We start from the raw sequence: 56,310 nt of genomic DNA on the forward strand, positions 1-56,310 counted from the left end.
AAGATAGTGACATTTTGTGTAATTTAATAATAGACTTTATGTAATACCCGTCAAATGTAATCGAAACAAACGTAATAAACGAAATATAAGTTAATTTTTCAGTTCATTTTAAGGAGGCCAAATACGGCTTCCAACTTTAAAAGCTTGTCTATTGATTTCTTCCAATGACCTAAATAAGCTGATTCGGTTGTAACTATCGTTGATGGAGGAGCAAAAAAAAGCGGTCAATTGGCCGCTTTCCTTGTTTCATTACTTCTCTATTTACGATTTTTTAGAAAGCTGATTTGATGCGTAACCGCTGATTACAAAATCCGCCAAAAAGAAAAACCAAGAGGGCTTACCTCCTGGCTTTCCTTAGCGCAATCCTTCCAAAATAGGGGCGAAGGTTCAATCAGACACACTCCCACTGCAAATCCCCAATGTAACGATAGGCCACCTTGCCCTGTTCGTCCATTGCAAAGAGGTATATCCATCCATTATCGCAGAGGTTTCGTACGGCAGGATGTTTGGCGAGTATGTCATTCATGGCATCCAGCGGTGCTTCGATCACCACACTCAGCCGGGCAGGTTCGTGTTGATACTTTTCTCCATCATGTACCGATTGAAAGGGAAGGCCCACACGCAGATCTCCGGAATGCCCTTCCAGGACGCCCAATCCGGCAGTCACATTATGGAGCGTCTTGTTTCCCGATCCAAAATGCTTGTTGTCTACGGTTGATCCATAATATTGCAGATTGATCCAGCTCGTCACCACCATGGGGGCAGTCATGATCAACTCGAGAATAGAGAACCCACGGTCTTTTTTCCAGTCGTAGGAGTGTAGGAAAGACTTACCACCAAGATCCAGGCCTTTTGTCCGCTCACGAGGCGCCACCACAAAGGCTGTACAACCGGCCAGCCCCCACTCGGGACGAATCTGAGACCAGTCTTTGCTTCGGGCGATCACTGCCTTATCCTGATTGGTGTCGATGGCCATACGAAGTGCCCGCTCAGCCCTAGCTGCCTTACCAGCCTTTGCCAGAGACACCTTCACCTCTTCCAAAGCGGCCATTTTGTCGGACGGAACCTCCCATTCATTGTAGATCGTCACTTCGTCCGTGGTCGTATCATGAAGGCAGGCCAAAAAGATGGTGTCCTCAGGTATTGCGATCGATTCCTTTGTCAGTCCCTCGCGTACAGACCGATCATTCAGTACCGCTGCGGCCACCTTCGCGTTCGCCTCACCGGTATGGCCTCCGCAAGCCCCGCAGTCCAATCCGGTAGCATGGGGGTTGTTGACCGTAGTGCTGCCATGCCCGACAACTAGCACAAACCGGGCAAAGTTCTCTGTAAGCGACATGGCTTTCAGCGCGTTCTTCGCAAGTTGGATTCGGGTTTGTACCGGAATGCCCACCACTAGATCTCCATGGCTACGCTCCTCCAGGCATACCCCTTTTTGCTGAGATCCAAGGCCCTTCAGCCCTGCCTGGTCTGGATGGGGCACCGGACGAGTGATACCAAAGGAATCGGTGAACAGCTTGGGAAGAAAAGAGATTCCCAAGGGACTCACGAAACTAAAGCAGGTAACCGCGCCGGACTTAAACGATCTCCAAACCTGGCTGACCTGATGGTGGAGGATTCGCTTTTTGTAAGCAGCCTCGTGGGAGGCCTTATCGGTAGTAACTTCAAGCACGGTAGGACCGGTGGGGATGAGAACCGGACACTGGGCCTCCCCTTCGCCGCGCGCGAGTGGCACAAACTGAATAGGGAAGGCAAAGAATCCGGCAAATCCCATGGTTTCTATCCGTTGGTCGGCTTGTTCCAAGTTGCGACGGAATACCTCCGAACGCACATCTATACAGAAAATCGCCTGCGCCAACGTCGGCTGGGAAGGCTTGGAGGGCATGGATTCGGTTCCTTGGAACTTTTCAAAAAGCTCCCGTTGGATCGACAATTCAAATGCATCCTGCAGCAGCACGGATTGGGAAAGCTCTCGGGCCACTTCGGTGTCTTCTGTAAATTCGGATAGGTTTTTCTTGGCCGACATCCAGCTAAGATTTAGCTCCCGAACCGGGAGCGAACGGAGTAAGCAGGCCTCCCAGCAAAGGAGTACCGTAAGGAACTCGACCATATACCCGCCTTTTTTCCCATACAATTCACTATCCCAATCCAAGCGGGCAGCATGGGCTGCCCATCCTCCCACACGCAGCAACAAGCGGTGCAGATAAAAAGGCAATCCTTCATCAGGCACCCCGAGCAAATCAAGTGCAGCCTGCGCAGCGTGCAACGGATGATCGGGCAGCGATCGAACCATTTTTCGAAATCCTTTCAAACCGCTGATCTCAGGAGTCAAATCAATCTGCGCCTCCCGCTTCCAAGACTCGAAAGCTCCCAGCTGGGAATCAGCAGCCTGCCATAAAGCTTGCCCATTGTCAAAATAGGAGGCAGCCCAAGCGGAGATTCGGGCAACTGAAAATCGGACCCAATCCTGTGAAGATACTTGGGATGCTACATCTGCCAGTGTAAAAACCCTAGGGCTCGGCAGAGGGAAATCAGGTGTGGCTTCCAATTGCCGAATAAAAGCCTCCAAATCTACCTCGTGAAGGGATTTATGCTGAAAAGCAGCGAGCAAATCTGCCTTCTTGATCTTTCCCTCACGGATCTTGTTTCTGTAAAATGACAGTGGCAGCGTTATTCGGATACCGGCCGTATCGGATAATTGCTGGGCTGCTCTTTCAAAGGTCTGCCCGGTAAAACCCAGGAAGGGGTTCACCGCTACGAAATTTTCCAACGGCCACAGGGGAGCAATTTTTTTACAGGCTTCCTGTAGACTTTCTGTCAATGACGCCTGCTTGGTTTCTTTTGCAGTCGCTAGCACGTGTTGTTCCATTTGTTTTATAAAGGCTGAAAGGTTTTCGATTCATATTCAGGGTAGGGTGATAAAACTACCGGAGGGTATCCATGCGCCCAGACCTATGGGAAGACGCCCCGGGCAATGGTGCGGGCTGTACCCTGCCCAAATCGGTGGACGGAATCCGAAATGCCTGAATGATGCGATCAAACCAGGCATTGGCATAAAAACCATTCCTGAAATGTACGGCCATGGACTGGTAGGCAGGATTATGGATTAAAAAGGGAGAAAAAAGCTGCAAAAACACTGCGGTGGCAAAACCTCCCAATGCAATTGCCATTCCGGTTGTTTTGCCCGTGCCCGGTACGGAAAGCCCGGGTAGCTGGGATCCAATAAGGTACTGCATGGTGGATTCCAGTACGAAAAAGGATATCGTAACCGTAACTGCGAGCACCACGGCGCGAGCAAGCAGTCCTGTATGCAGCTGTTGAGCCAAAGCTGAAGAAAAGATACGGGCCAGACCGAGCACAATGACGGCTCCAACAAATACCAACGAGCGCTCCTGAACCGGATCAATGCCCCATAGCATGGCAAAACCAGCATAAAGGAGTAAGGCCAGAAGAATTCCCGCAACAATCTGCATGGCGGTCACCGTTCTTGTGACAGCCACCACCCGTGAAGCGCGGAGCACGTCGATTACGCTACCGGAAGACAAAAACGCGTGGGCTTTGTAAAAAGAATGGGCAACCAAGTGAAGCATCGCTGCCGGATACACCCCCAAGCCACAAACCATCAGGCTAAATCCCATATGACCGACGCTGGAATATACCAAAGCCGTCTTGATGGAGGTTTGCGTCATGTAGGCCACCGAGGCAAATACCGCAGTGAACGCCCCCAAAACCAATAACAGAATCGGCGCAAACGTACTGGCATCCATCACAAAGGCCATGCGGATAATCAGAAAAGGACCGGCATTCAATAAACCGGCATGAAGTAAGGCCGAAACCGGGGTCGGTGTTTCCATCACTTCAATCAACCAGCCGTGAGTTGGAAACTGTGCTGATTTGAACACGGCTGCCAAAGCAAGGAACAAGGCGGCAAACTCTATGGAAAGTGAACCGCCGTCGGTGATTATCCGATTTTTTAGGCCCTCAAAAATGAGCTCCAAGTTGCCGGATCCAAACTCGCCATACAGCAGGGCAAGTGCAATCAATAAGCAACCATCTCCCAATCTCGCAAGTATAAACTTCTTTTTGGCAGCAACTTGCGCTCCAGGTCGCTCAGGGTAAAAGAGCAGCAAACGGTGTAGGCATACGCTGGTTAGCACCCAAGAGATAAAGAGCAAGCCAATATTACCGGAAATCACAAGCAACTGAACCGTGGCCACGGTAGCCGCCATCTTTCCAATAAAGGCTCCATGCCGTTGATCCCCGTCGAGGTAATTCCGACTAAACCTGATCACGATGTACCCTAGCAGGGATATCATGCCCAACATGAGCGTGCTAAGGGAATCTAGGCGAATGCTTAGTCCCACCTCTTTGATTCCCAACAAGCCGGATGCAACCATCCCGTCCCTGACAACAAAAAAAGCACAAAAGGCAATTATCAAGATACTGGTAAGGGAAGCCGCTCTGCTGGCGAAAAGAACATTTTTGGGCGATGGGCCGGGCTGAAACCATGAGGTAACAGCCACGGCCACATAAACCGCCGGAGAGAGTAATGCAATAAGCGTAAGGACGTTTTCTGTCATGGAAAGGTTTTTTTACGGCACAAAGTTTTGAAAAATAATCCATAAGTTTTCATTTTGATTTAGTATGGAAACCATAAAGGATTTTTATGATTCGAAATCAATAAAAGGTGTTCTACTCTCCATGAATAGTCAAGACAGGCCTTCGGGTAAACGTTACCTGAGAAACTACCCATAGCGACTTCTCATAGCAAAGGATTGAAAACGCATGGAAAATTCAAGCCGGCCGGCGGCGGTCAGGCATGATGGCTGCTACACATTTTATGAGGTTTATAGAACATGCGAGATTCCACTGACTCTGGGGGAGGCTGTCCTTGCCTTGGGCACTGGAAAAGTTGTGAGCGCCATCAATCATAGGCAGGTAAAAAAAATGCCTGTTTCCGGCTATCGAAACCGGAAACAGGCAGTGGCGTTGCTTCTCCAAATGACGACGGGCAGTCTTAGCTAGTAAAAAAGATTAAAGGCCCTTCCGGGGCTTTCTACTCGGAAATAGTCGATGTTGCCGCTGTCCTGAAGGGTTACGAAGGCAGTCTTACCATCGGGTCCGCCAAAAGCGATGTTCGAAGGCTTGCTGCCTGACATGGTGATCTCTTCCAATACCGCTCCGGCCGGGGAAAGCTTGACCACCGTGCCTTTACCGTGGCGGGTAATGTAGAGGTTGCCATCCACATCACAGCGCATGCCATCCATGCCGAAGTCTTCAAACTGAATCAGTAATCGTTTGTTGCTGATCTCTCCGCTGGGAGAAAGGTCATAGGCCCAAACGTTTCGCTGCACCGACTCATTGACATACAAAGTTTTATTGTCGGGGCTGACTTCTATACCATTGGTAGTTCCCATTTCGGCTTCCAAGAGTTCGAATCTACCCTCCTTACCAACCCTCCATATCTGTCCGTTGCTGTTCTTCCAGCTAGGGTCACTGGCGAATACGATATCATTGTCCATGATAGCGATGTCGTTTGGCTGGTTCAAAGTGGGTTCGTGTGCGTACACACTTATTTCCTTCGTCTGCATGTCCACCTGTAGTACGTTGTGGCCGGTATAATCGGCGATCAGCATCTTTCCGTTACTGTGAAAACGGATCCCATTTCCGGTGCTACCCTCTGGAAGTTCAATGAAGATGGACACCTCTCCGTCAGGAGTTACTTTACCGATGGTGCCTTCCCGGTACACATTAACCACGTAAAGATTGCCGTCTCTATCTACAGCGGGCCCTTCAATACCTCCTGTAAATTCTCCCCCACTTGTAAAGGGCTTGGCTACGTAATATTCTTCGGCTGATGGGTTTTCCATGGTTTGGGACTGGTTTTTGTTGGAATTGGAAGTGCAGGCAGCCAGCATGGCCACTCCCGCAAGGAGCAAATTTCTCTTCATGTGCGTAATTGGATTCTATCCGTGGGTTGAATGATCAAAGATAAGGCGATCGCTTCCTAAAGATAGAAAGTTTGTCCCGCATATTTCACGATTCCATTCATTTTTCCACTGGCGGAACTACCAGCTCTGCTGCCTTTCCAGCCAGGCTGCCGCTGCCTCGAGACGTGCCACAGAGGAACCACTGACCGCCAGCAAAGGTAGGCCCCGATCTTCCAACAACTGCTGGTACACCCCGTAGAAGTACGCGCGCATAGATGGATCCGGGTGTTCGCGCAGTGGATCCGCCTCCCAAGGCATATCTACGCCGGTAAGGATATAGGCATCATAGTGCCTACTTTTGAGCTGCTGGGTAATCCACGGATCCACCTTACCGTATTTGTGTTCACTCCACACCTTTATCACGTGTAGATCCGTATCGCAAAACAAGAAATTCCTCGCCGAGGCAGCCAACGTATCTTCGCTGATTACCTGGCCCTCCGCAATCTTCAATAGGTCATCGTAATCATACGAGCCGTTGCGCTGGTTTAGGTATTCCCGGGCGTACTCGGGTACCCAGGGTTCGCCGAAGTAAGCGGCGAGATCGGCACTGAGGGTACTCTTTCCCGTGGACTCGGGGCCTATGATGACTACGCGCTTAAGCATGGGCAGAAACCTGTTTTGCAGATTTTATCCAGGCCATTAGTCCCATTACCGCCAAGACCGTGAACACCAAAAACTGAAAAGAGGTAAGCACCAACCCCTTGTACAAATAAAGAGGTACCGACACCAAATCCGTGATAATCCAGGCTATCCAATTCTCCACCTTTTTCTTGGCCATCAGCCACATGCCCACAAAGGCCGTAGCAGTGGTAAAGGAGTCCCACTGGGGTACATCGCTATCGGTAAAAGTGACCAGCACAACATATAATACCACATACGAACCTACCAGTAACAGCAAGGAATTCAAAATTCCCTTCCGGCTCAACCAGGTAACGGGTAGCCGGTAACTGCCCGGCTTAGGCCTGGACCAAACATACCAACCATAAATAGACATGCTGAAATAATAGGCATTGATCCCCATGTCTGCATACAACTTCACTTGGAGGCATATCCACACATAAATCAACGTGCTGACGATCCCCGTCGGAAACACCAGTATATTCTCCTTCATCGAGTAAAACACCGATGCCAATCCAAAAAAAACAGCCACGGCCTCCAACCAGGACATTTCCGCAATACCGGCCTGAAGCCCTTCCATGAACCAATCCATGGGCCGAAAATCGAACAAAAAAGACGGAATCGGAAATTTCCCCCGCAGTTAGCCCTAGATTAATTATTTACTAAATTATTAGTAAATTCGCAAACCTTATGAGTTGCTACCCGTAAGTTAGGTGTCTGGGAATAAAACTTTTTACCTCCCTAAAATTCAGTTTATGAAACAATTTATCGGATACCTTTTTCTGTCCTTCCTTTTTTTGGCTCCACTATCCGCCTCCTATGCCCAGTTTGCCAAAGGGGAGGCATTTATCGGAGGCGGGATAAACCTAGATGTGTACACTGCGACCAATTCCCAAACCCGCACTTTATTCGGACTGCAACCTTCGATCGGAATTTTTACGTCGTCACAAGACGCCGTGGGTATTTCTCCGGTTCTCAGCATCAACAGTGGTCTATCCAGTACCTATGCCAGGCATTCCGGTGGGGTCTCCCTTTTTTACAGAAGGTATGTGACCATTACCGAAAAGCTTTTTTTTCAGTTCGGCCCCTCGATGGTTTACCTCACCAACCTGAGCGATGAATACAAATTCAACGATCTATCCCTACGCTTTTCACCTGGAATGACCTACCGTCCCACAACACGGTGGATGTTTGATCTTTCCTTGGGCTCCTTGAATTACCGATTGGTAAATAGGGCCATCAGCACGACGAGTAAAAATACATCCCGGCAGTTTACAGCCAACGTGTCCAATTCAGGGTTTGTCACCGTTGCCTATATCTTTACCCGCAAAAACCAATGAACTGGCTCACTAAAACAACCCTTTTCATTGCCATCCTGATGGTCTACTCGCAGGCTGCATTCTCTCAGCTGGAGAATAGAACCCACTCCCTGGGGCTTGAATTCTCAGGTGGCATCTTCAAAGATTCTTGGGAAGTCGCCGGTGCAAATTTCGGTTCATTGCGAATCACTCCATCCTATGCATACTTTTTCCGAGATGGCCTCGCCGTGGTAACGGGGGCTACTGCAAACAGACGGACGCAAGAATGGTCGTTTATTGACGGCAATCCAAACGAGCGATTTATTAGAGACTTTCGGGTGTTTTCGGGAATCCGGAAACACGTGCAGGTCGCGGAAAAATTTTAGCTTCTAGGCACCTTGGGTGCTTTTTATCAGCATGAAAACGAAGAATTGTACTTACTCATGGGCTCGCCGCTACAGGAAGAGTCCGTGGACCGAAAGCGTGAGTTTGGGGTCTTTGCCGAAGGCGGCATCATCTACTTCCCAAATCCCCGATGGAGCTTAGAGCTGATTTTTCTACAAGGAGACCTCGCGAGGATGAAAAATTCAAGCAGATCTTCACAAGGTGAAGGAGAAATTACCGGCTATCGTTTCGGAATTAAAGGCATGATGGACCAGCCGACATTGGGCATACGGTACTATTTTTTACGGAAGCCATAGCTCGTTCGGGATGTTTTTATTGGGCAAAGGAATGACCGGGTGACAGGCTAGCTTGTGCTTTTTTGAAGGGACTTCACGCCGTTTATCACTTGTAGAGGAGAAAACAAACCACCCACATCCTTTTTTGCCTGAAAATGCTTAAATAGTAGTGTGAATCATAAATCACGGGCAAACAATCACCAAGACCTGCCGTTCCGCTTACCAAAACATCGCTTTAACGAAATACCCCCAAACTCTATGGAATCACTCAATCGACGGAAATTCATTCAGCATACCGGACTACTGGCAGCGGGGAGCCTTTTGTCTCCCTTGGCAGGATACGGCTATCGACGGGAAAAACAACGGCTCGCCATGGTAGGTACCGGCGGCAGAGGGATAGGTATGTGGGGTACCTCTGTGGTAGAAGCCTACAGTGATATCGTCGAATTCGTCGGGCTCTGTGATATCAATCCGGGCAGGGTGGCCTACGCCAAAAATCAGATGAAAGTGGCCTGCCCCGTATACACAGACTTCGATAAAATGCTAAGAGAGGCCAAACCGGACACCCTAATCGTTACCACTACAGATTCTACCCACCATGAATTTATCATCAAAGGCCTGGAGGCTGGCCTGCGGGTGATCTCCGAAAAGCCGATGACCACCGATGCGGAGAAATGCGAGGCCATCTTTGAAGCTGAAAAGCGAACCGGCAACAAAGTAATCGTCACCTTCAACATGCGCTACACACCCTATGTGGAGGAAATCTGGGAGCTCCTTCGTAACGGTGAAATAGGGGACATCAAATCCGTGGATCTAAACTGGTACCTGGATACCAGCCATGGCGCCAGCTATTTCAGACGATGGCACGGGGAGCGGCAGTTTGGCGGCACCCTCTTGGTGCATAAAGCCACGCACCACTTTGATACGCTGAATTACTGGATGGATTCGGAACCTGAAGAGGTCTTTGCCTACGGATCGCTGGATTTTTATGGGCAAAAAAACAGCCCTATCCACCACACCCATTGCCGCACTTGCCCGCATAAATCCTCCTGCAATTTCTATTGGGACATTACCAAAGACCGGGGAGCGATGAACCTCTATGTGGATCATGAAAAGCACGATGGATACCTGCGGGACGGATGTGTCTTTCGGAAGGAAATAGATATCTACGACACCATGGCCGTGCAGTACAGGTATGCCAATGGAGTACCCGTAAACTATTCCCTCACGGCCTTCTCCCCCTACGAAGGCTTCCGCGTGGCAATCAATGGCACCAAAGGAAGACTGGATGCATGGATCAAGTCCTCCATGCCGACGGGCGTGCCTCCCTACCAGGAAATCGTGATTACCAACCTTTTTGGCCACGTCAAGACCATACAGGTAATCCCCCAATCTGGTGGTCATGGGGGTTCAGACCCCCGCCTAAAAGATAAAATCTTCCGGTTCCCGGATAGCCCGGATCGGTTTAAGCAGTCTGCGGGTTCCAGGGACGGGGCCATGTCGGCATTGATCGGAATAGCGGCACGACAAAGCATCGAAACCGGAAAAATCGTGAAGATCGCCGACCTGACATCCCTGAAACCACTGGCCAAGAAGGCGTAGAGACACGGGCGAGGTGCTTGAATTTCAGGATACGGATAGCAAGAACACCGTGGGAATTTTGTGCAGGGAAGGCAAACCTTTGCTTTTCCAGGCACTCACCGGCAGGGTGCGGATTTCTTCATCCTCGGCAGTAAGGTTCTTGCCAATGCATAGCAGGGTAGTGGGCAACAGGTGCCGAAGCAGATCCTCCGCAAGCTGCTGATTACGAAAAGGGGTCTCCATAAAAATCTGTGTGCTTTGATCCTTGCGGGCGGTGGCTTCCAAGTTGCGGATGGCTGCCGCCCGCTCCTTTTTATCTATCGGCAGGTATCCGTGAAAGGCAAATGCCTGTCCGCTAAAACCAGAACCCATCAATGCCAGAAAAATGGAAGAAGGTCCCGGAAGGGGCACTACTTGAATTCCCTTTCGGTGCGCATAGGCCACCGCCAACGCGCCGGGGTCGGCTATGCCCGGGCAGCCCGCCTCCGAAATCACGCCCATGTCATGGCCCTTAAAGAGAGGATACATCAGTTCTGCCAATTGGGATTCGGAGGAATTTTTATCCAATAGGGACATCTGTAGTGTACCAATATCCACCCCAAGCTGAAGGCTACTGATGTAGCGCCTTACGGTACGGAAATTCTCCACCAAATAATAGGTAGTATGGGCTATCACCTCCTTCACCTGAGGCGTTATCACCTTGGACGCCGTACCCTCGGCCAGTACATTGGGGATTAGATAGAGTTTTCCGTAGGAATGCATTATTTTTGGGTATGGAACATGGAACCGGACATGTGGCAAAGATACTGATATTTGCCGGACTGCTTTTGGCCGCAGCGGGGTTTCTGCTCTGGCTGCTTCCCAAGTGGGGAGGGTTCAAGTCACTGCCCGGGGATATCGTGATCAAAAGGGAAAACTTCACGTTCTATTTTCCGCTGGGCACCTCCATACTGGTCAGCGTGCTGTTAACCCTGCTGCTGTACCTTTGGAGGAAGGTTAGCGGATAAATCACGAAATACCCAAGCAGACAGGCCAAACCTTACAATTAGGCAACACAAGTTTATACCTATCGCTTATATGGCAAATAAACTAATACCGACGATTCTTGGTCGATAGCTCCTCCATCGGGAACGATGGTTGGTGAGACTTTAGACTGCATGCCACTCATCTCCCAAGTTGTCATTGCCATCATAAACCAGGTTCCCTTTTCATTGCTTCCCAAAAAACGTACATTTTTTGGTAGAGAGAAACCCCCCAATACTAATTGGCTATAGCGAGTAGCTGTTTTTCCGTCTAGGTCAACCAAGAGGTGATAAGGCTTGGATTGATAGCTAAGCGAGAAAAGTACTTCATTATTGCTACACCTAATACCTGATTGCAGTGTCCTATATCCCTCAAATCCATTGACGTATTTTAGTTGTTCGAGCGGATGTAGATCCCTGATGTGTGCCGCGTTCAAAAAATGTCCGTTAAAGTCGATCTGGAAGGCCGTAGACTTCGTTGCGTGGATGCAGGAAATCGAATCCGATGAAGGATGATATTGAAGCAGTGATTTTGAAGTGAGTGGAACCAACATGTCACCGGAAATAGGCGGTAGCCAGCGTTCTTCCTGTTCAAAAGTGTAAACCTCTATTAATTTTCCATCATGAGTTACCTTGGAAAACTTGGCTGGGTTGGATGGATCGTACCAAGCACGATAAAAAAACAACCCCTCGTCATTTATGAGCAAACTGCCCGCCGATAGTTCGACCGGAATTCGTCTCCGGAATCCAAGATCCATTCCGTAAACATCCAGCTGCTGTCTGTTATTAATCCATAGGTAAATTTCTTCATTATAGACCTGAGCTGCGGTAATCTCTGTATAGTCTTCCGGCCCTTCCCCATAAAAAGACCGATTCACTACCCTCGCTCCGTCGAGAGAAACTACGGAAACATCCACACGATCGTATTGATCAACCAGGACTACGTTTTCCTCCGTGAAAAATACCGCATGGCGGCTACGTACTTCAGCATCACCAGTTAACACATACGCACTTGGATGGTAGAAATAGTCCTCAAGGGAAAGTGGCATGGGGCTTTCCCTTAAAGTAATTAATTTCCCTGAATCTTCGATTGGGCTGCCACAGGATAAAATAGCAGCCAATACTATTGGAAAATAACGGACACCATTTAGTACCATAGAAAAAGATTTTATCTAAAATTACCTAAAAAATTAGATAAAACCAATCATTTAGGTTAGCCTATCTTAAAAACGCTTTCAGCGTCTCTACCACCGCCTCGGGCTGCTCGGCATGCAGCCAATGGCCGGCCTTTTTGATATAGATCAGGTGGTGTCCGGGAAAAAACCGCTCCATGTCCTCCCGGTCTTTTTCCTGTATATACTTGGAGTTTTCCCCGCCCATAAATAGGGTAGGTCCTTCAAAGCGTCCCTTTCCCGGCAGGGCCTCGCCCACATTTTCTATTTTTTCGGTGATCACGGGTAGGTTGATCTTCCAGGCAAATTTGCCATCCACCCGGGTAAGGCTTTTCAGCAAAAACTGCCGTATGCCCAGCTCCGGGATGTACTTGGCCAGTTGATCGTCTGCTTCCTTCCGGGAGCTTATCTTATCGAAATTTAGGCTATTGAGTCCTTCCAAAATGGTTTGATGATGCACCGGGTAATACCGAGGAGCAATATCTGCCACTACAAGCTTGTCGACCCGCTCTGGATATTTCAGCGCAAAGTTCATCGCCGTCTTGCCCCCCATGGAATGCCCCATTAGGCACACGGTATCCAGGCTCTCTGCATCCAGCAGTTCCTTCAGATCATCCGCCATTGCGGCATAATTCCACTCGTCTGAATGCGGTGAGTCGCCGTGATTACGCTGATCTACGAGGTACAGGGTATAGTGTTGGGATAGGTCTTTGGCAATGCCCATCCAGTTGTCAGCCGACCCAAACAGCCCGTGCAAAATTACCAGAGGTTTGCCCTCACCTGCTTTTCGAAAATTCAATTGCATACTATCTCTTTTTTTTGCATTTTCTATCAAAAATCTGCTAAGCCTAAAGCTCTAGCTGCCTGCGGTACATCTGAATGGTGTTTTCCAAGCCGTAGTACAGGGCATCACAGATCAACGCATGGCCGATGGATACCTCGTCTAGCCAGGGGATTTGCTGTTTGAGAAAGGCAAGGTTGTGCAGGTCCAAGTCATGGCCGGCGTTCAAACCCAGGCCCAGTTCGCGTGCCAACTTGGCCACCTCCACGTAGGGGCGCACTGCGGCATCCCTGTCTTGGTGGTAGTGGCTGGCGTAGGGTTCCGTGTAGAGTTCCACCCGGTCGGTACCGGTATTTTTGGCAGGCTCGAAATAGCGGGACTCCGGGTTGATAAAAATCGACGTGCGAACCCCGTATTCATGCAGTTCGGCAATGATATCTTTGAGCAAAGCTTGGTGGGCAATGGTATCCCAGCCGGTATTGGAGGTAATCGCCTCGGGTGGATCGGGCACCAAGGTAGCCTGCGCGGGTTTCGTGAGGCGTACCAATTCCATGTAACGTTTGTCCGGGTACCCCTCGATGTTGAATTCGGTGGTAACCACCTGATGCAGTGCAAGCACATCATCATAGCGGATATGCCGTTCGTCCGGACGGGGATGAACCGTTATTCCCTGTGCGCCAAAACGCTCTGCATCCAAGGCCACTTTCACCACGTCCGGATTGTTGGCTCCCCGGGCATTTCGAATGGTGGCGATCTTGTTAATATTTACACTTAATTTCGTCATATATCTAATTAAAGCCTAATTTTGTGTGTAGGCTGCCTCAAAGATAAACCACAACGTCCGAAATTTCGTTTTCGTGGCTTGTAAATCCTGGCTGCCATCAACATTTATCCCAATTTTGACCCATACGTGTTTATCCAACCAAAACGACACTGACCATGAGCTTAAAACTGAAGATCGAGGATGAAATCAAGAAAGCCATGCTGGCAAAGGAAAAGGACAGGCTTCGCGCCCTTCGGGCCATAAAGTCGTTGATCTTACTCGACGAGACCAAATCAGGTGGCGAGAAAGGGCTTTCAGAGGAGGACGAGCTAAAACTTCTCACAAAAGCTGCCAAACAGCGAAAGGATTCGGCTGACATCTTCCAGCAGCAAAACCGCAAGGACCTAGCAGACCTAGAGCTAAGCGAACTGGCGGTAATCAACGAGTTCCTTCCCCGTCAGCTCAGTAGCGAGGAATTGAATGCGGAGCTCCGAGCCATCATCGCCGAAGTGGGTGCCGAGGGCCCAAAAGATATGGGCAAAGTAATGGGTGCTGCCACAAAAAAACTGGCGGGAAAGGCCGACGGCAAAGATATCTCTGCTAAAGTAAAAGAACTTCTGACCCCCCAATGAGGTGGCTACGATTGATGTTATCCTGTTGGGGATGCTGGGCATAGGGGCGTATAGTGGGTACAAAAAGGGGCTTTTCATTGGCATTTTGACCATTATTGCCTTCTTTTTTGGCTTGATCGTCGCTTTTCGTTTTATGCATTGGGGAGCCGCGCTCCTCTCGGAACACGTGGAAAGCCTAACCTTTATGCTCCCATTTATTTCCTTCCTGCTTATTTTCTTCGTGGTCACAGCACTTATCCGCCTATTGGCCTACGTAGTAAAACAGGGCCTAAACCTAACGATTTTGGGAACCTTTGACAGCTTTGCAGGACTGGTCTTGGGTGTTTTGAAATGGGCCATGATGATCAGTCTTTTGCTTTGGGTTGCCAACGCATTTGACTTCAAAGCACCCGATTCCTTTCGGGAAGGGGCGGTAATTTATCCCATGATCACCCCGATAGCCCCCACGGTAGTGGACATGCTAGACCGCTACACTCCCATCATTGAGACAACAATGGCCGCGGTTCAAGAATTGGTAAACTCCGGAGCCGGTGATCCTACTAATTGACAATTTTGATTCATTTTCCTACCTGTTGGCTGATTATTTTCTCCGCACAGGCGTAGCGCTTTGTATCCGAAGAAATGACGTAGACGTAGAATCTTTAAAGCAACAGAAATTCGCAGCCCTCGTCATCTCTCCGGGACCCGAATCACCCCGGAAAGCAGGCAACCTGATGGATATCCTCGCCTATTACTACGACAAACTGCCCGTATTGGGCGTTTGCCTGGGGCATCAGGCCATAGGACAACTATTCGGGGCTGAGTTGGTGCGCAGTGAAAGGCCCATGCACGGCAAAGTGAGCACAATCCGGCGGGTGAACCCACATCCTGTATTTGATTCCCTGCCCGACCGCTTTTCGGTCACCCGATACCATTCACTGGAACTGAAAAACCTCCCGGATACACTGCGGGTTCTTTATGAAACCGACAAAAAGGAAATAATGGCTATCGGACACCGCAGCCTTCCCCTAGTGGGCATCCAATTTCACCCCGAGGCCTACCTTTCCGAATATGGAGAGGAAATTATTCGGTCATGGATACGGTTCCACAATCTGGACACCTAGGCCGTTTCCATGGAAAACCAGCGCAAAAATGCAGTTTTTGGTTGGGATTTTTTGCATAATGAACATTCAGCGGGTTCGTCACGTTTTATTTTTAGTTTCAAATTAATATCTTTAGCACACCATGCAGGCATACGAATTTATAAATAACCTCATCCCCCCCCTGAAGCTAACAGACCGGGTCGGAAAGGCGTTGGCCTGGATGGAGGAAATCCGTACCGACGTATTGCCTGTAGTGCATGAAGGGCATTTTATGGGCTTGGTCACTGATGAAATGATCTATGAAATCAATGACCCGGATCTCACAATCCAGGATATTGACCTAATTTCAAAAGGTGGTTTTGTACAGATGGACCGGCATATATACGAGGTGTTGCGCGTATCATCGGAGCATCATTCGAATATGGTGGCGGTCTTGGACAAAGAGCAGATATACCAAGGGGTGGTCACCGTAGAGGATGCCATCACGGCTTTTACCGATTCCATTTCTATCCAATCGCAGGGCGGGGTGTTGATTTTGTCGATGTTTATGACAGACTACAGCCTTTACGACATCGCCCGAATCGTAGAGTCCGAAAATGCCAAAATATTGAGCAGCTTCATTTCCAGCGACCCCTTGGACGATAGCAAAATCAAAGTGACGCTCAAACTGGACCAGACAGAGCTACGCCATATAAAGGCTACGATGGAACGGTTTGGCTACAAGGTAATAGACCACTACCAAGAAGAAATAGGGCTGAGTTCCGAACAGGATCGGCTGGGAAACCTGCTACGCTTTTTAGATATCTGACCACCGGATGAAAGCGACGATCCACGGAATTAACTTTGAGCCCGAATTCAAGCCTTACATCCAAAAACTCATCCAACTACTAACAGCGGAAGGTTTTCTGGTTTATGTGACTTCGACATTTTTCCGCAGCCTGCAAAAACTCGGCATACCATACGACTCCCTCTTGCTCATCTCCGATAAATCCCAGCTCACCGAGATGGATTTTGTCATTTCTGTGGGAGGTGATGGCACGTTGCTGGATGCGGTGTGCTTGGTAGGCCCCCACGAAACCCCAATCATGGGAATCAATACCGGTAGGCTTGGTTTTCTGGCTACCATCGCTAAGGACGACATCGCACAAGCCGTGCAGACGCTGGTATCAAAGACCTATGACCTGGAGGAAAGAAGCTTGGTACATCTCGACTCGGACACGGAGCTTTTTGACGGGCTAAACTTCGGGCTGAACGAATTCACCATCCACAAACGGGATACCTCCTCCATGATCACAGTACACACATACATTGATGGAGCTTATCTCAACAGCTATTGGGCCGATGGCCTGATAATTTCCACCCCTACCGGCTCCACAGGCTATTCGTTGAGCTGCGGTGGTCCGCTGATTTCCCCCTCTGCGAAAAACTTCGTGATCACGCCGGTAAGCCCGCACAACCTGAATGTGCGGCCCATGGTCGTGTCGGACGATACCGAAATATCGTTTAAGATCGAGGGCAGAAGTGAAAAATTTCTGGTATCTTTAGATTCAAGGTCTACACCAATAGACGCTTCCGTGGCGTTGAAAATCAAAAAGGAAAAGTTTGTCGCCAAATTGGTCAAATGCCACACCCATAGTTTCTACGATACCCTTCGTCAAAAGCTCAGTTGGGGCTTTGATATGAGAAATTAGTTTTAACAAAAATTAACCCAGCAAATATCCAAGCAGGTTTTTTATTCGTTGGGTAGTTTATAAATTGCAAAGACTTGAATAGAAAAGCGTTCCACGTTGCGTTACAAATTGTTGTATTGGGTTGGATGGTGGCCTTGAGCCCACTTCAGTCAAATGCACAGCAACATGAGATTGGATTTGGAATCGGAACCGCCACCTATAGCGGTGACATCATCCGTCGCATTGATCCAACTCAGCTGGGTATTCAAGGTACGTTGTTTGGCAGACGAAATTTTGACAATGCTTGGAGCTTGCGGGCTGGCGTGCACATCGCCCGGCTTAATGGCGCGGACAGTATACGGCCGTTAGATCCCATGGCTTTGGCGAGAAATGCTCATTTTCGAGGCACTTTGGTGGAGGTGTCCGCGGTGATGGAATTCCACTTTCTCGATTACATGGCCCACAACTCCGTTACCCCGTTTTCCCCCTATGGCTTCTTAGGATTAGGTTACAGTGTTTTTAGCGGAAATGGGCAATCCCATCAGGAAGACCTCGCTGCCGGAAATTACAATACAAGCTCTCCGGTGATTCCCTTTGGTATCGGCCTCAAATACAAGCTAAAGGATCGTTTGATCCTAGGTTTGGAAGCGGGGGTTCGTGCTTCCTTTACCGACAACATAGACCGGATTGCAAACGAGGAGCGATATACCCCGCGTTTCCAAGAGGGTCCGCCTCCCACAGACCGGGTGGTGAACCCTTATGCGCTGAATTTTGGCAATCCCAACGACCGAGACTGGTATTATTTTCTGGGTGTTTCCCTCAGTTATTCGTTCCACCAGGTTAAATGCTTTAACTAGCTTTAACGATTTATAATTGGTCTAGGGGTCGAATATTTAAAAAAGAAATGTCATTTTTGTACCTTCAAAAACAGAAGTTTTGGAGAGGCACATCGCATGAAGGAACAAATCGACAGCAATAATATCCCCAAACACATTGCGGTAATAATGGACGGTAACGGCCGTTGGGCCCAGAAAAAGGGAGCTATGCGGATCTTCGGACACCGCAATGCCATCGCTGCCGTCCGGGATCTTATCGAAGGGACTGCCGAACTTGGAGTGGAATACGTGTCTCTCTATGCCTTCTCGACGGAAAACTGGTCCCGACCGGAGGAGGAAATCAACGCATTAATGGAGTTGCTGGTAGAGGCGATAGTCGATGAGGTGCCTACCATGATGAAAAACAACATCCGGCTGGTTACAGTCGGAGACCTTAGCACCCTCCCCGAAAAATGCCAATCCCACCTCAGTTGGGGAAAGGAAGAAACCAAAAACAATACCGGACTTACCGTAGTACTGGCCATCAGTTACAGCGGTCGCTGGGAAATAGTCACAGCGGTAAAAGATATTGTCAAAAAAGTAATCGCTGGTGATATTAAACCTGAAGAAATAGATCAGGGCGTTATTGCAGACCATTTGAATACCGCAGGAATTCCCGATCCAGAACTATTGATACGAACAAGTGGAGAACAGCGAATCAGTAATTTCATGCTCTGGCAACTGGCCTATGCCGAACTGTATTTTACAGAGGTACTTTGGCCGGATTTCAGGAAACATGACCTCCACGAAGCCATACTGGCCTATCAGCAGCGCGAACGGCGCTTCGGTTTGACAGGGGCTCAGATAAAATCGCAAAGTTGATGAAAAAATTACCATTAATCGTCTGTTTATTGCTGCTGACCGTAGGCATGGCAGAGGCCCAGATTCGGTTGGGCCAAAGTAGGTTCGCCACCCAACGGCCCACCAATATCCTGGACTTAGACTACTCAAAGCCAAAAAAATTCCGGATAGCTGAAATACAGGCGGTGGGGTTAAGTACGCTGGACGAGACGGCCATCATCTCTTTGGCGGGTCTGCGGGTAGACGACGAAATCAGTGTGCCGGGGGATGCGATCTCCAGCGCACTAAAGAAACTTTGGGCGCAAGGAATCATCGGCGACGTAAAAATTCTGGTAACCAAAATTGAAGGGGATGATATCTATCTTCTCCTGGAACTAACCGAGAGGCCTCGCTTTAGCCGTGTGGAGTTCACCGGAATCAACAAAACCCAAGAGGGGGAACTCAAGGACAAGGTTTCCATCAGGGGTCGCGTAGTGCGTGATGACGTGCTCAACAATTCGCAACGGAAAATCAAAGCCTACTTTGTGGACAAGGGCTACCTCAACACCGAGGTGAAGGTCGTCCAAGAAAGGGATACCACTTTGCCTAACAGCGTAAAACTACGCTTCAATGTAGACAAGGGCACCAAGGTACGGATCAACGAAATAAAAATTGCAGGAAACGATAACATTCCCGCAAACAAAATCAAAAAGAAACTAAAGGGAACAAAAGAGCATCCTCGGTTTTACATCTTCAAAGATCTGGTATCTAGGATCACAAACACTACACCGCGGACGGCGGGGGAAGCCATCTCCTACCGAAATCCCGTGACCGAAGAGCAGATCAAGGAATATATCAACAAAAACTTCAAGCTTAACTTTTTCAACGGCTCCAAATTTGTTCGCAGCGACTACAGAGAAGATAAAGAAAAGGTCATTGCCTTTTACAATAGCCGGGGTTATCGGGACGCAGTGATTACCCGTGACTCGGTGTATAATTACGATGCAAATCGAATCAATTTGGATATTGACATAGAAGAAGGAAGGCAATACTACTATAGGAACCTCACCTTTTCAGGTAACTATATCTACGATAGCGATCAGCTGCAGGCCAAGTTGGGCATCTTTAAGGGTGATATCTATAACAAAGAAAAACTGGACAAACGCCTAAACTACGATCCTCAGCGAGGAGACGACGTCAGCTCCCTGTACCAAGACGACGGCTACCTCTTCTTTACCATTGATCCGGTAGAGGTCAATATTGCCGGGGATTCCATCGATATAGAACTACGGATTTTTGAAGGGCCGCAGGTAACGGTAAACTCGGTTTCCATTGAAGGTAACGAGCGTACCAGTGACCACGTGGTGATGCGAGAGATTCGTATCCTACCCGGTCAGAAGTTTAACCGAAGCATGCTGGTAAGAACCATCCGTGAACTTTCACAGATTGGCTACTTTAACCCGGAAAACATAGAGCCAGACATGCGTCCGAATTTTGAAGACGCTACGGTAGACATCGTGTTCAAACTCGAAGAACGGCCGAACGATCAGATAGAATTGTCTGGCGGTTGGGGAGGACTATTCCGATTCGTAGGTACTGTGGGGTTGACTTTCAATAACTTCTCGATCAAAAATATCCGCGACTTCTCAAAATGGAGGCCATTGCCGGTGGGGGATGGTCAGAAAGTTGCACTACGGGTACAGGCCAATGGTCGGAGCTTTCAGAACTACAGCATATCCTTCACGGAGCCTTGGTTTGGCGGCAAGAAGCCTAACGCACTAAGTGTAGGGTTCAATCACTCGGTACAGCGACAGATCGACATGTGGAACCGGCAGAATTTCGGTGCGGACATGGGATCCTTTAAAATAACCGGGGTAAACGTCGGACTTGCCAAGCGGGTTACCTGGCCGGATGATTATTTCCAAGTGAGTAACTCACTTCAGTTTCAGGTATACGATTTCGACCGCTATGGGAATTTCTTCGGATTGACCTACAACACGGGGACGGCACGTAGCATTGCCTTGAATACCACCATAGCCCGAAACAACATTGACAACCCGATTTACCCGCGATTCGGTTCAAATATTATTCTGAGCAGTACCCTGACCCCTCCCTACACCTCCATGAACAGGAGTATTAATCGGGAGTCGCCGGATGAAGTGAAGTACCAGTGGCTGGAATATCACAAGTGGATGTTTGACGCATCGCTTTACACCCCACTTTTTGGTTCGAATAAGCTGGTCTTCAGTGCACGTACCCACTTGGGATTCGTTGGCTCCTATGGCAACCGGATTGGGATCATACCTTTGGAGCGGTTCGTACTCGGCGGAGATGGTATGAATATGATGAACTTCGCGCTCGGTCAGGAAATCATCGGTCTTAGGGGATACGAAAACCAGTCGATCACTCCCGGTCGAGATTTTAGGGGACAACCTGGCGCTCCTGTTCCCTATGGTGGGGTTGTTTACAACAAGCATGTGATGGAAGTCCGCTTCTTGGTATCCCCAAACCCCTCAGCAACGATATTCCTCTTGGGTTTTGCCGAAGCGGGAAACAACTGGGGTAACTACGCTGAGTACAACCCATACGATCTGAAGAAATCTGCCGGTTTTGGCGCGCGGATCTTCATGCCTGCGTTTGGTCTCCTCGGAATAGACTGGGGTTATGGCTTTGACGAAGTGCCGTCCATTGCCAACCCGAACCCAGGTCGAAGTGGTGGCATGTTCCACTTCACAATCGGACAACAGTTCAGATAATTATGGAAAAGTGGCTGAAATTACTACTTTTGCTGTCTCTGTTGCCGTTAGCCAGTATGGGACAGAAATTTGGCTATGTTGATACCGAATATATTCTCAACAAACACCCGGATTATAAAAAAGTGCAGCAGGAGGTAGAGGCCTTAGGATCGGAATGGAAAAAAGAGGCACAAAAATTGGACAATGAAATAAAAGAACTCTATAACGCACTGAAGGCGGAAGAAGTACTGCTAACGGAAGAGATGTATGAGGAGCGGATCGCAGTGATCAGAGAAAAGGAAAGGGAGGCTGTTGCGTTTAAAAACCGCGTTTTTGGCGTAAACGGGCAGTTTTTCCAGAAGCAGTCGGAGCTTATGCAGCCCCTGCAATCGAAGATCTACGATGCAATTGACCGGGTCTCAAAGCGCAATGCACTGGCCATTTTGTTTGACAAAGCGTCAGGCCCAAGCGCGATCATATATACCGACCCAAGGCACGATTATTCCGATTTTGTGTTGGAAGAGTTGGGTTTAGATGAAAACAATTAACATTTAAGAAAAATTAACACTATGAAAGCAAGAATCATCCTATCGGCAATTGCAGTGCTTTGCTTGGGATTTGTAGCCTCTGCCCAAGAGGTAAAGATTGGTTATACCAACGTTGAGTACATTATGAGCCTAATGCCTGAGATGGAGCAGATAGATGCGGATATCACCGATTACGGTTCACAATTGGATCAGCAGATTCAGACCAAAACACGGGATTTCCAACAACAAGTGCAATCCTATCAGCAATCTATGAACTCAATGACTGACCAGGCCAGGGGAGAAAAAGAGCAGCAACTGACTAAAATGCAGCAGGACATTCAGAAATTTCAGCAAGACGTCCAGGCCTCTTATCAGCGCAAGCTCCAGGAGCTCCTGGAACCTGTACAGACGAAGGTCTACAACGCCATCAATGCAGTAGCGGCTGAAAACAACTATACGCATATCTTGGCTGACTCTGCTGGGCAGGCTCCCATCCTTCTGTACACAAAAGACGATGATCCGTTCACAGATCTGGTTTTGGCCAAGTTAGGTGTAACTCCTCCGGCTGGAAACTGATCTTATCATTAAAATTTATAAGCCCAATTCTGTCTCGGATTGGGCTTTTTTTATACTTTTATATCGGCCAGACGCACTATTGACCTCAATCTTTGTTTACCCTATGAATTTTTCAACCCTTACCTGGATAGTATTCGCAGGAATACAAAGTGTTACATCGTTCTCAATCCAACCGGAGGGCATCTATGATCTGGAAGCTACGGAAGTAATAGTGAACACCACCGAAACCGGGGAGCGCTACTTCGCCTATGTGATTACCAATGTGGGATCCGAACCGGCACCGGCGGGCAGCTATGAGGTATTTCTAAGCGTAAATGGTAAGGTAATAAGCCTTGACACCAAAACCTCGGCATTGGATCCTGGAAAGTCGATACTCTACACGTCCGAAACAAAGTTTAGCCCCGACCGGAAAAAAAAGAAACTGAAGTATAAACTGACCATTCACACCAAAGATGGAAACAAGTCAAACAATCAGCACAAGGGGGTGGTGGAATGGGAATAGGTTAGGCGGACTCTACCGGCAGATATACCTTGAAGGTGGTGCCGAATCCCACTTCACTGCTTACCTCGATGTGGCCGCCCATCGTTTCGATTTGGTTTTTGGCTATAAACAAACCGACGCCTCGGGAATCTTGGTGTCGATGAAAGGTCTTATACAGGCCAAACAATACCTTCCCGTGTTTTTCCAGGTCTATTCCCATCCCATTGTCCTCAAAGGACATTATCACTTGACCCCCGTCCTCCGTCGCGTCAATACGAAGGTAACTATCCCTGTCTGTCGCTTTGTATTTAATGGCATTGGTAATAAAGTTCAATGTGATGCTCTCCATATAGGCCGGAATAGCACGGATTTTAAGCCTCTCCGGAACAAGATTTTCAACCCGGATATTCTCCTTCCTAATCATTGCGCTGAGGCTTTCGACGTTTCGTTGGATCAAAGGTCGGATAGCTAGGTTTACCCTGGCTTCGTTGTCTAGGTTCACTTTTATAACCTCCGTTAGATCCTGAATGGTCTGTCGTAGATTATTGGCCCCCAGCTCAATCATGCTGACTACTTCGTTTTCGAAGTAATCGGGATTGGCGGTTTTTAACAGGTCTACAAGTCCCGAAATGCCGCCACTATGGGAACGGAGGTTGTGCGATACGATAAATGCAAAATTCCGAAGACGGTCATTTTGTTGCTTCGTCAGTTCGTGCAACTCACTTACCTTTCGTTCTGCTTCCTTCAGACGACTAATATCCACCGCTATCCCCAAAAAACCAGTCGTATAGCCACCCTGCCTAATGGCGGTGACCGATAAAAGAACAGGAAAGGGCGTGCCATCTGCACGGAGGTAGTTCCATTCCCGGGTATAGGCCATTCCTTTACGGGCTCTGTAAACCAATACGTCAAATCCAGAAACAATCTCGCCGAATTCCTCCTGTATCTTCGCTGCTTCACTAAAAATATCTTCTTCCAAGTGTATCAGACTCGGAGTATTTTTTCCAATCATTTCTTGGCCCGAGTAACCTAGCATTTCCTCTGCACCAGTGTTGAAATGGGTGATGACTCCGTCCAGATCCGTGGCAATAATGCTAACCTGCGTGCCTGCATCGAGTACCGCCCTAAGGTTAGCCAGCGCAACGCTGAGTTGGGACTCGGTTTCCTTTTTACTGGATATGTCCTCGGTAAACGACCAGATAAGCTTGCGTCTCTTTAGGTCTTTGATAACCACTCCCTGCAAACGAACCGGATACCTGGATCCATCCTTCCGGATGTGTTCTTTTTCGTACGGACCGTAGTATCCCCTTAGCTTCATGTCCTGTACAGCCTGCTGCTCCAGTTGTTCATAGGCAACGGGCGTGATTTCCGCATTGGTAAGACGTAAAAATTCTTCCTTGGTGTATCCGGTTGGCTCCAATAGCTTTCGGTTTACATCCACAAATTCGCCCGTATAATAGTCGACAAGGGAAATACCTATCGGCGACAATTCGTACAGCGCGTGGAGAATATTCTGCTGGTATCTGGCCTCTTCTTCTCTTTCCTTTCTATCGCTAATATCCTGCAGGGTGCCGTACATTTTCAGCGCACGACCGTCCTCCGACCATTCGATTACCTTACCCCTTACATTTACCCAAATAAAGTGGCCAGACTTCTGCCTGGCAGGAACCTCTAACTGAAAATAAGCTCTCTCCTTTTTGAAACAGCTGATCAGCAAAGCTTTCACCCTTTTTTTGTGCACTCTATCGGTAAAATCTTCCCAGTCCCTCACCGAAAAGGAATCCAGCTCCCGAGGCTCATAACCTAGCAGGTATGCATATTGATCGTTAACTACGATACTACCCGAAGAGACATCCCATTCAAATGTGCCCGCCAAGGTACTTTCTATCAAGGCACGATACCGGTTTCTGGTAGCTACGATCTCCTGTATTGGCCGACCTTCGGGTATGATATAAATCACGTTACCAAATTCATCCCTGACCGGCTTAAGGCTAAAAAGGATGGTCACGGGTGTCTCATTCCTCGTCCAAACAGAAACCTCGTAGGTAACCTCCTCCCCTTTGCATGCCCGTTTGAAGTTATGCTTCAGCTCCTCTCGCGCGGCCACGGAAATCTGCCACCAGTAACAGTCCCAAAAAAACTTACCAACCACATCCTCCCTACGAATGCCAGCTTCGCGGAGAGCCGTTTCGTTTGCTTCCAACAAGACCCCCTCAAGGTTCAAGAAACCTATAAAGGATAGGCTGGAATCAAATATGCCCTTAAACTTCCATTCCTGCCTTTTAATATCTGTGATATCCTGAAACGCCCCCAGTAATGTTCCATTGATACGCTTACCCGTAGCCCTCACCCACTTCTCCCTCCCGGTAGCCGTAATCAATCTACAAGATACGTCAAATGGACGTTGGTGTTCGATACAGGACATAACCGCCTCCCGAATGGTTTCCCTGTCCTCGGGATGGTAAAAGTCCACTCCGTTGGATTGATTATGGTCGAATCCCACCGGGACTTCATGGATCGCATATACCTCCTCTGTCCATATGGTCTTACCGGTAGCAATATCCAATTCCCATACGCCCAACTTATTGATCCGCTGCCCTTCTTGATATACCTTGAGCGTATTGACAAGTCTTTTTTCATTCGACTCCAACTCACCCACTCGCTTATCCAATCTCAAAAATTCCAAAACTGGTCCACCCAATGAATTCAAAGACTGCAACTGATACGCTGTCAGTGTTTTTGGGAAATTGTCAAGCACACAAATAAAGCACCTCGCCTCTTCCATGTCATTCGAAAAAACACATGACGCAAAAAAACGGAGGCCTAAAGGTGGTTCAATCTGCGGATTTCTGTGGAAGCTCAGATCTTCCTTCAAATCGGTAACTACCATAGTGCTGCCCTCTGCCGCATCAAACACGCTAATCGAAAAATTTACATACCCAGCCAAGTCACTTCCCTCCGCCCCGTGGCTTGACAATAGCGAAACCCCCCCATCAGAAGTGGAAAATAAAAAGGCTAGTGGGGCTTCACAAATTTGTGCTGCCAGTCTACAAAAAAAATCCAGTGGACTGCGGGTATCCGCCTTCCACATTAACTTCCTCCGCTCAAATCTCCTTTCATACCCTGAATTGGGTAATTCATTTACATCATTCATCTAAAAAAAACAAAATGCAATACCCAGTACGGTGATAAATTGGCAATACCCTTTTAAATATAACATGAAGTTTAAAAAAAATACACACAATTCCTACCATTTATCATCACTTTATTCCGTCAAAACAAAAAACCAAACGATAAACCTACAAGATAAGAGCTAACGGTAAAACTCCTGATTTTCTTTTGTGACGATATCTATTGGCATGTAGTACACAGGATCAACAGGCAGCTTCAGGCTTACGTGATGGTAGAGATTCATGATTCCCTTATATCCTTGCTCCTCTGGCTTATGGCAAATCAAAAAATCAATCACGCCAGACCGAAGAAATTCCTGGTTTTGAAGCACGAAGTCATATCCTACCAGATGAATTCCTGATTTTCCCAATCCCTCCAAACACTGGGCAACAAGGAAAACCCTTGAGTTGGTTACAAAGATTGCCTCCACGTCCGGATGCTGAAGCAACGCCCGCTTCAAAGAAATGGCGACAGACTCTTCATCCGTTCGGTCGATAACTAGCCGCAATATATCACTGGGAAGGGATTGGCCTTCAAAATAAGCCCTAAACCCTTTTTCAATTTGTGCATAGCCATACGTATCCGGCTGCTTGCTTATGTGGACCAGCAGGAGCTTACGGGCACTGCCCAAGCGGAAATCGCAAAGACGTGCACCCAAAAATCCACTTTGAAATAAAGGGGGGCCTATGTAGGAAAGGCTGGGCTGGTTTTCCATGTTGCTATCAATAAAGACAAAAGGTATCTCTTTGCCCTTGCAATAGCTGAGAAAAGACTCCGCCTCATCCAAAAAAGCCGGAGCCAATAGTACGCCGTCGTATGCCTTAAGTTTAACGGCAGCCACTGCCCCCACGAAACTGGCCTTGCTCTGAAGATCAAACTGAAAGATGTCGACCGTCACGCCATAGGCCCTGATCTCCTCCTGCGCACGTTCTATCCCTTTCAGGGGAGCCTCCCAAAAATCCGTACGCTCGCTCCGCTTGGGGATCAAAACGGCAATATGGAACACCTTTCCGGATGCCAGCCTACTGGCTAGGATATTTGGACGATAATCGAGCTCCTTGATAATAGCCTCAATCTTCTTCTTCGTTTTTGGCGACACGCCACTTCGATTATGCAAGACCCGATCCACTGTAGCGATGGACACGTTGGCAAGACGGGCAATTTCCTTTACCCCTGACAAACTTCCGTTGTTCTTCATACGATAACTTTACCGGTAACTCTGAATCAAAGAAACCTGGGATGAAACAGATCTACTCAGTTGGCATAACATTGATGTGATTAAAACCCCAATATACGCAATATTTCCAAAGGAAAACCACAAGAAACTGCATTTACAGTTACCCCAGATAGACCTATCACGAAAGAAAAATGGTGTTGAAATTGGTGATTGCCAATAGAAGCAACACCAAAATCCCTAAAATGCCACCTACCTGAGCACCACGGCTATTTGCCAGAACACCCATCAGTTTCTTATCGTTGGCAAGAATGAACATGCCAATACCAATAAATGGAACCACAAATACTGTAACCCCCTGTGCAAACACGATCAGTTCCAAGGGCAACCTGCCAAACACCAGGGCAATGGCGGCTCCCAAAACGATGACCAGGCTGATCAGCAGTTTGACCGGTTTACTGTTTAAATCCCGCCCAAGTCCCAATGCATCCGCAAAGAGCGTTCCCCCGATGGTGGCATTTCCTAGTAACGAGGAAAAAGAAGCACCAAACAGCCCCAACATAAATACATGCGTTGCCAAATTTCCGTACAAAGGTTCCAAGGCCTTTCCCATGTCGGATGCAGAATTGACCTGAATGCCCTGAGGGTAAAGAATCGTGGCCGCACTGATCAAAATCATCCCAGAAATCAAGCCCAAAACCAAAATCCCGGTAAAAGCCTCCCGTCTTGCCTGGCTGGAAGACGAAACATCCCATCCTCGTTCCTGAACCAAATAAGACTGGTAAAAAGCCCCTCCGATTGAAAAACTGGAGGCTACCAATGCGACAACCAACAAGAGAGCCCCGGAAGGAATTGAGGGTTTTAATGCCCCCAAAACTTCCAGTAAATTAGGTTTGGCGATAAGTACCGTAAAAAAAAATGAAAGCAACATAATACCTACCATGATCACCATGATTTTCTCCAACACTTTATAAAAGGAGCGCGAAAAAAGCAACGAAATGGCTGCGGTGGATATAAAGAGAATCCAGGGAACGGTAGATGTGCCAAAGGTCTCTGCAAACGCCAAACCGGCACCGATGGTGTTGCCGGCCTGAAACGACGCTGTCACTAGAAACAACCCAAAACCCGCCAAAAGAGCAAACCATTTACCCCATCGCTGTCGAAAGGTTTGTAACATCGACTGCTTCGTAGCAAGGCCAATTCTGGCCCCCATACCGGTAAATACCATCATAAGCACCGTTGAAACTACCAGAATCCATAGAAGGTCGTAACTGAAGACAGCCCCAAGCTTGGAAGTAATGGTGAGACTTCCCGGTCCAAATACCAAGGCAGCGGTAATAATCCCAGGTCCAAGGGATTTCCACCATCGAACGAGCGGATTGGATACTAAATTAGGGGGCGAACTATCTTTTTTCAATGTAGAAGGGATAGGGCAAATAGATGGATTGGATAAAACTCAAAGCGAAATATCGTAAATATTCCGCTTATTTTGACCTAACGCTTGGAGTTTCCGTCATAAGAAAATACGTAAAGAAGTCCAGAATAACCGCATTGGACTCGGCGTTGGGAGCATGTTCTGGTCGATTGGTCATAGCCACCCGATTTGTGTAGCCCAGCAATTTGTTCACACGAATGCTGTGGTTGAGCGGAATCCAACGGTCGATCGGATCCTCTGATCCGCCGGAGACCAGAAAAGGCCTAGGTGCCATCAGGGCGTGCAGCTCATGCAGATCCAATCCCATTTCCAACAACCGGGGATAAAGCCCGTGGGCCGGGTTTTCATCATTTGGTATCCCCCGCTTTCGCCAGGGAGGAGGGTGATACCCGAGGTACCAAGGTTCCCAATAATTGATGCTAGGGCGGTCCTGTTGAAAAACAATACCCGGATCAGACCAGGCGGCGGCGGCGAAGTTTTCAAACAGGCAGGCCGCAAACATGGCCCATTTACCTCCATAGGAATGTCCCATAATCCCAATACGGGCGGCATCCACTTCGGGAAGCTTGGCCAGCAGATGCCAGCCTGTCGCCGCGGCATAGGCCAACATGGACAGAGGTGCTACTTCGGCACGCTCGATGGATGGGTAGTAAATGGAGTAGGTCTGGTTTTGGGTTGATTCGGTGGTTCCTAGGGAAAGGGCAACAAATCCGCGCTGCACGAGCTGATAGGCAAAATCCCTATCGGGAAGATCCGGGTTGCCCATACCCACAGCTGTTTCAGGTTCATAATAAACCGTGATCACCGCAGGGGCATTTTGCGCTCCATGAGGTACCAACAGATAGCCGCTGGTTTTCTGTCCCGGAACCCATTCAAAATCTATCTTCCACTGGACGTACCCTTCCTTATGCACTCGTTCTGAAAGGACATAGTCGGGGTTGGTATCGATATCGGGCCAAGGCCCTAGGAGTCCATGCCATTTCCGAAGGATTTCCGGCCTTCTTCTGACCCAATCCTTTGGCCTTTTCGCCTGCTTGCCATCTTCAAACAAAAGTGGACTCCTATAGTCTCCGTAGATGTCCTTATATTCCGAAGGAGGAGAAAAGAAAGGAGCAATTCGCTCCCAGATCGCCGAATTATCCTTGATAGATGTCTGGGCATTCCCTTGCGGTGCAAACATAGAAACGAGTGCTAAAAACAATAGGATTCCAGAAAATCGAGGAAAGGAAAAAGAGCCCATTTCGAATTGGCCTGGATGGTTGGAATGAAATCGAAGATGGCTTTGCATAGGCAAAAGATAGCGGTAAATCCGCATTACGCAAAATGTATACCGAGCTACTGAGGCCGACCGGTACCTTCTGACCGATTCCCCTCGGAAAATTAAGGCAAAAAATTTTACGAAAAAGGCCGGTAATCGTTTTATTATATAAATCAAAATACTATATTTGGCGCATGAAAAATTTCGCAGCTACCTACTTTAGCTTCTTTTACTTTTACTTTCGTCCCCAAGGTCGAATCGGAGCTGCTTATTGTCTAAGTAAATAACAAAACGAAAGATAAACTTAAAGAGGCCCGGTTCGAAGGAATCGGGCCTTTTTTATTAACTAAAATCGAAGATGGAAAATCACTTACAAACACAGGATTGGGGCTTAGGCCTAAAAGAAAAGCACCTAATCATTGCCGGACCCTGTAGCGCAGAGACTCCTGAGCAAATCGAAAAAATATGTTTGGATATGAAAGAGGCCAACATGGTACCAGACGTATTCCGAGCAGGAATTTGGAAACCAAGAACCCGACCAGGAAGCTTTGAAGGCATTGGAGAGATTGGATTGACCTGGATGGAGATAGTCCGCCATCACCTCAATGTCCCCATCACTACCGAAGTAGGCAACACCGCCCACGTGGAGTCAGCGCTGAAGCATGGCGTGGATATCCTTTGGATTGGGGCCAGAACTACCGTAAATCCCTTTGCCGTGCAGGAAATCGCCGATGCACTAAAGGGCGTGGATATTCCGGTAATGGTGAAAAACCCCATGAATCCTGATTTGGAGCTTTGGCGTGGTGCCTTGGAAAGGCTGCAAACTGTAGGTATCAACAAGCTGGCCGCAATCCACAGAGGATTCAGCGATGCGTACGACAAGCGCTTCCGAAACAAACCCAACTGGTCTATGCCCATGCACTTAAAGCGCATTTGGAAAGGTATGCAGGTGATCAACGATCCCAGCCATATTGTGGGCAACCGGGAGGGATTACTTGAAACCGCCCAACGAGCGGTAAACTTCGGATTGGACGGCTTGATGATCGAAACCCACCACGATCCCGACAATGCGTGGTCTGACGCAAAGCAGCAGGTTACTCCCCGACGTCTACGGGAGATCATTGATTCGATTGATTTCAAAAAACCACTGGAAGCCGAGCAACCTTCCGAAAAACTACAGGATCTACGTAGGGCCGTAGACCATATAGACGACCAACTTCTTGATCTTTTGGCCGAACGTTTTGCCATCATCGATCAGATCGGTGACCACAAGAGGGAGCACAACCTTACTGTGTTTCAGGCAGAACGGTGGAAGGCGGTCATGGACTCCCGCACGCAGAAGGGCATTGAAAAAAACCTTAGCGAGAAGTTTATGAAGGAATTACTTTATTGTATCCATGAGGAATCCGTAAAAAGACAGGAGAAAAAACTTCGGGAGGATGTATCTGTAAAGAAAAGCGTCTAATTTTGACCGGCTCAAAATCGTTCAAAAATTGGAAAAAATCGTTTATTCGTCGCAGATCGAAAAGGACTTAGCGCGGTATCTGAGCACCCGGAAGTATTCCAAACTGGGGGTGATAGCAGACAGCCATACGGTCCAGACCTGTTACCCACTTATTCAGTCATCCCTGCCGGAACATGCCGTATTCGTATTTGACGCAGGGGAGATACACAAAAATCTGGAAACCTGTTCCCAGATATGGCAGTGGATGACTGAACAAGCCTTCGACCGGAAAGCCCTCATCATCAATATTGGAGGGGGAGTAACGGGAGACATGGGAGGCTTCTGCGCCAGCACCTACAAACGAGGGATACGTTTTATCAATATTCCGACTACCCTCCTTTCGCAGGTGGATGCCAGTGTGGGCGGCAAGCTTGGCATAGACTTCATGGGATACAAAAACCACATCGGGGTCTTTACCCAGCCCGAAGCGGTGATTATCAGTGATGTTTTTCTAAAAACGCTTCCGGAAGCCGAACTTCGGTCTGGTTATGCAGAGATCATCAAGCATGGACTCATTGCCAACGCCAACTACTTTGAAAGCTTAAAAACCGAAAACTGGGCATCGCAAAATTGGAAGGACATCATCGAAGTGTCGGTTGGCATCAAGGAATCGGTCGTAAGCCGGGACCCTAAAGAAGAGGGACTTCGAAAAATCCTCAATTTTGGGCACACCATCGGACACGCCGTTGAATCGCATTATTTGGATACGTCCAACCATCTGCTTCATGGAGAAGCGATCGCCGTGGGTATGTTGGCAGAGGCCTTTCTCTCCCAAAAATACCTGCGTTTGAGCCATGATGAACTTCAAAAGATCGAATCCAAGATCCTTGGGGTTTTTGGCAAAGTCAGCATTCCCGAAGACGACTTCGATGCGATCATTTCCCTTTGCTTTCAGGATAAAAAAAACGAAGGTTCCATCCTCAATTTTTCACTACTGACCAAAATCGGCCACTGCGAGTACAATATTGCCGTAGGTAAGGAGGAAATTCTCCAATCACTGCGTTATTACAACGACCTAACTACATGAAGACCATTACCATCCCCCAAAAATCCCGATTTGGAAACGTGGTGATTCCCTTGCCTTCGTCGAAAAGCGAAAGCAACCGTGCCCTTATAATCGATGCATTAACAGAGGGAAAAAATCAGCTTAGCAACCTGGCAGAAGCACGTGATACCCAGACGATGATACGGCTTCTACGCGAAGATCCCGAAATCCTAGATGTACTGGATGCGGGTACCACCATGCGTTTTCTGACTGCGTATGCGGCACTGACCAATCGCAAAAAAACGCTGACCGGGACGCCAAGGATGTGTGAGCGGCCCATTGGTATACTAGTGGATGCGCTTAGGGCGTTGGGTGCTGAGATAGAATACCTGGGCGTAGAGGGCTATCCTCCACTACGAACAAAAGGATTCGAGGCACAACAAACCGAGCACCTCCTAATTCGCGGAGACGTAAGCAGCCAATATATCTCCGCGCTGGTGATGAATGCTCCATTGCTACCAAAAGGGCTAACTCTTGAACTTACAGGTAAGATCGGTTCCAGAACCTATATTGAAATGACATTGGAACTGATGCGGGCATTTGGCGTCCGGTCCACCTTTGAAGGAAACATCATCTCCATCGAGCCCCAACGCTATCAACCCACCCAATTTGCCGTAGAGGGAGATTGGTCGGGTGCAAGTTATTGGTTTAGCTTACTGGCATGTGCCGAAGAGGGAACTTTCTATATCGAGGGGCTGAAACCCAATAGCCTTCAGGGAGATTCCCGGATAGTAGCTATTATGGATAAGCTAGGCGTGCACAGCGAATTTGATGCAAAAGGCGTTAGGCTGACCAAGAAACCGATAGAAGGAATCGCCCATATTGACTTTGCGCATTGTCCGGACATCGCACAGACCGTGGCGGTTACCTGTGCTCTGTTGGGTTGCTCCTGCGATTTCTCCGGACTTGAAAGCCTCCGAATTAAGGAAACCGATCGCATCTATGCGCTACAACAAGAACTGGCGAAATTCAATGCCGATCTCATAGAAGTAGACAGCGAGACGTTTCGGCTAATGCCGGCGAGCAGTCTGCCAAAAAGCATCCGCATTCACACCTACGACGACCATCGGATGGCGATGGCGTTTATGCCACTGATGACCAAAATGGAGGTGGAATTTGAAGACCCCGATGTGGTCAACAAATCCTACCCCAGCTTTTGGAAACATGTGGCGCTGCTCGACGTGCAACTTGTACTGCATTCTTGAGGCAGATACGAAGTTAGGATCCAATGAAGGGGCTGTACTCGGTTTTGTTGCTGGTAATGTCCAATGCCTTTATGACCTTGGCATGGTATGGCCACCTGAAATTCAAGCAGCTCAAGTGGTTTGAAAACTTGGGATTGTTGTCGATAATATTGATCAGTTGGGGAATCGCCCTTTTTGAGTATTTCTTTCAGGTACCCGCCAATCGGTTGGGGTATAAGGAATACGGAGGGCCTTTTTCATTGGTGGAATTAAAAGTACTTCAGGAGGTGATTACCTTGATAGTTTTCATGATTTTCACCTTTCTGTTTTTCAAAAATGAGTCTTTCCGTTGGAATCACCTGGTAGGTTTCGGCTTCCTGGTATTAGCGGTCTATTTTATTTTCAAGAAATGACGTATCTCGTATCATCAAATCGAATATGAACCACGTATTGGACACCAAAAAGCTTAACATCGCCATTCAAGGGGTTCCAGGATCCTTCCATCATCAGGTTGCCCAGCAGTATTTTGGCGAAAACATCGATTTGGGAGGATTTCACACCTTTGAGGAGGTTGCCAAAAGTGTGGAATCCGGCACCGCAGACTACGCGGTCATGGCCATCGAAAACTCCATAGCAGGTGCCATCCTGCCAAACTACGATATCATTGACCGGCATCATTTGTTTGTCTTTGACGAATACTACCTGCCGATTTCGCATAACCTGATCGTCTGGCCAGGACAGTCCATCTCCGATATCAAAGAGGTTCGTTCCCATCCCATGGCCATCCTTCAGTGCAAGGTATTTTTTGCTCAGTATCCTCACATTCGCCTCATCGACGACGTAGATACCGCCTATGTCGCACAGGTAATCGCTGAGCAACACCTAAGGGGCGTGGGAGCAATCGCCAGTCCCAAAGCGGCTGACTACTATGGACTCGAAATAATTGCCTCGGATATACAAACGGTAAAAAATAACTTCACCCGATTTATCCTTTTGCAGCGGGAAAAGCCACAGCTCAAAGAAATCCCGACAAAGGCCTCCTTAAAAATAACCATACAAAATCAAAAAGGAGGGTTGGCCAAATTACTCACCCTGATGAGCGAGCACGACTTGGACTTAACCAAAATCCAATCCATACCGGTGATAAACAAACCGTGGGAATATGCCTTCTTCATTGATACCCTTATCGGCAATTATGACCTGTTCCTTTTGGCCATGGATCAAATCCGGGAAAGCTTTGGGGAAGTAAAGATCCTGGGAGAATATAGAAACCGAAAAGCTTAAATAAAACCAACAAACTCATGAAGGGCTTTTCAAAACGGCTGGGAGAGGTAAAAGAGTATTATTTCTCTACCAAATTGAAAGAGGTACAGCAACTGAGAGAAGCTGGAAACCATGTGATCAATATGGGAATCGGCAGCCCAGATCTGCCCCCTCATCCCTCGGTAATCAACGCACTCAAGATAAGTGCTGAAAACCCAAAGGCCCACGGATACCAATCTTATACGGGTATTGCAGCACTTAGAGCTTCTTTTGCGTCTTTCTACGCACGCCACTACGGGGTATCTTTGGATCCCGAAGGTGAGATCTTGCCATTGATGGGGTCAAAGGAAGGAATCATGCATATTTCCCTGGCATTTTTGGATGAGGGAGACTCCGTTCTCATTCCCAATCCCGGATACCCAACCTACAGCTCGGTAACAAAGCTGTTGAATGCAGATCCGTTGTACTATGACCTAAAAGAAAACACCAACTGGGAACCCGATTGGGAGCAGTTGGAACAGTTCAACCTAGAAAAGGTAAAACTGATGTGGGTAAATTACCCCCACATGCCCACAGGTACCCCCGGAAATACCGCGTTGTTTGAACGACTCGTTGCCTTTGCCCGGAAACACAATATTCTGATCATTAACGACAATCCTTACAGCTTTGTGCTGTATGAGGAACAAAACAGCATCCTATCCGTCGACGGTGCCATGGATTATGCGCTGGAGTTAAACTCACTCAGTAAGAGTTTTAATATCCCGGGCTGGCGGATAGGTATGCTTGCAGGAAAAAAGGATTTTCTCCATGCAGTATTACGCGTGAAAAGCAACATGGACTCGGGCATGTTCCTAGGGCTACAGCATGGAGCCATCGCTGCGTTACAACTCGGGCGGGACTGGTTTGACGAAAACAACCTTATCTACAGTGAACGGCGCATGCTAGTTTGGAAGTTGGCCGAAAAACTGGGGTTACAGCTATTCAAACAACCCGGAGGCATGTTTGTGTGGACGAAAGTTCCAGAAGGAATCAGTGCCTTGGAACTTGTAGACAAGCTCCTGTATGAAAAATTTATCTTTGTTACACCCGGCATTATATTTGGAAGTGCCGGAGAGTCGTTTGTCCGCTTTTCACTATGCGTACCAGAAGAAGATATTGCGGAGGCACTCAGAAGGATCGAAAAAAGTCCGTTACCCTAAGTCGTAAAACCCAAAAGATGGGCACCGGATGTGGCTTTAAGCTTCTGCTGAACATCACAATAACTTGACCTAAAATAAATTAACCATAAAAAAATGAAAAAAATCCATATAATTGGGCTTGGCCTACTGGGAGGTTCTTTTGCCTTGGTAATCAAGAAAAAACGACCTGACTTAATCGTTACGGGATTTGACCAAAGTGCCAAACACCTGGAACAGGCCATTGCGCTCGGCATGATCACAGAGGCAAAAGAACAGCCAGACCCCGATACCGATGTGGTGGTCCTTGCAACTCCCGTAGACACCCTAACCAATCTACTTGAGCAAACGCTTAATCAGACAGGCGACAGGACACTGGTTTTTGACTTTGGATCTACCAAGGAACTCATCTGCGAAAAGATAGGCAGCCATCCCAAGCGGGCAAATTACCTTGCGGTACACCCGATCGCCGGGACGGAAAATTCCGGCCCCAAAGCAGCAGAGATTGGTCTCTTTGATGGCAAGGTGATGATTATCTGTGAAATGGAAAAGACAGATGTTCATTTGAAAGGCATGGCCTACGAGCTTTTTGAGCTGATGAACATGAAACTCCGCTTTATGGATCCTAAAGAGCATGACCTTCATTTGGCCTACGTTTCCCACCTCTCCCATGTCACCTCGTTTATGCTCGGCAAAACAGTATTGGACAAAACAGCAGACGAACGGCATATCTTTGACATGGCGGGCAGCGGTTTTGCTTCTACCGTTCGATTGGCAAAAAGCTCGCCTGCAATGTGGGCACCGATCTTTATTGAAAACCGTAAAAACCTACTTCAGGCCATGGATTCCTATATCGCACACATGCAGGCTTTCCGAGACAAGATTGCCGCGCAGGATTATGAGGGATTGACCGACGAAATGATCGACGCAAATAAAATCAGGGATATTCTGGATTTGGAAAAAGGAAGGTAATTGCCACCCGCTGGATTCAGCATATCCTTCAAAACGAAGCCCCAAGACTGTCTCGCTTACCGGCGATAGGGTCTTGGGGCTTTTTCGATTCGATGAATGCGCGTCTGCGATCTAAAACACGCCTCCGCCACTAGTTAGCTCCAACTTTTGTAAAATACCCTCTTCCTTCATCGTTCTTTCAATAGCTTCCACTGTTTTGGGAACAAAGGCACTGAGGTTTCTATTACCGTCAGCGGTAATCAGAATATTGTCTTCAATTCTGACGCCTATTCTCCACCACTTGGGATCTACATCACTTCCCTCAGGAATGTAGATTCCCGGTTCCACGGTGAGCACCATGCCCGGCTCCAGGATTCCCCTGCCTCCCCTGTCATGTACATCCAGACCCAAGTGGTGGCCGGTACCATGAGGAAAATAAGGATGCTTTTCTCCTGGCTTCACCAATCCCAATTTTACCAATCCCGCATCTATTACCTTTCTTGCGGCCATGTCAATCTCCTTATATTCCGCCCCGACGGTACAGGCTGCAATCCCCGCCTCCAAGGCTTCCAATACAATCTCGTAAATGGCCTTTTCTTCGGGTGAAAAAACACCTTTCACGGGAACCGTTCTGGTAATGTCCCCGGAATATCCTTTGTATTCGGCGCCGACATCCATCAGAATCAATCCTTCCGTCAAATTTTCAACACTGTTTTCTACATAGTGCAAGATGGTCGTATTATTCCCAGCGCCCACAATAGATCCATATCCGATATCTTCCGCACCCATGGCTTTGTGGACAAACTCGTGGACTCCCTGTATTGCCCTTTCCGATACCCCCGGTTTGATGGACTTAAAGGATTCCACGTGCCCTTTTCCCGATATAAGGATTGCCTTTTCCAAAATCACCAGCTCCTCGGCAGTCTTCACAGCACGCAGTGTCGCCATAATCTGATTCAAAGCGGTATGGCCGGGGACTTCTTTGGAGAGGCTCCTACTTTTTAATTTTGAAACCATTTCGTTTAGGGGCGCATTGTGGCTTCCACCCTCAATCGTACCCATGTCAAAGGATAATAAGGGCCCCAAATTGTTCCAATCAATCTGTGGGGAGTTCATGAATTCGGAATGAACATACGCATGTTCAAAACCCAATTTTTCTTTCACACCATCCACTCCTAACCGAACGCCATCCCATTGTTCCTTTCGGGGATCGCGCGGCTGCACGTAGATGATTTCATCCACCTTTGCTCCATCGATCGTCTGCGGCTTTTTGAAAATAATCAAGGCGGCATTTGGTTCCCTAAATCCGGTCAGGTAATAGAAATCAGAGTTTGGGCGATAGCTAAATTCGGTATCATTGGATCTGTTCTTTACGGGATTATTGAAAATAACAGCTACACCATTTTCAGGCAATAAATCCCTAAAGGCCTGCCTTCTTTCTTGGTGGAACTTGGGAGATAGACCATCTGCGAAGTACGATTGGGCGCGAAGATCCATCGATCCTGCAAAAAGAACTACACAAAGTAGTTGAGAAACTATGTTAAAGTTTAACCTCATAATAATACGAATGTTGATTAATTAAGGGGAAAGATACAACCTTAAAAAAAGTGTTCAAAATCCCCTCAGGTGATAATTGCCCACGAGGCTTAAGCCAGCGACTTTGGCCCTATTGGTTAGGCGCGGTAGCTGCCATGCACAATGCTCATGTACTTGCTTCAAGTTGCCTCAAATAGCATGCACATACCCAAAAAAATAAATTACTATTTTGACTGGATTTTGCGAAATTAGTGCGTCTTTCCAAACCTAACTAGGTAGAGCCTCTATGACAGATCTTCGGATAAAATCAGAATACGGCACGCTGAAGTCCGTACTCATGCACCGCCCCGGGAGAGAGATTGACCGCCTCACCCCCTATAACAAGCATCTGCTGCTGTTCGAAGATGTTCCCTATCTAGAGGATATGCAGCGAGAGCATGACTATTTTCGCTCGTTGCTGACACAGGCCACCGGTGCCAAGGTGTATCTGTTGCACGAACTCCTTATGGAGGTGCTTCTGGACAGAAACCTACAGCGTCTGCTACTTACAGAGGGTCTAAAAAAATACCGCTTGGGTCACCTGGTGGATGAGTTTATGGAAAAACTGTCTACCTCGGAATGTGCCACAGCACTCATTGCGGGAATCAAAGTACACGAGGCAAAACGAAAGATGAAGGGCTTACACCTGGAAGAGCTATTGGATTTTGCATACCTGATCCCGCCTATCCCCAACCTGTACTTCCAACGGGATACCGCTTCTATCTGTCCGGGAGGTATGCTGTTTTCCAGCATGCGCAATGAAGAAAGGCAACGGGAAGCAGACCTGGTGAGAGTGGTATTCGAAAATCACCCTCACTTCAAAGGGCAGATTCATCGTGTTTACCCTAGAGACAACCAAAGCAGCCCGCCATGCATCGAGGGTGGAGACCTGATCATCCTGTCTGAAAAAGCCATCGCAGTGGGTGATTCAGAACGGACCGATGAACGCGCCATATATCATCTGGCCAAGCAACTTATCTCCGAGGGTACCATCGAACGGGTTTATAAAGTTCAGCTTCCGAAGAAAAGAAACTTCATGCACCTGGACACGGTATTCACCATCTTGGACGAAAACCTCATACTAACCTATCCCGACGCCTTGGAAGCGGTGGTGCAGACATCCGTGTATACGCTGAAGAGCCGTGACAATGACCAGGTTCACATCAAAAAGACCATCCTACAAGAATCATTGGCAGACATACTACAGCTGGAAATTCCCCATCTTCAAATAATCCACACCGGTAACGGAAATCCAGATTATGCGCTGCGCGAACAATGGTTTGACGGTGCCAACGTGCTAACCATAGCCCCTAGGCGGGTTATCTCCTATAGCCGTAACAAGCATACCAACCGCGCGCTTCGGGATGTAGGGGTCGAAGTTCTTGAAATCCCCTCTTCGGAACTCTCGAGGGGTTTAGGCGGCCCCAGGTGTATGACCATGCCCATCAGCAGGGCAGATTTCTAGGTTCTAAAAGCTGTCAAAAAAGGACCGACGACGGGAAACTTTGAGATCGCGCAGGATATTTGATTTGACCCGTATATCGATGTTGTAGCTGGTAAACCTGCCAAAGGGAACCCAATTGACATTCATCTGCCAGCAGTGCAGATCCCTCGCAATGCCGATCATTGTCTGGGTAATAGTACCCGCCGACACATCAAATCCGGAATTGAAATTGATCTTCCACTTATCCGAAAGGCTGATGTCTCCCGACATGTTCACGGCCTGGGTAATCCTTGCATCTCCACTTGGAGCCCTATTATAACTTAGGTTGTACCCGAAGGTCATGTTCCATGGAATGGACCAATCGATGTACTGGCTGGGGTCATTGGCTATACGGTCGATTTCGTTTTGCACAAATTCCGTCATCTGCCCGCCATTGTTTAGAAAATCATTGGTAAGTTCATCCCGCACCTCGCCCGGGGACTTTTCTGTTCGGCTGGGATTCAGACTCCCATTTAAGTTCATGGTAGCACTTCGTATGGTGCCCAGTCCCTGACCCCGCCTGAATGCAAAATCGTTGATCCTGGAAATCTGCTCTCGGCCGTTGATGTTATAGGTTCCGGTAGCATAGGGATCCAGATTTGCGCTTACAAACACCGAGATTTTATTATCAAAAAGTGAGGTTCTGGTGTTCATATTGATTGGTGCCAGCTGGAAGGAATCTGCGGCAAAATTATAATTGGTAGCGATGTTCAACGTTTGGAGCAAGGGAATCTTTTTTGTTTGAACCTCCGCCGTGTCGCTTTCCATCCTTACTTTGGCTTCCACTACATTTCGGATATTTATGCTCAACGCTTTGGACTCTCCCATGGGTGCACCGCCATACAAAAAGCCTTGGTATCGGGAAAGCCGTTGGCGCCGTCCCGTAGGATCCACCTGTACCTCTTGATAGAAGCCGAATCGGGGGTCTGAAAAGTCGGGAGTAGACGAAAAACCGAAGGTTGGCTGCATATGGTGTCGGATCGCTTCAATTTTTGATCCCTTTCGGAATGTATAGAATCCATAAATGTTGGTTGCCATATCAAAGGAGGCATTGTAAAAGCCTACGCGGTTAAACCCCTGTTCCAAAATCCTGTCCAAGCGGCCTTCCTGGGGATTGTAGTAGTAGTTGATCCGCTCCAGGTACCATAGCTCCGTGAAATTCATGGATGCTGTGCCCGTAAAGAACCTGAACAGCGTGAAATTGGAGGAAATGGGCAGGGTATGCCTGAATCCATTGTCCGCCTCACGCAGCAACTGCGGCATGTTGGCAAAGGTAAATGGCAAAATATCCGGCGCATTGGGCTGACCAAACAGCTCCATATCATTGCGAAGCAAGTTGGGATCCACGCCAAACTCCGGTGTAATCTGGTTATTGATTGAGTTCTGCGCGTTGAAATTCCAGGCGATGTTTAGGGTTTTTAAGGGTTCAAACCGGATGTTACGGAAGGGGTTTTGCCGGTTCATATTGACTGCGACATCCGGTAACAGCAAATTAACTTCATCGGTCACTTGGTTTTGGGAATGCCGAAGGTTTGCAGACATGCTGAAAGGGGTACCTACAAAGGTTTTGCTATAGGCAATGTTGGACGAAAAATCCGAAGTCAAATTCTGTTGGAAGTTTGCCTGCTGCAATACGTTATCATTGTAGGACTTGGTACCGAAGTTGGCAGAGGCAGAAAACCGGGAATTCCCTCTTGATTCAGGGGTATGGTTCCAGCGAAGCCAAAAGGCATCATAGGCGATTTGTGTCTCCGCTGTTTCAGGACTTTGAAATTTTTGAAAATCAACATTAAAACCCCCTCTGTACCGGTACCGCTTGTTATAGACCGAAGCGGTTTTGACACCCCATCCTCCCAAGGAAAACACCTCAGCGGTTACCTTGCTATGGATGTAGTCATTGATGGCAAAGTAATAGCCAAAATCCCGAAGGAAAAAGCCCCTGACCTGCTCCTGTCCATAGGATGGAAACAAGATCCCGGACACCTTCTCGTCCGGCGTATCAGGGATGATACCGAAGGGTAAACCCAAGGGGGTAGGAATGCCATTGAAGTAAAGATTGAAGGGACCGGAAACTACCTGTTTGCCCCGAATGGATTTGATTTTCGAGGATGAAATATGCCAGTGCGGCTCCAATAAATCACATGTAGTATAAAAGCCCTTATTAAGATAAATACTGCCGTCACTTCCCTTTTTTACCGTTTGGCCCCGAAGCAATCCCTCGTCCTGCTGTGTCACCACATCCGAAATGATCGCCTTGCTGGACTTGAAATTATAGCGCATATCCTTGCGAATTTCGTATATGCTTGCTCCTTCCTTAAATACGGGTGTTCCCTGTATCACTCCTGTAGTATCTGCCAATCCGGATGCATAGAGTTCGCTCTTTTCCCAATCAATGACAATATAATCGGCATCCAATCGGATATTTCCATACTCGAACCATGCTTCTTTGTACAAAAAGACTTTATTTTGCGAAAAATCAGAAACAATGCTGTCTTCGGCAAAGTAATTGATAACGGTTTCGATATCACCGATCTGGGCGATCTTGGCAGAATCCACCTCCAAAAGCTCGGGTTCAATCTGAAGAATACTATCGGGAAGGGAGGGGAGTAGCGTATCGGGAAGTGCGGGGGGATTCCCAATCGAATCAGGTACAATCAGCTCGCGTTCTTGGGGTCTTCGGGTAGGCTCTTGTCCCAAAAGGTCTTTATAGAGCAGCATTAGGAGCGTCACCAAGAGAAATACGAGCTTAAGATTATGCACCGTTCCTTTCTGTTTGCTTCAAAAATTTATAAATTTTGCGTAAAGTTAACTTTAATAACGTTTATGGAACGAAGGAGACCGAAAAATATTCTCATTATTTCACTGCTCACTTTGTCGTTGATTTTTACCGGATTTATCCCGACCGGAAAACGAGCCTCGGAATATAAGCTTCGCCGAATCGTCATCGATGCAGGGCATGGAGGTAGGGATCCCGGTACCGTGGGGAAAATTTCGCGAGAAAAAGATATTGCGCTAGCACTGGCCCTGCAACTGGGCAAATACATCAATGATCTATTGCCGGAGGTGGAAGTGATCTACACGAGAAAAACGGATACCTTTATTGAACTGAAAGAGCGGGCAAACATAGCGAACCGAAACAAAGCGGATCTGTTTATTTCCATCCACTGTAATGCTACCTCAGGGAGCCAGGTGTACGGCACCGAGACCTTCGTAATGGGAAACAAAAACTTCAACGCCAACTTTGAGATCGTAAAACGGGAAAATGCCGTTATCCTGTTGGAGGATGATTACGAAGAAAACTACGAGGGTTTTGACCCTTCCTCTCCCGAGTCCTACATGATGTTTAACCTCATGCAGAAAGCGTATTTTGCCAACAGCCTATCCCTTGCTGAAAAGATTGAAAGTGACTTCAAAACAAGGGTAAACCGCTACAGCCGTGGCGTAAAGCAGGCACCTTTTTATGTACTGTGGACTACGAGTATGCCCAGTGTGTTGGTAGAGGTGGGATTTCTCTCCAACCAAAACGAAGAGCGTTATTTAAACAGTAAGGATGGGCAAACCTACATAGCCTCCGGGTTGTTTAGGGCGATAAAGGCCTATAAAGAAGAAATCGAGTCGTTCTGATCAAAAACACCTTTCCAAATCCTCAAATTTTTGATAATTTTAGGTGGTATGTCCTTAGATAAAGCTGGTTGGTACAAGATGGAGACGTATGGGTGAATTAAACGAAAAAGAATTGACTGCACTTGTTTCGCTTCTAGATGACCAAGATCCGGAAGTCAAAGATCACGTACGTGAAAAAATAATCTCTCTTGGAAACGACATTATCCCCTTTTTGGAGAAAAAATGGGAAGACAGCTTTGATCCGGTCATTCAAAAGGAAATAGAGGATCTCGTTCACGAACTTCAGTTCTCGCTGTTAAAGAGCCGTTTGCACACTTGGCGTCAGGACTCAGAACAGGATCTTCTCGAAGGCCTTTGGATTATCAATACCTTTCAATACCCCGAACTGGAATTTGAGACACTGAACGCTTCCATGCATCAGATTTATTTTGATGTATGGACTTCTTTTGATAATCGCCTGACGCCTTACGAGCAGGTACGGACGATCAACAGCGTACTCTTTCACGAGCTGAAATTTGCGGCCAATACAAAAAATTTTCACTCCCCCGGCAATAGCATGTTGAGTATTGTACTGGATTCCAAACGGGGAAATCCAATCAGTCTCTGTTCTGTTTATCTATTGGTGGCCAAAAAGCTTGGCCTGCCAATCTACGGGGTCAATCTTCCAAACCTATTTGTGCTGACGTACAAAACACCCGAATCTACCTTTTATATAAATGCCTTCAACAAAGGCCTCATCTTTACCAGACAGGATATTGTTAATTACCTGGAGCATCTCAAGTTTGAACCGAAGGAAGAATACTTCGAACCCTGCGAAAATGTTGAGATCATCCGAAGAAGCTTGCGCAACCTCAAACTTTCGTTCGAAAAAATAGGGGAACTGGCCAAATCCGAAGAAATACAGGAATTGTTGGATATTCTGGTCTAGGCTGCCTTGGCTACTGTCGGCGAACATTGCAGCCTACAGCCCGGGTAGAAGCTGGGCTGGGACTTTTTCTGGCCACTATGTTCGTAAGCGCTGCTTCGAGGTATTTCATCTGAGCATTGGCGGCCGATTGCGGATTATTGTCTATCGCTCCCTTGTACACGACCGAATACCCCGTGGGACCACTGGCTATTACCACTGCCTCGGGAATCTTTGTTACTCCTAAAAATTGCGTCATTTCCTGGTCTACATCCAACAGATAAGGCATAGTATATCCCTTTACTGTGGCCCGTTCGGCCATCGCTGCTTGACCCTCCGCAGCACCATGACCAGCGTGTGGGTTGACCAGCGCAAAGACAAAATCCTCTGGCGCAAATTCCCTGTATAAAGCGAGGATGCGGTCTTCATACAGCCGGGCATAAGGGCATCCCAAACTCATAAAAATCAGCACAACCGCCTTGGAAGAACGGTGCGGCTTTAGGGAAAACAGCTCACCTGAGACCGCATCGACCAACTCGATATCTGATAATCGTTGGGCAGATGCCGTAAGCACCAACGATAGGAAAATTCCAACAAGAACTGGTTTTCTTAGTGCTTTCATTAGTCTTTTAGTTGGCAAACCACTTGGACAGGATAGCCACACCAAATTTAATCACAAAAATCAGGCTATTTATAGGTCTACGCAGGAATAAAGCTACTATTTACCAAATCGTATACGTAAGTACCATGTCTCCCTCTACCAATACCTGAACTTCATAATGATGGTCAGAGGTACCCGTTCCCGAAATACGCCCTTTGATAACTTGGGAACTGCCATCAAAAGGCTGGAGCAGAATATGCTGTTTCAAGCTAATGCCCTTTCTTCCCTGACATTTAAAGATGGATTCCTTTGCCGACCAGGCGATGGTATGCAAGAGGGTATCCTTACCCAAAAAGCCCATTTCTTCATCCTGAAGATACTTTGGGGCCACCGTAACGGTTTTTTCACGAACCAACTCAAGGTCTATTCCCACAGGCATTTCCCTGTGAAAAATCGCTGCGGCGACGTGACTACAATGTGACAGCGAAACGTGGCCGTACCCATCCATGGAATAGGATTTGCCATGCGGATCTTTGTAAAAGCCAGGATAGGGCAACTGTATCAAATCCAACGCCGATTTAACGGCCAATCGCGCCCCTTTCCACTCCAACCGCTTATCGGGATGACTGATATTGGCATAGGAAAGCTTCTCTCTAAAACTCAAAAAATCCAACACCTCGTCCTTTAGGTCATGAATATTATTGACCGCAAAAGCCGATAAAGGGCTAATTTTTTCTAACTTTGTTTGCATGCGTAATGGTGGGGGTGGTGATAAATTAGGTGCAATATATGTCAAAAATTACAGTTAATAAACTCCATACGCTTTCCGGCCATAATGATTCGATATACGCTTTAACAGAGGGGGTTAACCCTCGATTTTTTTATACCGGAGATGGGGACGGATACGTGGTTGAGTGGGACCTGGATCAGCCCAAAGACGGCAAACTTGTGGCAAAACTTCCGAATTCGGTCTATGCGCTGGCAGTCGAAAAAGCCAGCAAACTACTTGTGATCGGCCATAATTTTGAAGGGATACATGTCATCGACCTGGTGGATAAAAAGGAAATCTGGTCACTAAAATTAACCTCCCACCCTATTTTCGATCTTCAATTTGCCGACGGACTACTTTATGTAGCTACTGGTGACGGCGTACTTATTGTGGTCGATATGGACGAAAGGTCTCCTAGAAAGCATATTAAACTGAGTTCTGCCGCTCTTCGCAGCCTTGCCGTCAACCCAATAAACGGACATTTGGCGGTGGGCTCCTCAGACCACTCCATCACCGTCTTGGAACGTGGTACCCACCACCCGCTTGCGAAATTGGAAAAGCATACCAATTCCGTATTTGCGTTGGGGTATACCCCCGATGGTAATACACTCATCAGTGGCGGAAGGGATGCACACCTTCACACGTGGAACAGTGCCGATTATTCGCTCAAAAATACGATCGTAGCCCACATGTATGCCATTAATTACCTATCTTTTCGGGATGATGGGAGATATTTCGTAACTTGTAGCATGGATAAGTCCATAAAACTATGGGATGCCGAAAGCTATCAGCTGCTTAAGGTCATCGACAAAGGACGCCATGCAGGGCACGGGACTTCGATCAATAAGCTTTTTTGGAGTAGTTATAACCGGCAAGTAGTCGCTGTAAGCGATGATCGAACCGCATCAATCTGGAACATCGAATTTTAGTCTTATGAAGATAACGCCTTTGGATATCCGGCAAAAGACCTTTGAAAAACAAATCAGAGGATATGATAAAGAAGAGGTGTCGGCATTTTTAACCTACCTTTCCCAAGAATGGGAGAAAGTAATGGATGAGAAGAAAATGCTTCAGCTCCAGTTTGAACAGGCAGACAAAGAGGCAAAAAAGCTTCGGGAAATCGAGCAGTCTCTGTTTAAAACGTTGAAAACCGCTGAAGATACGGGCGCCAGCATCATCGAGCATGCGAATGACACCGCAAATCAGATTCTGAAAGAGGCTCAAATGGAGGCTGACTTGCTGATTTCCGACGCGAAAAACATGGCCAAAAATACACGCGAACTGGCGGAATCCAAATCCAAAGGTGTGTTCGAAGACCTGAGGGAGGAAGTATCCTTGCTGTCCAAAGCCTACGAAGAATTGCTCGCGCAACGAGAGCTTCTACTGGGTAACCTCAGAAAACTGGCCCAAGATACGTTGGAAAACATCCGTGTATCCCAAGAGGATTTTCAACAGGTAGACCTTTCGCTCCCTAGCCACCAGGTACGCGAATTACTGGAAAAAGGCAGTTTAGCACTGCAAACCGAAAGCGAAGAATACGAGCCGGAAATGGAACTGATTTTAAAACCCGAGATTCCGGACGTAGAACGCATCTACACGGAGGGTGACGAAGAAACAAAGCCGGACTCTACCGAAGATGCTGTTTCTGACTACGCCGAAACAGAATCCACCGAGTCTTCCATTCAAGGCGAAGAAACAACATCTTCCCAAGCCGATATAGAACCCAAACCGAAAGAGGTTTCCCCAAACCCCTCCAAAAAAGGACACGGCACTGGTTCATTCTTTGATCAATTTAACTAATGGGCAGGGTTTCTCTTGAAGGTATTGAGTTCCACGCTTACCATGGGGTATTTTCTGAGGAAAAGAAATTGGGCAATCGGTTTACCGTCGATATACATGTCTTTACCGATTTCAAAAAGGCCATGGTGGAAGATGACCTAAAAGCCACGGTGGATTATTTCCGGATTTACCAAATCGCCAAATCGCACATGCAGGAACCGGTAAAACTTTTGGAACACCTTGCGCACCTAATGATACAGGATATCTTGGTGGTCTATCCTTCCCTTAGACAGATCGATGTCATCATCAAAAAACATAATCCCGCACTAGGTGGTGTCGTTAACTACTCGGTAGTGGAGGTGAGCTATCCCAACGACTACGATTAGATCTTGCCAAATATTGCACTTCTATTCCGTTCAATTAGGCCAAAGCAGCTTTTCAGGACATGCCTCTCCGCTCGTATCCTTCAATGAACCGATTTCCTTCATGTACACAAAAAACGAAGTGAGTAAAACCAAGCAGGAATTCTGGACCGCATTTGGTTTGTATATGAAACCTGTACCCTCATCTGAAGGAGGCCGCATCCATTGGCAAAACTATAAAACAGGGATAAAAGGCATCTATTTTCGGATGAAAGCAGAACGTGATTTTGCCTCCATTGGGATAGAGATCGTGCATTCCGACCCAGACATACGGCAGTTGCTTTTTGACCAGTTTAAACAATTCGAACGAATCCTGAACTCGACACTTGGGGAATCTTGGGATTGGCAGCTACATGCAGCTGGGGATGCCGGGCAAACCATAAGCAAGATCGAAAAGCGGTTGGAAAGAGTAAACGTAATGGATGAGTCGGAATGGGGAACCATCATTTCGTTTCTAAAACCCCGGATTATAGCATTGGATGACTTCTGGTCAAATATGAAATACGGATTCGAAGGACTTGTATAGGGGCAAGCCGATCAGGCATCATGCCGTTTAGGCAGATCGCTATTCACAAAAGTAAACCCCCGGCTATCACTGCCCTCAAAAAAATCAATATGCATGCCCATGAGAAACATGACATGTTTCTTCTCAATCAAAATCTCCAGTCCCTCCCATTCAAACACCTTGTCCTCCTCCTTGGCTTTGTCAAATCCCAGCATATAAGAAACCCCTCCACATCCACCGCCTTTCACGCCTACCCGGAGCCGGTATTCCCCTGGAATATTTTTGTGGGCGATGATGTTTTTGATTTCATCCAGTGCCTTGGTGGAAATACTTATTGGCATTACCATGACAGATAAATCCCTTTGTTCGTTTAAAGGTTCAAAGATAGACCAGAAAAAACCAATCTGTGTAGTTTGGAAACCCTAGATTTTGGATATTAGAACTTTAATTGGAAACCTGAATGGAAATCGTCACCGATCTTTTAAAAATTTTGCTTCCGGGAGGCCTAGCTGTGTACGGTATGTACATCGTCACCGTGTCTTTCCTGAAAAAAGAATGGGAAAAGCGGGTACTGGAGCTAAAGACGAAAAGCTCCGATACGCTACTTCCCATCCGCCTGCAGGCAGCGGAGCGCCTCTGCCTGCTGCTGGAACGCATCACACCCAACAACCTGGTTCGTAGGGTGAACCAAGGCGGACTTACCGCAATCGAGCTTCATTCCTTGCTAATCAATGAGGTACGGGAAGAATTTAACCATAACCTTTCCCAGCAGGTGTATTTTTCCGAGGAGGCTTGGGAGGATGTTCGAAATTCCGTGGAGCAGGTGATCACATTGGTAAATCGGGCCAACAAAGGGCTGTCCCAAGAAGCACTGGGCATCGAACTCGCCAAAAGGATTTTCCAGCTTTCCCTAGAAAACGAAAACGATGTAATCGCCCGCGCACGCAAAAAAATCAAATCTGAGATACAGGTGTATTTCTAATCTCACCGCTATGAATTTGAAAGAAGAATACCAGCATGTATTTGAGAAAGCAAAAGCCATTTACATGGATCGGGCAGGTCGCATAGCCTCATCCGAATCAAAAATCAAAGCCCTGCTCCTACAGGTTAGGCAAAAATTTGCCGAACTTATGGATACGCCGTTGGTAGCCGGAGCCAGGGGTCAGTTGGAAATTTTTGTACGCATGCTCAATGCGCACGTCAGGGGAAGCTACCCCAGCCTATCCAACCGATCATTGGGGCTCCTTGTGCTGGGCCTTTTTTACTTTGCCTTGCCATTGGACATGGTTCCGGATTTTATCCCTTTCGTAGGCTATGTAGATGACCTTTCTGTACTGTTGGGGATCTATAAAAGCCTTCAGACAGACATTGATAAATTTTTGCGTTGGGAACAGGAGAATAAAAAACCTGATTTTGAGCTATGACACCAAAAATTGCCTTTGTAACCGGTGGATCCGGGCTGGTGGGCATGCAAGTACTGCATCAGCTGTTTACAGACCCTACGTATAGGTACGTCATCTCCTTCGGAAGAAGAGATCTCGCCATCAAACACGACAAGCTGCTTCAAATCACCGTCGATTTTGAAAAGCTACATCTAGTTAACCTGGTGGAGAAGATCCGTGAGCGAAACATGGGAGGAGACCACCACTCGCTGGTAGCCTGGCTCGAAGAAAAGTCGGTTGAAATACATGGGTTCTGTTCCCTCGGAACCACGATTAAAAAGGCTGGATCCAAGGAAAAATTTTACCAAATAGACCATGATTATGTAGTGGATTTTGCCCAATGGGCCTATCATCAAGGTGCCAGCAAATTTCTATATGTCAGTGCAATAGGAGCCGACCCCCAATCTACCCTATTTTATAACCGCGTAAAGGGTGAGACAGAGGAAGACCTCAAACTTATCGCCTTTCATTACCTTGGGATCTTCCAACCTTCCGTCCTGCTTGGAAACCGAAGAGAGGCACGATTGGGCGAAGAAATTGGAGCCTTGGTGATGCGCGGTGTAAGTGTACTGGGTCTGTTGAAAAAGTATAAGCCCATCTACGATCACCAGGTTGCGAAAGCCATGCTTTATTATGCCAAACGATCCTCCGTGAAAATGATCGAAACCATCTCCAACCAAGAGATGCACCAGTTATAAATCTATTGAGATGATTGCAGTACTACAACGGGTCTCTGAGGCCTCTGTGTCCATTTCAGGAACCGTCACCGGAAAGATCTCGAGCGGATTGCTGGTTCTCCTGGGTATCGAAGATGCCGACGATGAGGAAGATATCCTTTGGGTCAGCCGAAAAATTGTGCAAATGCGAATTTTCCCCGATGAAAACGGTGTCATGAACCGGAGCATCACCGATGCAAATGGAGAGATCCTTCTGATCAGCCAGTTTACGCTTCACGCGAGCACTAAAAAGGGTAACCGACCTTCCTACATCAAAGCGGCAAAACCGGAGATAGCTATACCACTCTATGGCCAGACCATCCAACAGATTTCAGCAGATCTGGGACGTTCGATTAAAACCGGTGAGTTTGGTGCCAACATGCAAGTAGCACTGGTAAACGACGGCCCAGTTACTATCATTATTGACTCCAAAAACAAAGTCTAGACTTCCTGTATCAACGAAGTCAAGAACTATCAACATGAACGAACCCATCCTACCCTTTTTATCAATTGAAGACGCTACCGTCGTCAAAAATGGAAAGATCCTTTTTCAAAACCTCGAGTTTACGATTCAGCCTGATGAGCAATGGGCAATTTTGGCAGCCTCTGGCTCGGAAAAAACCGCATTTCTCGAAACCTTGTACGGAAGAACCTCTGTAACACAGGGACGCATCCACCGTTTTTTTTCCCAATCTTATCAAACCGAACAGTCTAAACAAGGAAAGGTCAACAGTTTCCGGGATTTGGTTTCCTTTGTTTCCCAGGCCTATACGTTTCGAAACAAGTCAAACATCCAAGAATTCTACTACCAGCAGCGTTTCAATAGCTCTGAGGCGGACGATACCTACACGGTCTCTACCTACCTGGATCAAGTGGAGGAAACACGAACGGGATTCTGGAACAAACAAACCACCATGGATTTGCTCGGGCTAACGCCCCTGGCAGACAAATCCCTTATTAAGCTCTCCAATGGCGAAACAAGGCGCTTGGCAATCGCTGCTGCCTTGCTGCGAAATCCAAAACTCTTTCTAATGGACCGTCCGATGACCGGTTTGGATAAAGAAACCAGGGATGCCTTTGACGGTATCCTGCGCCGAATTACCGAATCGGGAATACAGATTGTGATGACCACATCCGCACATGAAATACCCAGCACCATTACCCATGTGGGGATGATTACCGACGGTAGGCTTGTCCCGGTATCAGACCTTTCTGGGGTTGCGAACCAAACAGATCTCCAGAGCCTACCGGAAACCAATCGAATTGCAGCACTTATTTTAGACTATCCAACCATTCCCTATACGAACCTGATTGATCTACGTAATGTCACCATTCAATATGGATCCAAAAAAATACTGGATTCTGTAAGTTGGACAGTAAAAGCCGGCGAACGTTGGGTACTGAAAGGCCACAACGGAGCGGGTAAATCCACACTGATTAGCCTACTCCTAGGCGAAAACCCGCAATCCTACGCCGTTGACTTTTCCCTATTCGACCGCAAACGGGGTACGGGCGAATCAATATGGGAAGTAAAAAAGCCCATCGGCTTTGTTTCACCGGAGCTAAGCCGTTTTTTTCCAAAAAACCAGACCTGCCTAAAAGTAGTGCTTTCCGGCTTGTTTGACACCATTGGATTATTTCGCCAAGTAAGCCCGGAACAAACACAGCTGGGCCTGAATTGGCTGGAAGCTCTTCAACTGAGCCATATAAAGAACATTCTCCTGCATCAAGTAAGTATAGAAGACCAGCGGTTTTGCCTCCTCGCACGGGCAATGATCAAACGACCTGCCCTATTGATTCTGGACGAAGCAGCTCAGGGAATGGACGACGAACAGCGAACGCGCTTTAAACATATTGTAAGCATCCTCTGCGAAAAGACACCCATTGGATTGATCTATGTGAGCCACTATGAGAACGATATCCCAGATGCTGTGGAGAATGAAATCACCTTGGTCAATGGACAACGAATAACCTAAAACAATGGAAGAACAACCCAAATCCCTCACCCTTGCCGAAGCCCAAAAGCGGGTGGATGCCTGGATCAATACCACCGGTGTCCGATATTTTAGTGAACTGACCAATATGGCAATTCTAACCGAGGAGGTGGGGGAGGTAGCCCGCCTAATTTCGCGGACGTATGGAGAGCAGTCCTTCAAGGAAAGCGACCGAGACAAAGACCTTGGCGATGAACTAGCGGACGTTCTTTGGGTATTAATCTGTCTTGCCAATCAGACTGGTGTAGACTTGACAGCGGCCTTGGAGAAAAACTTCGAAAAAAAGAATTCAAGGGATAAGGATAGACATATAGAAAACAAAAAACTGAAATAGGCGGGAGAACGCTGGGGTACTTGGTAGGCGTTGGCCTAAAACCTTTTCAGGTATCGAATAATTCAATCCAAAAAAATCGTATTGTCCCTTTGACTTGCACACCAAATGCCTTTCGCTATTCTACGGTTTCGAAAAAAAAGAACCCCCATTGATCGACGAACTATCCAATGGGGGTTTATGCATATCTCCTGTACCAGGACATCAATCACTGCTCTCCAGCGCTTCGGCACCGGCCACAATCTCAAGAATTTCGTTCGTAATCGCAGCTTGTCGCGTACGGTTATAAACGAGCTTAAGTTGTTTCAGTAAATCATTGGCGTTTTCGGTAGCCTTATCCATTGCCGTCATACGGGCACCGTGTTCGGAAGCATTGCTATCCAAAATGGCTTTGTAAAACTGAAGCTTCAGCGAGTTTGGAACCAGCTCTTCGATGATGTATTCCCTGGAAGGCTCTACGATATATTCCTGCTGATTGGTACGTGATTCCTCTGATTCCTTCCTTTCGATGGGCAGGAACTGTTCTGCTTTCACCACTTGGGTCGCCACGTTCTTGAATTCATTGTATACCAATACTACACGATCGAATTGGCCATCTTCAAAGGCTTGCATCACATGCTCGGCTGCGACTTTCACATGATCAAAGGAAACGTCGGCAAATAACAGTGCATAATCGCCGATAAGTGGATAGGAACGCTTCTTGAAATGGTCAAAGGCCTTTTTGCCTATAGGCATCACAGTAATCTTCTTTCCAGCATAGATTGTCTCCAGTTCCAACGATGCCATTTTGATCACATTCGAGTTGAACGCTCCACAGAGCCCCTTATCGGATGTGATAGGTACAAACAGCACTTTCTCAACTGCCCGCTCCTGTGCATAGACAATATCGGTACTGCCCTCAGCACCCGAAGAAATATTGTTAAGAATAGCCGTCAGCTTTTGCGAGTAAGGCCTCATCTGGATAATCTTGTCCTGCGCCCTACGTAGCTTAGCCGCAGCCACCATTTTCATCGCTTTGGTGATCTGCTGGGTAGAACTTACCGAGTTAATTCTTTCTTTTACTTCCTTAAGGTTCGCCATGATCGTTTACGGTCCGGTAGATGAACGTTCAACTCCCTCAGGAGTTAAGCTGACTTGTATTTGGGCGCCAACTCGGCAGTTGCTTTTTTCAGCAGGTCACCGGCAGTATCCAAATCTCCCTTGCGGATCGCAACAAGCGCATCTGCATATTGGGCATTGACCAGATTATAGAAATCACTTTCGAACGCCTTAACCTTCTCTACCGGTATCTGATCCAAGAATCCCTTGGTGGACAAATAGATAATAGCGACCTGAAGCTCCACGCGAACGGGCGAATATTGCTTCTGCTTCAGTATTTCCTGGTTCCTTCTACCACGCTCGATGGTTCGCTTCGTTGTTGGATCTAGATCAGAACCAAACTTCGAAAACGCCTCCAGTTCGCGGAACTGAGCTTGATCCAATTTTAGGGTACCGGCTACCTTCTTCATCGCTTTGATCTGCGCATTACCCCCAACCCTGGACACCGAAATACCCACGTTGATGGCCGGACGAATGCCTGAGTTGAACAGGTTCGTTTCCAAGAAGATCTGCCCGTCAGTGATGGAGATCACGTTGGTAGGGATGTAGGCGGAGACGTCACCTGCCTGTGTTTCGATAATGGGAAGGGCTGTAAGCGAACCACCCCCTTTTACCAAAGGCCGGATAGACTCCGGAAGGTCGTTCATTTGGCTGGCAATTTCATCCGATGCGTTTATTTTGGCCGCACGCTCCAATAGCCTAGAGTGTAGGTAGAAAACGTCTCCGGGATAAGCTTCCCGCCCGGGAGGCCTTCTCAACAACAACGACACCTCACGGTAGGCAACGGCTTGCTTTGAAAGATCATCGTATACCACCAAAGCAGGCCTTCCGGTATCCCTGAAGAATTCACCAATGGCCGCACCAGTAAAGGGCGCAAAAAACTGCATGGGAGCCGGATCCGCGGCAGCAGCACTTACAATAACGGTATAGGGTAATGCACCGCCTTTTTCTAAGGCAGCCACCACGTTTGCAACCGTAGAGGCCTTTTGTCCTACGGCAACGTAGATACAATATACAGGTTCTCCTTTGTCGTAAAATTCCTTTTGGTTTAGAATGGTATCGATCGCTACAGCCGTTTTACCGGTCTGTCGGTCACCGATGATGAGTTCCCGCTGTCCTCTTCCTATAGGGATCATCGCATCAATGGATTTGATACCTGTCTGAAGTGGCTCGTTTACCGGCTGACGATAGATAACACCCGGAGCCTTTCGCTCCAAAGGCATTTCATACAACTCGCCAGAAAGGGGGCCTTTTCCATCTATGGGAAGACCTAAGGTATCCACCACCCGGCCCAACATTCCTTCACCGGCTTTAATAGAGGCGATTTGACGGGTTCTCTTTACTGTATCACCTTCTTTGATGCTTTTTGAATCACCAAACAATACAGCTCCTACATTATCCTCTTCCAAGTTCAACACCATGGCTTTCATGCCATTTTCGAACTCGATCAATTCACCGGCCTGCGCCTTGGAAAGTCCATATATACGGGCAACACCATCACCTACTTGAAGGACGGTACCCACTTCTTCCAGTTCCGCTTGAGTCCTGGCTCCGGAAAGCTGCTCTTTCAGGATAGCCGAAACTTCATCAGGTCTTACATTTGCCATTCTTATATCGAATTAAATAATATACTTGGATTAACTA

General features: G+C 47.6%; 58 protein-coding genes (1 of these 58 only partly in view). 37 read left to right on the forward strand and 21 right to left on the reverse strand.

Annotated elements, in window-relative coordinates:
- Nucleotides 1-391: 391 nt before the first annotated feature.
- Nucleotides 392-2,869 (reverse strand): YbcC family protein, encoded by a 2,478-nt coding sequence (locus tag ADIS_RS09550; protein ID WP_035805449.1) that lies wholly within the window; start codon nt 2,867-2,869, stop codon nt 392-394.
- A 55-nt stretch (nt 2,870-2,924) separates the two neighbouring features.
- Nucleotides 2,925-4,580: a proton-conducting transporter transmembrane domain-containing protein gene (locus ADIS_RS09555; protein ID WP_010854268.1), complete on the reverse strand. Its 1,656-nt coding sequence runs from the start codon at nt 4,578-4,580 to the stop codon at nt 2,925-2,927.
- A gap of 205 nt (nt 4,581-4,785) precedes the next feature.
- On the opposite strand from ADIS_RS09555, the gene ADIS_RS09560 reads away from it, so the two are divergent.
- A complete protein-coding gene (locus ADIS_RS09560; RefSeq protein ID WP_035805451.1) occupies nt 4,786-5,025 on the forward strand; it encodes a hypothetical protein in 240 nt (79 codons plus the stop codon).
- Here ADIS_RS09560 and ADIS_RS09565 read toward each other — a convergent pair.
- From ADIS_RS09565 to pnuC, 3 genes are all read right to left on the reverse strand, one after another.
- Nucleotides 5,022-5,951, reverse strand: a complete 930-nt coding sequence (locus ADIS_RS09565) for an SMP-30/gluconolactonase/LRE family protein (protein WP_010854270.1) — start codon at nt 5,949-5,951, stop codon at nt 5,022-5,024. The genes ADIS_RS09560 and ADIS_RS09565 overlap by 4 nt on opposite strands.
- A 117-nt stretch (nt 5,952-6,068) precedes the next feature.
- A complete protein-coding gene (locus tag ADIS_RS09570) occupies nt 6,069-6,593 on the reverse strand; it encodes an AAA family ATPase (protein WP_010854271.1) in 525 nt (174 codons plus the stop codon).
- Nucleotides 6,586-7,200 (reverse strand): nicotinamide riboside transporter PnuC, encoded by a 615-nt coding sequence (gene pnuC / locus ADIS_RS09575; protein WP_010854272.1) that lies wholly within the window; start codon nt 7,198-7,200, stop codon nt 6,586-6,588. The genes ADIS_RS09570 and pnuC overlap by 8 nt, the downstream gene beginning before the upstream one ends.
- Before the next feature lie 163 nt (nt 7,201-7,363).
- Here pnuC and ADIS_RS09580 point away from each other — a divergent pair, with 163 nt between their 5' ends.
- The 4 genes from ADIS_RS09580 to ADIS_RS09595 all read left to right on the forward strand — a co-directional run bounded on the left by ADIS_RS09580 (nt 7,364) and on the right by ADIS_RS09595 (nt 10,188).
- A complete protein-coding gene (locus ADIS_RS09580; protein WP_010854273.1) occupies nt 7,364-7,948 on the forward strand; it encodes a hypothetical protein in 585 nt (194 codons plus the stop codon).
- Nucleotides 7,945-8,292: a hypothetical protein gene (locus tag ADIS_RS09585; RefSeq protein WP_010854274.1), complete on the forward strand. Its 348-nt coding sequence runs from the start codon at nt 7,945-7,947 to the stop codon at nt 8,290-8,292. The genes ADIS_RS09580 and ADIS_RS09585 overlap by 4 nt, the downstream gene beginning before the upstream one ends.
- 57 nt (nt 8,293-8,349) lie before the next feature.
- Entirely contained in the window at nt 8,350-8,607 is a 258-nt protein-coding gene (locus ADIS_RS09590) for a hypothetical protein (protein ID WP_162141570.1), read from the forward strand.
- Between the two features lie 237 nt (nt 8,608-8,844).
- A complete protein-coding gene (locus tag ADIS_RS09595) occupies nt 8,845-10,188 on the forward strand; it encodes a Gfo/Idh/MocA family protein (protein WP_010854276.1) in 1,344 nt (447 codons plus the stop codon).
- Between the two features lie 24 nt (nt 10,189-10,212).
- Here the strand turns inward: ADIS_RS09595 and ADIS_RS09600 are convergent, their stop codons facing one another.
- On the reverse strand, nt 10,213-10,929 hold the full coding sequence (locus tag ADIS_RS09600) for an SAM-dependent methyltransferase (protein ID WP_010854277.1): 717 nt from the start codon (nt 10,927-10,929) through the stop codon (nt 10,213-10,215).
- An 11-nt stretch (nt 10,930-10,940) separates the two neighbouring features.
- On the opposite strand from ADIS_RS09600, the gene ADIS_RS09605 reads away from it, so the two are divergent.
- Nucleotides 10,941-11,174, forward strand: coding sequence for a DUF2905 domain-containing protein (locus ADIS_RS09605; protein WP_010854278.1), 234 nt, complete (start codon nt 10,941-10,943; stop codon nt 11,172-11,174).
- A 59-nt stretch (nt 11,175-11,233) separates the two neighbouring features.
- Here the strand turns inward: ADIS_RS09605 and ADIS_RS09610 are convergent, their stop codons facing one another.
- The 3 genes from ADIS_RS09610 to ADIS_RS09620 all read right to left on the reverse strand — a co-directional run bounded on the left by ADIS_RS09610 (nt 11,234) and on the right by ADIS_RS09620 (nt 13,926).
- Complete coding sequence (locus ADIS_RS09610) at nt 11,234-12,238, reverse strand: hypothetical protein (RefSeq protein ID WP_155907353.1); 1,005 nt, start codon at nt 12,236-12,238, stop codon at nt 11,234-11,236.
- Nucleotides 12,239-12,407: 169 nt separating this feature from the next.
- On the reverse strand, nt 12,408-13,166 hold the full coding sequence (locus tag ADIS_RS09615; RefSeq protein ID WP_010854280.1) for an alpha/beta fold hydrolase: 759 nt from the start codon (nt 13,164-13,166) through the stop codon (nt 12,408-12,410).
- 43 nt (nt 13,167-13,209) lie between these two features.
- Entirely contained in the window at nt 13,210-13,926 is a 717-nt protein-coding gene (locus ADIS_RS09620) for a pyridoxine 5'-phosphate synthase (protein ID WP_010854281.1), read from the reverse strand.
- A gap of 155 nt (nt 13,927-14,081) precedes the next feature.
- On the opposite strand from ADIS_RS09620, the gene ADIS_RS09625 reads away from it, so the two are divergent.
- The 11 genes from ADIS_RS09625 (at nt 14,082) to ADIS_RS09675 (ending at nt 23,284) form a co-directional block, all read left to right on the forward strand.
- On the forward strand, nt 14,082-14,537 hold the full coding sequence (locus ADIS_RS09625) for a GatB/YqeY domain-containing protein (RefSeq protein ID WP_010854282.1): 456 nt from the start codon (nt 14,082-14,084) through the stop codon (nt 14,535-14,537).
- A gap of 1 nt (nt 14,538) precedes the next feature.
- Complete coding sequence (locus ADIS_RS09630; protein WP_010854283.1) at nt 14,539-15,084, forward strand: CvpA family protein; 546 nt, start codon at nt 14,539-14,541, stop codon at nt 15,082-15,084.
- A complete protein-coding gene (locus ADIS_RS09635; protein ID WP_010854284.1) occupies nt 15,068-15,640 on the forward strand; it encodes an anthranilate synthase component II in 573 nt (190 codons plus the stop codon). The genes ADIS_RS09630 and ADIS_RS09635 overlap by 17 nt, the downstream gene beginning before the upstream one ends.
- A gap of 121 nt (nt 15,641-15,761) precedes the next feature.
- Nucleotides 15,762-16,427, forward strand: coding sequence for a CBS domain-containing protein (locus ADIS_RS09640; RefSeq protein WP_010854285.1), 666 nt, complete (start codon nt 15,762-15,764; stop codon nt 16,425-16,427).
- A 7-nt stretch (nt 16,428-16,434) separates the two neighbouring features.
- On the forward strand, nt 16,435-17,310 hold the full coding sequence (locus ADIS_RS09645; RefSeq protein WP_010854286.1) for an NAD kinase: 876 nt from the start codon (nt 16,435-16,437) through the stop codon (nt 17,308-17,310).
- Nucleotides 17,311-17,384: 74 nt separating this feature from the next.
- Complete coding sequence (porG, locus tag ADIS_RS09650; RefSeq protein ID WP_035805457.1) at nt 17,385-18,146, forward strand: type IX secretion system protein PorG; 762 nt, start codon at nt 17,385-17,387, stop codon at nt 18,144-18,146.
- 96 nt (nt 18,147-18,242) lie between these two features.
- On the forward strand, nt 18,243-18,986 hold the full coding sequence (locus ADIS_RS09655) for an isoprenyl transferase (RefSeq protein ID WP_035805460.1): 744 nt from the start codon (nt 18,243-18,245) through the stop codon (nt 18,984-18,986).
- Nucleotides 18,986-21,700 (forward strand): BamA/OMP85 family outer membrane protein, encoded by a 2,715-nt coding sequence (locus ADIS_RS09660; protein WP_010854289.1) that lies wholly within the window; start codon nt 18,986-18,988, stop codon nt 21,698-21,700. Before ADIS_RS09655 ends, ADIS_RS09660 begins: the two co-directional genes overlap by 1 nt.
- A gap of 2 nt (nt 21,701-21,702) precedes the next feature.
- Nucleotides 21,703-22,227 (forward strand): OmpH family outer membrane protein, encoded by a 525-nt coding sequence (locus tag ADIS_RS09665; RefSeq protein WP_010854290.1) that lies wholly within the window; start codon nt 21,703-21,705, stop codon nt 22,225-22,227.
- A 21-nt stretch (nt 22,228-22,248) separates the two neighbouring features.
- A complete protein-coding gene (locus tag ADIS_RS09670; RefSeq protein ID WP_010854291.1) occupies nt 22,249-22,782 on the forward strand; it encodes an OmpH family outer membrane protein in 534 nt (177 codons plus the stop codon).
- 103 nt (nt 22,783-22,885) lie between these two features.
- Nucleotides 22,886-23,284, forward strand: coding sequence for a hypothetical protein (locus tag ADIS_RS09675; RefSeq protein ID WP_010854292.1), 399 nt, complete (start codon nt 22,886-22,888; stop codon nt 23,282-23,284).
- A 1-nt stretch (nt 23,285) separates the two neighbouring features.
- On the opposite strand, the gene ADIS_RS22305 is transcribed toward ADIS_RS09675, so the two are convergent.
- The 4 genes from ADIS_RS22305 to ADIS_RS09695 all read right to left on the reverse strand — a co-directional run bounded on the left by ADIS_RS22305 (nt 23,286) and on the right by ADIS_RS09695 (nt 30,223).
- The gene (locus ADIS_RS22305; protein WP_010854293.1) at nt 23,286-26,417 is read right to left on the reverse strand and encodes a PAS domain-containing sensor histidine kinase; all 3,132 of its coding nucleotides are present in this window, start codon (nt 26,415-26,417) and stop codon (nt 23,286-23,288) included.
- A gap of 159 nt (nt 26,418-26,576) precedes the next feature.
- Nucleotides 26,577-27,632 (reverse strand): LacI family DNA-binding transcriptional regulator, encoded by a 1,056-nt coding sequence (locus ADIS_RS09685; RefSeq protein ID WP_010854294.1) that lies wholly within the window; start codon nt 27,630-27,632, stop codon nt 26,577-26,579.
- A gap of 157 nt (nt 27,633-27,789) precedes the next feature.
- Nucleotides 27,790-29,025 (reverse strand): Nramp family divalent metal transporter, encoded by a 1,236-nt coding sequence (locus ADIS_RS09690; protein WP_035805463.1) that lies wholly within the window; start codon nt 29,023-29,025, stop codon nt 27,790-27,792.
- Nucleotides 29,026-29,092: 67 nt separating this feature from the next.
- On the reverse strand, nt 29,093-30,223 hold the full coding sequence (locus tag ADIS_RS09695) for an alpha/beta hydrolase family protein (protein WP_202900571.1): 1,131 nt from the start codon (nt 30,221-30,223) through the stop codon (nt 29,093-29,095).
- A 436-nt stretch (nt 30,224-30,659) separates the two neighbouring features.
- Here ADIS_RS09695 and ADIS_RS09700 point away from each other — a divergent pair, with 436 nt between their 5' ends.
- From ADIS_RS09700 to ADIS_RS09730, 7 genes are all read left to right on the forward strand, one after another.
- Complete coding sequence (locus ADIS_RS09700) at nt 30,660-31,766, forward strand: chorismate mutase (protein ID WP_010854298.1); 1,107 nt, start codon at nt 30,660-30,662, stop codon at nt 31,764-31,766.
- A gap of 28 nt (nt 31,767-31,794) precedes the next feature.
- Nucleotides 31,795-32,832 (forward strand): 3-dehydroquinate synthase, encoded by a 1,038-nt coding sequence (aroB, locus tag ADIS_RS09705; protein WP_010854299.1) that lies wholly within the window; start codon nt 31,795-31,797, stop codon nt 32,830-32,832.
- Nucleotides 32,829-34,055 carry a 3-phosphoshikimate 1-carboxyvinyltransferase gene (locus tag ADIS_RS09710; RefSeq protein ID WP_010854300.1) on the forward strand — a complete coding sequence of 409 codons (1,227 nt, stop codon included), beginning with the start codon at nt 32,829-32,831 and terminating at the stop codon, nt 34,053-34,055. The genes aroB and ADIS_RS09710 overlap by 4 nt, the downstream gene beginning before the upstream one ends.
- 23 nt (nt 34,056-34,078) lie before the next feature.
- Nucleotides 34,079-34,447 carry a DMT family protein gene (locus ADIS_RS09715; protein ID WP_010854301.1) on the forward strand — a complete coding sequence of 123 codons (369 nt, stop codon included), beginning with the start codon at nt 34,079-34,081 and terminating at the stop codon, nt 34,445-34,447.
- A 25-nt stretch (nt 34,448-34,472) separates the two neighbouring features.
- Nucleotides 34,473-35,318: a prephenate dehydratase gene (locus ADIS_RS09720; protein WP_010854302.1), complete on the forward strand. Its 846-nt coding sequence runs from the start codon at nt 34,473-34,475 to the stop codon at nt 35,316-35,318.
- Nucleotides 35,319-35,335: 17 nt separating this feature from the next.
- Nucleotides 35,336-36,496: a pyridoxal phosphate-dependent aminotransferase gene (locus ADIS_RS09725; RefSeq protein WP_010854303.1), complete on the forward strand. Its 1,161-nt coding sequence runs from the start codon at nt 35,336-35,338 to the stop codon at nt 36,494-36,496.
- A gap of 93 nt (nt 36,497-36,589) precedes the next feature.
- Nucleotides 36,590-37,444 (forward strand): prephenate dehydrogenase, encoded by an 855-nt coding sequence (locus tag ADIS_RS09730; protein WP_010854304.1) that lies wholly within the window; start codon nt 36,590-36,592, stop codon nt 37,442-37,444.
- A gap of 111 nt (nt 37,445-37,555) precedes the next feature.
- Here the strand turns inward: ADIS_RS09730 and ADIS_RS09735 are convergent, their stop codons facing one another.
- Nucleotides 37,556-38,980 (reverse strand): aminopeptidase P N-terminal domain-containing protein, encoded by a 1,425-nt coding sequence (locus ADIS_RS09735; protein WP_010854305.1) that lies wholly within the window; start codon nt 38,978-38,980, stop codon nt 37,556-37,558.
- A 265-nt stretch (nt 38,981-39,245) separates the two neighbouring features.
- Here ADIS_RS09735 and ADIS_RS09740 point away from each other — a divergent pair, with 265 nt between their 5' ends.
- Nucleotides 39,246-40,463: an arginine deiminase gene (locus tag ADIS_RS09740; protein ID WP_010854306.1), complete on the forward strand. Its 1,218-nt coding sequence runs from the start codon at nt 39,246-39,248 to the stop codon at nt 40,461-40,463.
- Between the two features lie 3 nt (nt 40,464-40,466).
- Here ADIS_RS09740 and ADIS_RS09745 read toward each other — a convergent pair whose 3' ends face one another.
- Nucleotides 40,467-43,199 carry a putative LPS assembly protein LptD gene (locus ADIS_RS09745; protein WP_010854307.1) on the reverse strand — a complete coding sequence of 911 codons (2,733 nt, stop codon included), beginning with the start codon at nt 43,197-43,199 and terminating at the stop codon, nt 40,467-40,469.
- A gap of 105 nt (nt 43,200-43,304) precedes the next feature.
- Between ADIS_RS09745 and ADIS_RS09750 the strand changes: the two genes are divergently transcribed.
- Both ADIS_RS09750 and ADIS_RS09755 read left to right on the forward strand, forming a co-directional pair.
- A complete protein-coding gene (locus ADIS_RS09750) occupies nt 43,305-44,105 on the forward strand; it encodes an N-acetylmuramoyl-L-alanine amidase family protein (RefSeq protein ID WP_010854308.1) in 801 nt (266 codons plus the stop codon).
- 88 nt (nt 44,106-44,193) lie between these two features.
- On the forward strand, nt 44,194-45,033 hold the full coding sequence (locus ADIS_RS09755) for a transglutaminase-like domain-containing protein (protein ID WP_010854309.1): 840 nt from the start codon (nt 44,194-44,196) through the stop codon (nt 45,031-45,033).
- A 10-nt stretch (nt 45,034-45,043) separates the two neighbouring features.
- On the opposite strand, the gene ADIS_RS09760 is transcribed toward ADIS_RS09755, so the two are convergent.
- Nucleotides 45,044-45,631 carry a redoxin domain-containing protein gene (locus ADIS_RS09760; protein ID WP_010854310.1) on the reverse strand — a complete coding sequence of 196 codons (588 nt, stop codon included), beginning with the start codon at nt 45,629-45,631 and terminating at the stop codon, nt 45,044-45,046.
- A 100-nt stretch (nt 45,632-45,731) separates the two neighbouring features.
- Entirely contained in the window at nt 45,732-46,361 is a 630-nt protein-coding gene (locus ADIS_RS09765) for a 4'-phosphopantetheinyl transferase family protein (protein WP_010854311.1), read from the reverse strand.
- Between the two features lie 38 nt (nt 46,362-46,399).
- Here ADIS_RS09765 and ADIS_RS09770 point away from each other — a divergent pair, with 38 nt between their 5' ends.
- From ADIS_RS09770 to ADIS_RS09785, 4 genes are all read left to right on the forward strand, one after another.
- Nucleotides 46,400-47,308: a WD40 repeat domain-containing protein gene (locus ADIS_RS09770; RefSeq protein ID WP_010854312.1), complete on the forward strand. Its 909-nt coding sequence runs from the start codon at nt 46,400-46,402 to the stop codon at nt 47,306-47,308.
- A gap of 4 nt (nt 47,309-47,312) precedes the next feature.
- Nucleotides 47,313-48,179 (forward strand): DivIVA domain-containing protein, encoded by an 867-nt coding sequence (locus ADIS_RS09775; RefSeq protein WP_010854313.1) that lies wholly within the window; start codon nt 47,313-47,315, stop codon nt 48,177-48,179.
- Nucleotides 48,179-48,544 carry a dihydroneopterin aldolase gene (folB, locus tag ADIS_RS09780; RefSeq protein WP_010854314.1) on the forward strand — a complete coding sequence of 122 codons (366 nt, stop codon included), beginning with the start codon at nt 48,179-48,181 and terminating at the stop codon, nt 48,542-48,544. Before ADIS_RS09775 ends, folB begins: the two co-directional genes overlap by 1 nt.
- A gap of 100 nt (nt 48,545-48,644) precedes the next feature.
- Nucleotides 48,645-49,106, forward strand: coding sequence for a DUF4268 domain-containing protein (locus tag ADIS_RS09785; protein WP_010854315.1), 462 nt, complete (start codon nt 48,645-48,647; stop codon nt 49,104-49,106).
- A gap of 11 nt (nt 49,107-49,117) precedes the next feature.
- Here the strand turns inward: ADIS_RS09785 and ADIS_RS09790 are convergent, their stop codons facing one another.
- On the reverse strand, nt 49,118-49,432 hold the full coding sequence (locus ADIS_RS09790) for a HesB/IscA family protein (RefSeq protein WP_010854316.1): 315 nt from the start codon (nt 49,430-49,432) through the stop codon (nt 49,118-49,120).
- 113 nt (nt 49,433-49,545) lie between these two features.
- Here ADIS_RS09790 and ADIS_RS09795 point away from each other — a divergent pair, with 113 nt between their 5' ends.
- Genes ADIS_RS09795 through ADIS_RS09820 form a run of 6 tightly spaced genes read left to right on the forward strand, consistent with a single transcriptional unit; the run spans nt 49,546 to nt 53,571 of the window.
- The gene (locus ADIS_RS09795; protein ID WP_010854317.1) at nt 49,546-50,067 is read left to right on the forward strand and encodes a DUF7935 family protein; all 522 of its coding nucleotides are present in this window, start codon (nt 49,546-49,548) and stop codon (nt 50,065-50,067) included.
- A 10-nt stretch (nt 50,068-50,077) separates the two neighbouring features.
- A complete protein-coding gene (locus ADIS_RS09800; RefSeq protein WP_010854318.1) occupies nt 50,078-50,509 on the forward strand; it encodes a YkvA family protein in 432 nt (143 codons plus the stop codon).
- Nucleotides 50,506-51,225, forward strand: coding sequence for a Rossmann-fold NAD(P)-binding domain-containing protein (locus ADIS_RS09805; protein WP_010854319.1), 720 nt, complete (start codon nt 50,506-50,508; stop codon nt 51,223-51,225). The genes ADIS_RS09800 and ADIS_RS09805 overlap by 4 nt, the downstream gene beginning before the upstream one ends.
- 10 nt (nt 51,226-51,235) lie before the next feature.
- A complete protein-coding gene (dtd, locus tag ADIS_RS09810) occupies nt 51,236-51,688 on the forward strand; it encodes a D-aminoacyl-tRNA deacylase (RefSeq protein WP_010854320.1) in 453 nt (150 codons plus the stop codon).
- 34 nt (nt 51,689-51,722) lie between these two features.
- Nucleotides 51,723-53,219 carry an ATP-binding cassette domain-containing protein gene (locus tag ADIS_RS09815; protein ID WP_010854321.1) on the forward strand — a complete coding sequence of 499 codons (1,497 nt, stop codon included), beginning with the start codon at nt 51,723-51,725 and terminating at the stop codon, nt 53,217-53,219.
- Nucleotides 53,220-53,223: 4 nt separating this feature from the next.
- Nucleotides 53,224-53,571 carry a nucleotide pyrophosphohydrolase gene (locus ADIS_RS09820; RefSeq protein WP_010854322.1) on the forward strand — a complete coding sequence of 116 codons (348 nt, stop codon included), beginning with the start codon at nt 53,224-53,226 and terminating at the stop codon, nt 53,569-53,571.
- 201 nt (nt 53,572-53,772) lie between these two features.
- Here ADIS_RS09820 and atpG read toward each other — a convergent pair whose 3' ends face one another.
- The 3 genes in view from atpG to atpH are tightly spaced (at most 44 nt apart) and all read right to left on the reverse strand, a layout consistent with a single transcriptional unit that may run on beyond the window.
- On the reverse strand, nt 53,773-54,648 hold the full coding sequence (atpG, locus tag ADIS_RS09825; RefSeq protein ID WP_010854323.1) for an ATP synthase F1 subunit gamma: 876 nt from the start codon (nt 54,646-54,648) through the stop codon (nt 53,773-53,775).
- Nucleotides 54,649-54,692: 44 nt separating this feature from the next.
- Nucleotides 54,693-56,273: a F0F1 ATP synthase subunit alpha gene (gene atpA / locus ADIS_RS09830; RefSeq protein ID WP_010854324.1), complete on the reverse strand. Its 1,581-nt coding sequence runs from the start codon at nt 56,271-56,273 to the stop codon at nt 54,693-54,695.
- Between the two features lie 34 nt (nt 56,274-56,307).
- Nucleotides 56,308-56,310: the 3' portion of an ATP synthase F1 subunit delta gene (atpH, locus tag ADIS_RS09835; RefSeq protein WP_010854325.1), read on the reverse strand. The gene runs 558 nt beyond the window's last position; only the last 3 of its 561 coding nucleotides appear in the window; the start codon falls outside the window, past its right edge; the stop codon is at nt 56,308-56,310.

This window comes from Lunatimonas lonarensis, assembly GCF_000390185.1.
In the GTDB taxonomy this organism is placed as follows: Bacteria; Bacteroidota; Bacteroidia; order Cytophagales; family Cyclobacteriaceae; genus Lunatimonas; species Lunatimonas lonarensis.

What these genes read in the sequence shown, in the direction of transcription:
- ADIS_RS09550 (WP_035805449.1), bottom strand. Translation starts at nt 2,869, where the DNA reads ATGGAACAACACGTGCTAGCGACTGCAAAAGAAACCAAGCAGGCGTCA.
- ADIS_RS09555 (WP_010854268.1), bottom strand. Translation starts at nt 4,580, where the DNA reads ATGACAGAAAACGTCCTTACGCTTATTGCATTACTCTCTCCGGCGGTT.
- ADIS_RS09560 (WP_035805451.1), top strand. Translation starts at nt 4,786, where the DNA reads ATGGAAAATTCAAGCCGGCCGGCGGCGGTCAGGCATGATGGCTGCTAC.
- ADIS_RS09565 (WP_010854270.1), bottom strand. Translation starts at nt 5,951, where the DNA reads ATGAAGAGAAATTTGCTCCTTGCGGGAGTGGCCATGCTGGCTGCCTGC.
- ADIS_RS09570 (WP_010854271.1), bottom strand. Translation starts at nt 6,593, where the DNA reads ATGCTTAAGCGCGTAGTCATCATAGGCCCCGAGTCCACGGGAAAGAGT.
- pnuC (WP_010854272.1), bottom strand. Translation starts at nt 7,200, where the DNA reads ATGGATTGGTTCATGGAAGGGCTTCAGGCCGGTATTGCGGAAATGTCC.
- ADIS_RS09580 (WP_010854273.1), top strand. Translation starts at nt 7,364, where the DNA reads ATGAAACAATTTATCGGATACCTTTTTCTGTCCTTCCTTTTTTTGGCT.
- ADIS_RS09585 (WP_010854274.1), top strand. Translation starts at nt 7,945, where the DNA reads ATGAACTGGCTCACTAAAACAACCCTTTTCATTGCCATCCTGATGGTC.
- ADIS_RS09590 (WP_162141570.1), top strand. Translation starts at nt 8,350, where the DNA reads ATGGGCTCGCCGCTACAGGAAGAGTCCGTGGACCGAAAGCGTGAGTTT.
- ADIS_RS09595 (WP_010854276.1), top strand. Translation starts at nt 8,845, where the DNA reads ATGGAATCACTCAATCGACGGAAATTCATTCAGCATACCGGACTACTG.
- ADIS_RS09600 (WP_010854277.1), bottom strand. Translation starts at nt 10,929, where the DNA reads ATGCATTCCTACGGAAAACTCTATCTAATCCCCAATGTACTGGCCGAG.
- ADIS_RS09605 (WP_010854278.1), top strand. Translation starts at nt 10,941, where the DNA reads ATGGAACATGGAACCGGACATGTGGCAAAGATACTGATATTTGCCGGA.
- ADIS_RS09610 (WP_155907353.1), bottom strand. Translation starts at nt 12,238, where the DNA reads ATGCCACTTTCCCTTGAGGACTATTTCTACCATCCAAGTGCGTATGTG.
- ADIS_RS09615 (WP_010854280.1), bottom strand. Translation starts at nt 13,166, where the DNA reads ATGCAATTGAATTTTCGAAAAGCAGGTGAGGGCAAACCTCTGGTAATT.
- ADIS_RS09620 (WP_010854281.1), bottom strand. Translation starts at nt 13,926, where the DNA reads ATGACGAAATTAAGTGTAAATATTAACAAGATCGCCACCATTCGAAAT.
- ADIS_RS09625 (WP_010854282.1), top strand. Translation starts at nt 14,082, where the DNA reads ATGAGCTTAAAACTGAAGATCGAGGATGAAATCAAGAAAGCCATGCTG.
- ADIS_RS09640 (WP_010854285.1), top strand. Translation starts at nt 15,762, where the DNA reads ATGCAGGCATACGAATTTATAAATAACCTCATCCCCCCCCTGAAGCTA.
- ADIS_RS09645 (WP_010854286.1), top strand. Translation starts at nt 16,435, where the DNA reads ATGAAAGCGACGATCCACGGAATTAACTTTGAGCCCGAATTCAAGCCT.
- ADIS_RS09655 (WP_035805460.1), top strand. Translation starts at nt 18,243, where the DNA reads ATGAAGGAACAAATCGACAGCAATAATATCCCCAAACACATTGCGGTA.
- ADIS_RS09660 (WP_010854289.1), top strand. Translation starts at nt 18,986, where the DNA reads ATGAAAAAATTACCATTAATCGTCTGTTTATTGCTGCTGACCGTAGGC.
- ADIS_RS09665 (WP_010854290.1), top strand. Translation starts at nt 21,703, where the DNA reads ATGGAAAAGTGGCTGAAATTACTACTTTTGCTGTCTCTGTTGCCGTTA.
- ADIS_RS09670 (WP_010854291.1), top strand. Translation starts at nt 22,249, where the DNA reads ATGAAAGCAAGAATCATCCTATCGGCAATTGCAGTGCTTTGCTTGGGA.
- ADIS_RS09675 (WP_010854292.1), top strand. Translation starts at nt 22,886, where the DNA reads ATGAATTTTTCAACCCTTACCTGGATAGTATTCGCAGGAATACAAAGT.
- ADIS_RS22305 (WP_010854293.1), bottom strand. Translation starts at nt 26,417, where the DNA reads ATGAATGATGTAAATGAATTACCCAATTCAGGGTATGAAAGGAGATTT.
- ADIS_RS09685 (WP_010854294.1), bottom strand. Translation starts at nt 27,632, where the DNA reads ATGAAGAACAACGGAAGTTTGTCAGGGGTAAAGGAAATTGCCCGTCTT.
- ADIS_RS09695 (WP_202900571.1), bottom strand. Translation starts at nt 30,223, where the DNA reads ATGTTTGCACCGCAAGGGAATGCCCAGACATCTATCAAGGATAATTCG.
- ADIS_RS09700 (WP_010854298.1), top strand. Translation starts at nt 30,660, where the DNA reads ATGGAAAATCACTTACAAACACAGGATTGGGGCTTAGGCCTAAAAGAA.
- ADIS_RS09710 (WP_010854300.1), top strand. Translation starts at nt 32,829, where the DNA reads ATGAAGACCATTACCATCCCCCAAAAATCCCGATTTGGAAACGTGGTG.
- ADIS_RS09715 (WP_010854301.1), top strand. Translation starts at nt 34,079, where the DNA reads ATGAAGGGGCTGTACTCGGTTTTGTTGCTGGTAATGTCCAATGCCTTT.
- ADIS_RS09720 (WP_010854302.1), top strand. Translation starts at nt 34,473, where the DNA reads ATGAACCACGTATTGGACACCAAAAAGCTTAACATCGCCATTCAAGGG.
- ADIS_RS09725 (WP_010854303.1), top strand. Translation starts at nt 35,336, where the DNA reads ATGAAGGGCTTTTCAAAACGGCTGGGAGAGGTAAAAGAGTATTATTTC.
- ADIS_RS09730 (WP_010854304.1), top strand. Translation starts at nt 36,590, where the DNA reads ATGAAAAAAATCCATATAATTGGGCTTGGCCTACTGGGAGGTTCTTTT.
- ADIS_RS09735 (WP_010854305.1), bottom strand. Translation starts at nt 38,980, where the DNA reads ATGAGGTTAAACTTTAACATAGTTTCTCAACTACTTTGTGTAGTTCTT.
- ADIS_RS09740 (WP_010854306.1), top strand. Translation starts at nt 39,246, where the DNA reads ATGACAGATCTTCGGATAAAATCAGAATACGGCACGCTGAAGTCCGTA.
- ADIS_RS09745 (WP_010854307.1), bottom strand. Translation starts at nt 43,199, where the DNA reads ATGCTGCTCTATAAAGACCTTTTGGGACAAGAGCCTACCCGAAGACCC.
- ADIS_RS09750 (WP_010854308.1), top strand. Translation starts at nt 43,305, where the DNA reads ATGGAACGAAGGAGACCGAAAAATATTCTCATTATTTCACTGCTCACT.
- ADIS_RS09755 (WP_010854309.1), top strand. Translation starts at nt 44,194, where the DNA reads ATGGGTGAATTAAACGAAAAAGAATTGACTGCACTTGTTTCGCTTCTA.
- ADIS_RS09760 (WP_010854310.1), bottom strand. Translation starts at nt 45,631, where the DNA reads ATGAAAGCACTAAGAAAACCAGTTCTTGTTGGAATTTTCCTATCGTTG.
- ADIS_RS09765 (WP_010854311.1), bottom strand. Translation starts at nt 46,361, where the DNA reads ATGCAAACAAAGTTAGAAAAAATTAGCCCTTTATCGGCTTTTGCGGTC.
- ADIS_RS09770 (WP_010854312.1), top strand. Translation starts at nt 46,400, where the DNA reads ATGTCAAAAATTACAGTTAATAAACTCCATACGCTTTCCGGCCATAAT.
- ADIS_RS09775 (WP_010854313.1), top strand. Translation starts at nt 47,313, where the DNA reads ATGAAGATAACGCCTTTGGATATCCGGCAAAAGACCTTTGAAAAACAA.
- folB (WP_010854314.1), top strand. Translation starts at nt 48,179, where the DNA reads ATGGGCAGGGTTTCTCTTGAAGGTATTGAGTTCCACGCTTACCATGGG.
- ADIS_RS09785 (WP_010854315.1), top strand. Translation starts at nt 48,645, where the DNA reads ATGTACACAAAAAACGAAGTGAGTAAAACCAAGCAGGAATTCTGGACC.
- ADIS_RS09790 (WP_010854316.1), bottom strand. Translation starts at nt 49,432, where the DNA reads ATGGTAATGCCAATAAGTATTTCCACCAAGGCACTGGATGAAATCAAA.
- ADIS_RS09795 (WP_010854317.1), top strand. Translation starts at nt 49,546, where the DNA reads ATGGAAATCGTCACCGATCTTTTAAAAATTTTGCTTCCGGGAGGCCTA.
- ADIS_RS09800 (WP_010854318.1), top strand. Translation starts at nt 50,078, where the DNA reads ATGAATTTGAAAGAAGAATACCAGCATGTATTTGAGAAAGCAAAAGCC.
- ADIS_RS09805 (WP_010854319.1), top strand. Translation starts at nt 50,506, where the DNA reads ATGACACCAAAAATTGCCTTTGTAACCGGTGGATCCGGGCTGGTGGGC.
- dtd (WP_010854320.1), top strand. Translation starts at nt 51,236, where the DNA reads ATGATTGCAGTACTACAACGGGTCTCTGAGGCCTCTGTGTCCATTTCA.
- ADIS_RS09815 (WP_010854321.1), top strand. Translation starts at nt 51,723, where the DNA reads ATGAACGAACCCATCCTACCCTTTTTATCAATTGAAGACGCTACCGTC.
- ADIS_RS09820 (WP_010854322.1), top strand. Translation starts at nt 53,224, where the DNA reads ATGGAAGAACAACCCAAATCCCTCACCCTTGCCGAAGCCCAAAAGCGG.
- atpG (WP_010854323.1), bottom strand. Translation starts at nt 54,648, where the DNA reads ATGGCGAACCTTAAGGAAGTAAAAGAAAGAATTAACTCGGTAAGTTCT.
- atpA (WP_010854324.1), bottom strand. Translation starts at nt 56,273, where the DNA reads ATGGCAAATGTAAGACCTGATGAAGTTTCGGCTATCCTGAAAGAGCAG.